Source organism: Amycolatopsis sulphurea, from assembly GCF_002564045.1.
GTDB classification, from domain to species: domain Bacteria; phylum Actinomycetota; class Actinomycetes; order Mycobacteriales; family Pseudonocardiaceae; genus Amycolatopsis; species Amycolatopsis sulphurea.
Window position 1 is genome coordinate 518,402 of the sequence record NZ_PDJK01000002.1, and the last position, 57,671, is coordinate 576,072.

Sequence of the window (57,671 nt, forward strand, 5' to 3'; positions counted from 1 at the left end):
GCCCTTCACCACGGACAGGCCGAGCCCGACGCCCGGTACCGACGCACGATCGCCGCCGAGCCGCTGGAACGGCGCGAACGCGGAATCCGCGGCGCCCTTGCGCAATCCCTTGCCGTGGTCCACGATCCGCAGCTCGACGAATTCCGCATACGCGCTCGCCCGCGCGGCGACCTCGCCGCCGCCGTGGCGCAGCGCGTTGTCGAGCAGGTTCGCGATGACCCGTTCCAGCAGGCCCGGATCGGCCAGCACGGAGGGCAGCCGCGCGTCCACCGCGATCCGCACCCCAGCCGAGTTGTCCACAGTGGACAAAGCATGCGCGAGCACCTCGTCGTAGCCGACCGGGCGCAGATGCGGGGTGACCGCACCGGTGGCCAGCCGCGAGGAGTCCAGCAGATTCTCGATCAGCCCGGTGAGCCGGTCGGCGGAGAGCTCCACGGTCTCCAGCAGTTCCCCGGTGTCCTCTTCGGACAGCGACAGATCGGGCGCCCGCAGGCTGCCGATCGCGGCCTTGATCGAGGTGAGCGGGGTCCGCAGGTCATGCCCGAGCGCGGACAGCAGCGTGGTGCGCAGCTCGGTCGCCTCCGCCTTGCGTTCGGCGGCCGCCGCCGCGGCGGCCATCCGCTGCTGGCGCAGTGCGAGCAACGCCTGTCCCGCAACGGCTTCCAGCACCCGCCGGTCGGCGGCGGGCAGCGTCCGCCCGAGCAGGGTCAGGTGCACGTCGGCGGTCACCGCGACGTCCACATCGGCCTCATCGGGATCGGTGCACGGCTGATACCCGGCCAGCGCGACCTTCTGCCATTGCCCCTCCCGCTTTTCCAGCAGGGTCACCGAAGTCAGCCCGAAATTCTCCCGCACCTTCTCCAGCAGCCGCTCGATCGGATGCGGATCGGTCAGCACCGTCCGGGCGTAGGAAGCCAGCAACGACGCCTCCGTGCGGGCCCGCGCCGCAGCGGTTCCCCTGCGCGCGGCGGAGTCCACCACCAACGCCACCAGCACCGCGACCACGATCATCGCCAGCAGTGTGACCACGTTTTGTGGACTGTGGACGTTCATGGTGTACAGCGGGGGCGTGAAGAAGAAGTTCAGCAGCCCGGCCCCGAAGATCGCCGCGATCACCGCCGGCCCGAGCCCGCCCACGAGCGCGACGACCACCGTCGCGAGCACATAGAGGACCACGTCGGTGGAGAACTCCACCGTGTCGCGCAGCAACGCCCCGAGCCCGGTCGCGGTCAGCGGCAGCAGCATGCTCAGCGCCCAGCCGACGATCAGCCGCGACGGAGCCAGCGGGCTCTTGCCCAGCCGCGCGCGCAGCCGTCCGCCGGCATAGGAGTGGGTGACCATGTGCACGTCGATCGACCCGGAATGCTGCACCACGGTCGCGCCGATGCCCTGGTCGAACAGCCGCGCCATCCGCGACCGCCGGGAGGTGCCGACCACCAGCTGTGTGGCGTTCACCCCGCGTGCGAAGTCAAGTAGCGCGGTGGGCACGTCGTCGCCGACGACGCTGTGATAGGTGGCGCCGACGTCCTCGGCAAGCGTGCGGCAGCGCGCCGTCGCAGTCGGCCCCAAACCGGCCAGCCCATCCCCCCGCAGGATGTGCACGACCTGCAGCTCTGCCCCGGCCCGGGTGGCGATGCGGCTGGCCCGGCGGATCAGCGTCTCGCTCTCCGGCCCGCCGGTCACCGAGACGACCACGCGTTCGCGGGTCTCCCAGGTGTCGGTGATCTTCTGCTCCGCGCGGTACCGCTGGAGGGCGACGTCGACCTGGTCGGCCACCCAGAGCAGGGCCAGCTCGCGCAGCGCGGTGAGATTGCCGGGACGGAAGTAGTTGCCCAGCGCGGCATCGATCCGCTCGGCCGGGTAGACGTTGCCGTGCGCGAGCCGCCGCCGCAGCGCCTCCGGCGTGATGTCCACCAGCTCCAGCTGCCCGGCCCGGCGGACCACCTCGTCCGGCACGGTCTCCTGCTGGGTGACCCCGGTGATCCGCTCCACCACGTCGTTGAGGCTCTGCAGATGCTGCACGTTGACCGTGGACAGCACGTCGATCCCGGCGTCGAGCAGATCGTCCACGTCCTGCCAGCGCTTCTCGTGCTTGCCGCCGGGCACGTTGGTGTGCGCGAGTTCGTCGACCACGACCACCTCCGGCGCGCGGGCGAGCACCGCGGGCAGGTCCATTTCGGCGAATTCGTGCCCGCGGTGCGAGACCGTGCGCCGCGGCACGACCTCCAGCCCGTCGAGCAGGTCCGCGGTCTTCTTGCGGCCGTGGGTCTCGACCAGGCCGACGACCACGTCGGTGCCGCGATCCAGCCGCCGGCGCGCCTCGCCCAGCATGGCGAAGGTCTTGCCGACGCCCGGAGCCGCGCCGAGATAGATGCGCAGCTCGCCTCGGCGTGGCTTCGGGTTCACCTCCGGAGTGCTCACCTGTTCAGTGTGCACCTGGACGGGCCGAATACCTGGCAACCTCGAGCATGACCGCATTCACTCCTCTTCAGGGTGCACCTGGACCGGCCGAACACACGGCACCATCGGGCATGAACACACTCACCCTTCTTCAGTGTGCGCCAGGAGCGGCCGAGCGCACGGCAAGGTCGAGCATCAGCACATTCACGCCGGGCACGCCGATCCCGTTCCCGGTGGTGTTCGCGGCGACCAGCTGCCGCACCCTCTCTTCGCTCAGCCCGGTGTTGCGGGCCACCCGCGGCACCTGCAGCTGCGCGTAGGCGACACTGATCGCCGGGTCGAGCCCGGAGCCCGACGCGGTCACCGCGTCCGCGGGCACCTGATCCGGCCGGACACCCTCGCGCTGGGCGATCAGCTCCTTGCGCTGGTCGATGGTCTTCACCAGATCCTCATTGAAGGGGCCCTTGTTCGAGGCACCGGAGGTCGCCGGATCGCCCGGCCCGAGCACACCGTTCGCACTGGCCGACGGCCGGGTGTGGAACCACGGGTCGCGCGCCGGATCGGCGGGCACCGGGTCGATTCCGATCAGCGAGGAGCCGACCGCCTGGCCGTGCTGCGTGACGATCGAGCCCTCGGCACGGTCCTGCAGGCCGGGGATCCGCCCGACCGCCCACACACCCAGCGGGTAGACCACGCCGAGCAGCACCGTCATCGCGAGCAGCAGACGCAGGCCCGCCCAGGACTGCTTGAGCAGAGTGTTCATCTCAGGTCATCCAATCCCGGGAATGAGTCGCACGATCAGGTCGATCACCCAGATCCCGAGGAACGGGCTCACGATCCCGCCGAGGCCGTAGATCAGCAGGTTCCGGCGCAGCAGCGCGGACGCCGACGAGGGCCGGTACCGCACCCCGCGCAAGGCCAGCGGGATCAGCGCGACGATGATCAGCGCGTTGAAGATCACCGCGGACAGGATGGCCGAGCGCGGCGTGGCCAGGTGCATGATGTTCAGCGCGCCGAGCTGGGCGTAGATGCCGGAGAACATGGCCGGCAGGATGGCGAAGTACTTGGCCAGGTCGTTCGCCACGCTGAAGGTGGTCAGCGCGCCCCGGGTGATCAGCAGCTGCTTGCCGATCGCCACGATCTCGATCAGCTTCGTCGGGTTGGAATCGAGGTCGACCATGTTGCCGGCCTCCTTGGCCGCCATGGTCCCGGTGTTCATCGCCACCCCGACGTCGGACTGCGCGAGCGCGGGGGCGTCGTTGGTGCCGTCGCCGGTCATCGCGACCAGCCTGCCGCCCTCCTGCTCCCGCTTGATCAGCTCCATCTTGTCCTCGGGCTTGGCCTCGGCGAGGAAATCGTCGACGCCCGCGTCCTGGGCGATCGCCCGTGCGGTGAGCGGGTTGTCGCCGGTGATCATCACCGTCTTGATGCCCATCGCGCGCAGCTCGGTGAACCGCTCCTGCATGCCCGGCTTGACCACATCGGACAGCCGGATCACCCCGCGCACGAACGCCTTTCCGCCGGCCGCCTCGGCGACCACCAGCGGCGTGCCGCCCTGCTGGCTGATCTCGCCGACCACGCGCTCGGTCTCGTCCGGCACGTCGCCGCCGTGGTCGCGAACCCATTGGCGCACCGCGGAAGCGGCGCCCTTGCGGACCTCGCGGTCACCCTCGCCGGAGTGGCTGCTGCGCGCGGGCAGGGTGATGCCGCTCATCCGGGTCTGCGCGGTGAACGGCACGAACTCGGCGCGTTTCTCCTCCTCGTCCGCGGCCGGGGCCAGCCCGTGCTCGGCGACCACCAGTTCGACGATGCTGCGGCCTTCCGGCGTACCGTCGGCGAGGCTGGACAACCGGGCCGCGCGGGCCACTTCGTCCACAGTGGAATCGCCGACCGGGATCAGCTCGGTGGCCCGGCGGTTGCCGAAGGTGATCGTGCCGGTCTTGTCCAGCAGCAGCGTGGACACGTCGCCGGCGGCCTCCACCGCGCGCCCGGAGGTGGCGAGTACGTTGCGCTGCACCAGCCGGTCCATGCCGGCGATGCCGATCGCGCTGAGCAGCGCACCGATGGTGGTCGGGATCAGGCAGACCAGCAGCGCGGTGAGCACCACCACCGACTGCTGGCTGCCGGAGTAGGACGCCATCGGCTGCAGTGCCACGACCGCGAGCAGGAAGATGATGGTCAGCGTGGCGAGCAGGATGGTCAGCGCGATCTCGTTCGGCGTCTTCTGCCGGGAAGCGCCCTCCACCAACGCGATCATCCGGTCCACAAAGGACTCGCCGGGTTTCGTGGTGATCCGCACGACGATCCGGTCGGAGAGCACGGTGGTACCGCCGGTCACCGCCGAGCGGTCCCCGCCGGACTCGCGGATCACCGGCGCCGATTCGCCGGTGATGGCCGATTCGTCGACCGTGGCGATCCCCTCGACCACGTCACCGTCGCCGGGGATCACCTCCCCCGCCTCGACCACCACGCGGTCGCCGACCCGCAGGTCCGCCCCGGGCACCTGCTCCTCGGCACCGCCCTCGGTCAGCCGCCGCGCGACGGTCTCCTTCTTGGTCCGCCGCAACGTTTCCGCCTGCGCCTTGCCCCGGCCCTCGGCCACCGCCTCGGCCAGGTTGGCGAACAGCACGGTGAACCACAGCCACACCGCGATCAGGATGGTGAACACGCTCGGGTCGGTGAACGCGAAGACCGTGGTCAGCAGCGAGCCGACCCACACCACGAACATCACCGGGTTCTTCAGCTGATGCTTCGGGTGCAGCTTGCGCAGCGCGTCCGGCAGCGAGATCCACAGCTGCGCCGGACTGAACACCCCGGCGCCTACGCGACCGGCGTTCTCGACGTGATGCCGGGTCTCTTCGGCAGGACTCCGCTCCTGGGTGATGCTCATGCCGACGCCTCCGGTGTTTTGCGGGACACCCGCACCCGATCGGCGCTGCGAGCAAGCTGACGCGATTGTGTACTCACAACGCCTCCGTGATGGGACCCAGCGCAAGCGCCGGAATGAAGGTAAGAGCCGCGACGAGCACCACGGTGCCGGTGAGCATCGAGGCGAACAGCGGCCCGGTGGTGGGCAGCGTGCCCGCGGTCTCCGGAACCTGTTTCTGCTTGGCGAGCGAACCGGCCAGGCAGAGCACGGCGATGATCGGCACGAACCGGCCGAGCAGCATGGCGACCGAGAACGACGCCTGGAACCAATCACTCGTCGCGGTCAGGCCACCGAACGCACTGCCGTTGTTGTTGGCCGTGGACGCGTAGCCGTAGAGGATCTCCGACAACCCGTGCGCACCGGGATTGCCCAGCGCGGACGACGTTCCCGGTAGCAGCAAAGCAATCCCGGAACCGAGCAGGACCACCGTCGGCATCGCGAGCATCGCGATCGCCGCGCAGGTGACCTCCCGCCTGCCGAGCTTCTTGCCGAGGTACTCCGGCGTGCGCCCGACCATAAGACCGGCCAGGAACATCGCGATCACGGCCATCACCAGAATGCTGTACAGCCCGGTGCCGACGCCGCCTGGCGAAAGCTCGCCGAACAACATGTTCAGCATCGCCCCGCCACCGCCGAGCCCGGACAGGCTGTCATGCGCGCCGTTGACCGCGCCGGTCGACGTGCCGGTGGTGGTGTCCGCGAAGATCGACGTGAGACTCAGGCCGAACCGCTGTTCCTTGCCCTCCATGTTCGCGCCGGCGGCGAGCGCGGCCGGGCTGTTCGTCAGCGCCTCCGACGACCAGATCACCGCGAGCATCGCGCCCCACAGCAGGCCCATCACGCCCAGCAGCACGTACCCCTGCCGCTGCTTCCCGACCATGCGGCCGAACGCGCGGGTCAGGCAGACCGGGATGACCAGGATCAGGAACATCTCGACGAGGTTGGTCCAGGCGTTCGGGTTCTCGAACGGGTGCGCGGAGTTGGCGTTGAAGATGCCACCGCCGTTGGTGCCGAGTTCCTTGATCGCCTCCTGGCTCGCGGCCGGCGCCAGCGCGATCGTGCTGTGGCTGCCGTCCGGATTGGTCACCGCGACACCCGAACGCAGGCTCTGCACCACACCGAGCGCGATCAGCACGATGGCGAAGACGAACGCCATCGGCAGCAGTACCCGGATCGTGCCGCGGGTCAGGTCCACCCAGAAGTTGCCCAGCCGGTCGGTGCGGGCGCGGATGAACCCGCGGGTCACCGCGATCGCCACCGCGAGACCGACCCCCGCGGAGAGGAAGTTCTGCACGGTGAGCCCGGCCATCTGCACGAAGCTGCCCATCGTCGACTCGGGGACGTAGGACTGCCAGTTCGTGTTGGTCACGAAACTCACCGCGGTGTTGAACGCCACCGCGGGGGACACCGGAGCATGGCCGAAGTTCCACGGCAGCACGGATTGCAGCCGTTGCAGCAGGTAGAGCAGCACCACCGAGACGAAGGAGAACCCGAGCACCCCCGAGGCGTAGGTCTTCCAGTGCTGCTGCGAATCCGGGTCGGCCCGGACGATCTTGTAGAGGATCTTCTCGACCCTCAGGTGCTTCTCCGAGGAGAAGACCCGGGCCAGATAGTCGCCGAACGGCTTGTACACCGCCACCAGCGCGGCCAAGAGCAAGCCGACCTGGATCAGGCCGGCACCCACATCACTCATCTCAGAATTTCTCCGGCCGTACGAGGGCGACGAACAGGTACCCGATCAGGCCGAGCGCCAGCAGCCCGCCGACGATGTCGGCCACCGTGCCCGCGCCGCTCACAGCTTCTCCAGCCCGCGCAGGACCCCGGCGAGCAGCAGGAAAACGCCGATCAGCAAGACGGCGTACAGGAAATCCGCCACAAGGCACCTCTCAGGAAAGGTCACCCGGACCGGGTGACCGGCTTCGGTCAAGCCCACTCTGCGGTCGCCGTACCGGGCGGGGGCCTCCGGCTGACACCTCCTTGACGCGCGGTCCCGGACGCGTTTACGCGATCTTGACGCGCGGTGATCCCGGCCACGGCGGCCCCCGCGCGACCCGATCACCGCAGCTCAGCACGGACGGTGACGCCATGGTGACAAGTCACGCACTGCGTAGTTGAGCATGGACGGAGCGTGCAGTCCGGGCAGACAAGCACGGATTCCTGTGTTAAATCTGCGTAACAGATAGTTGTATCAGCTAAACAAACCCTCGGCGGCGGAAGCGGAGGGCGGAGCATGTGCGGAATTGCCGGCTGAGTGGCTAACGACCGCGATCTCACGCAGCACCGGGAGATCGTCGACGCGATGACCGAGACGATGTCCTGCCGCGGCGCGGCCGGCCGGGCAGGGCGAACAGGTGCGCACGTTCTCCGTGGACTTCTACGGCCAGGCGGAGAATTTCCAGCCGGACGAGATGCGCGGCACCCCAGACTCACCCAACCTCCGCGACGTGACGCGACTGGTCGGTTCCGCGCACCAGGACGTGCTGCTGAACCCGGCCGAACTGTCCGATCCGGACGTCCGCCGCACGGTGCTGCGCGCCCGCGACATCACGGTCGGGCTGGGCGATATGAACACTTCGCTGTACCTGCTGTTCAAAGCGATCCGTGGACAGTCCACAGTGGCCTTGTCCGGCGAGTCGGCGGACAAGGTGTTCGGCAGCTACCGCTGGTTCCACGACGAGGCCGCGATCACCGCGGACACCTTCCAGCCGGGCTCAGAGTTCCAGCCGGGCGTCGACGCTGCCGCCGTGCACGTCGAGGTCCGCGCCGGTCCCGGTGAGCAGCCGGTGGGCGGCGGCGTTGTCCACCGTGGTCGTGGCGACCACGAACCGGGCACTGCCGCCGTCCCGTGCGGATTCGAGCAGGACCTCGGTCACCCGGCGGCCGATGCCGCGCCCGCGCACCGATCGGGCCAGCCACACGCCCGCCTCGACCGCCAGCGCGGACGGGCCGGACACCGGCTTGAGCCGGGCCGCGCCCGCCGTGCGCCCGTCCACTTCGATCACCCAGGTGCTCTCGATAGCGGTGTCCGGGTCGAGCGACCGGCGGCGGTGGAAGGCCAGGAACGCCGCGCGCCGCTGATCGGTCCAGCCGGCCGGACCGGTCACCGGGGGCATCACCTCGAGCGGATCCGCTTCGGCGGCCGCGAGCTCCAGCAGCCGCCCGAGCCCCGGCTCGTCCAGCGGAATCACCACGATCTCGGACTCTCCGGCGGCAGGCACGCCCTGCAGCTTGGCACAGCGTGCCACCGAAGGCCACCTGATGATCCGGCTTACCACCTGGTCACGGGCACGCTCGGAGTTCGGCCAGACCCACCGGACGGCGCTCCCGGCGGGAAAGCTCGCAGGCCTCGGCGACGCGGAACGCTTCGAGCGCGTCCACGACCCCGGCCGGGCTCGGCCGGGTGCCGGCCGCGACCTCCAGGAATACCCGCAGTTCAGCGGTATAGGCCGCGCGAAACCGGGTCATGAAGCCGGGATACGGCGGGCCGGGCAGCGGCGCCACCCCCGGCTCGACTGTGCGAAGTGGAGCATGATCGTCAAGACCGACCACCGCGTTCCCGGCCGAGCCCAGAGCTTCGAACCGCACGTCGTAGCCCGCGCCGTTGTACCGGGTCAGGGAAACAGTGGCGAGCGTGTCGTCGTAGAGAGTCAGCACGACCGCGGCGGTGTCCACGTCGTCGGCATCGGTGAAGAACCGCTCGCCTTTGTTGCGCCCCACCGCGTAGACCTCGGTCACCTCCCGGCCGGTGACCCAGCGGATGATGTCGAAGTCGTGCACCCCGCAGTCGCGGAACAGGCCGCCGGACCGCGGCACGTACCCCGCGGGCGGCGGCGCGGGGTCCAAAGTGGTCGCCCGCACCGAGTGCAGCCAGCCGAGTTCCCCGCTGTCCACCGCGGCCTTCGCGGCCTGGTAGCCCGCATCGAACCGGCGCTGGAAACCGATCTGCACCGGCACTCCGGCATCGGTGACCCGGTCGAGCACCGCGAGGGTGCCGGCGATGTCCGCGGCGACCGGCTTTTCGCAGAACACCGGGATCCCGGCGTCGACCGCGCGGATGATCAGCTCTGGATGCGCGTCGGTGGCCGCGGTGATCACCAGCCCGTCGAGCCCGGCATCGAACAGCGCGTCGAGCCCGTCGGCCGCTTCCACGCCGAGCGCGGCCGCAGTCGCCTGCGCCCGCGCGGTGTCGACGTCGGCCAGCACCACCGAGGACACCTCGGCGAATCCGTGCAGCGTTTCCGCGTGCGCGGCACCGATCCGCCCGGTGCCCGCCAGTCCCACCCTCATCCTCGGCCCTTCCGATCGTGGTCCGCGGTGGTGTTGCGCACCACCAGCGACGGGTGCAGCAGGTGCCGCACCGGCTCGGTCCGCTCGCCACGCACCCGTTCCAGCAGGGTCTCCAGGGCGAGCCTGCCCATTTCCGTGCGCGGCTGGTCCACTGTGGTCAGACACAGATGCCGAAGCGCGGCCAGCGACGTGTTGTCGTAGCCCACCACCGAGACATCCTCCGGCACCCGCAATCCGTGTTCGGCCAGCGCGGAGATCGCCCCGACCGCGTTGAAGTCGTTGCCTGCCACCAGGGCGGTCGGCAACGCCACACCCGGGTAACGGGAGAGCAGCTCCTGCACTGCCTTCTCCCCCGCGGTATCGGTGTGCTCGCTGCGCACCACGATCGGCTCCAGCCCATGCCCGCGCATGGCCCGCTGGAACCCACGGCGGCGAGCAGCGGCACCCGCCGCGTCCCCGCCGTCCAGATGCGCGATGCGGCGGTGGCCCCGGCACACGAGGTGCTCCACCGCCAGCCCCGAGCCCGCCTCCCCGTCGTCGTTCACCGTGTCCACCCCACGCGAACGCGAGGTGCGCGAGACGAGCGCCACCGGGCACTGGCGGGCGGCAGCTTCGATGGCCGCGGCCGGAACCACCGGCGACAGCAGTACGATTCCCGCCGGGCGAAAGGAAAGCAGGCTGCGCAACGCGGTCTGCTCCCGCGCGGGCACCCGGCCACCGGTGGTGAGGATGAGGTCGAACCCGGCCGCGCGGGCCGCCGCGTCCAGGCCCTCGACCACGTCGGCGAAGAACGCGTTGCGCAGATCACTGACCAGGACACCGACCACAGTGGACGTTCGGCTCGCCAGCGAGCGGGCCATGACGTGCGGCGAGTACCCGAGTTCCTCGGCCGCGGCGAGCACCGCGGCCCGCCGTCGCACGGAGACCTTCGGTGAGTCGCGCATCACCAGTGAGACCAGCGCTCGGGAGACGCCGGCCCGCGCGGCGACGTCCTCCATCGTGGGTTTCCCCATCCGCGGCCTCCCGGCTGAATCTTCCGAAGGCGAACCGGCCCTTGACTCGCGATTCCGGACGCTACAAGATTGGAGCGCTCTAATCAATCGCACGTCCGGCCGATCCCGTGCGGTGGAAAGGGATTCATGACGACCGTGCGGAAGCCGCGGGTCGCGGCCGCGCCGATTTCGTGGGGGGTGTGCGAGGTGCCCGGCTGGGGCCGCGTACTCGACACCCCGGCCGTGCTCGGCGAGATGGCCGGGCTCGGCATCACCGCGACCGAACTCGGCCCGCCGGGTTACCTGCCCCGCGATCCGGGCGAACTCAAGGCCCTGCTCGGCGGGTACCGGCTGGAGCTGGTCGGCGGTTTCCTCGCGGTCGCGCTGCACCGGGACCCCGGCGCCGCCCTCGCCGAAGCAGCCGCGTCCGCCGCGTTGTTCGCCGCGTGCGGGGCCGAAGTGCTGGTGCTCGCCGCGGCGAGCGGGCTGGCCGGTTACGACCAACGTCCCGCGCTCGACGCGGCCGAATGGTCCACTTTGGTCACGACGGCGGAGCGAATCGCGGAGCTGGCCGCGGGCCACGGTGTGAAGACCGTGCTGCACCCGCACGTAGGCACGCACGTGGAGACCGAGGCCGAGGTGGAGCGGTTCCTCGCCGATTCGGCTCTGCCGCTGTGCCTGGACACCGGGCACCTGCTGATCGGCGGCACCGACCCGGTCGCGCTCGCACGCAGACACCCGTCACGAGTGGGCCATCTGCACCTCAAGGACGTGCGCGGCGAGCTGGCTGCGGCCGTGCGCGCGGGCGAACTCCCCTACACCGAGGCCGTCGGCCGGGGCCTCTACGTCCCGCTCGGCGAGGGCGATGTGGACATCGAGGCGATGATCCGTTTCGTCGGCGAAGCGGGCTACGACGGGTGGTACGTACTGGAGCAGGACACCGCGCTCGGCGAAGACAGCCCCGTGGACCGGCCGGGACGGGATGTCGCCACCAGCCTCGCCTATCTGACCGAGATCACCGCCGGACTGGGCCGGAAGTAGGAGCGAGGATGTCCCATCGCGGGGAGGGCGCACGGCGCTCCGGCCATCCGGTGGCGAGCCTGCTTGGTCACCTGCACGGAATCCCAGTCCCCCGGGCGTGGTCTCGCTCTCCGAAGTGTCCATAGTGGACAGCTTGCACCACCGGCCCCTCGCCGTGCACCTCGATCGCCGGCCGGCTGCCGTCCGGAAGGTGCGCAGCACTCCTTTCTCCCGCGTGAGTCTCAGTCTCGTCAGCCATTGCCGGGGACAATTCTTTACAGTGTATCGAGTTGTCGAGCCGGTCACGACACAACTGCGACATGACGAGGACGGCGCCGTCACCGCGGCACCCCACCCTCGAAGCCATGCCGGACGCCGAGCCACCCACCATGCCGATGCCCACGCACGTGCCGAAACCGGGTACCGTGGCGCAGCTGCCCCCCGCCAGCGAGATCACCAGGCCGTTCCGCCGCGCCGCCCCGCATCTCCCCGCGCTAGACGGGATCCGCGGGGTCGCGATCTTCGGCGTCCTGGTGTTCCACACCGGAAATCTGCCTGGCGGCTTCCTCGGCGTGGACCTGTTCTTCGCGCTCTCCGGGTACCTCATCACCGGGCTGCTGCTGCGCGAAGTCCAGGCCACCGGCCGGGTCTCGCTCATGTCCTTCTGGGGCAGGCGGATCCGCCGCCTCTTCCCAGCGCTGGCGGTGCTGCTCGCGGTGGTCACCGTGGTGGTGCGGCTGGTCGCGGACCCGGCCATCGTGCGCTCGGCGCTGTCCGACGGGCCGTGGGTGCAGGCAAACCTCGTCAACTGGCATCTGCTCACAGAATCCGCGTCCTACTGGGACCGGTTCGGGCCGAGCCGGGTTTTCGAGCACTTGTGGAGCATCGCCGTCGAGGAACAGTTCTACGTGGTGTGGCCGGTGGTCGTGCTGATCATCGCCTCGTTCGCACGGCGGGTGGCCCCCCGGATCGCGACGGTCGCGATGGTGTCCTCGGTCGCGTCTCTGGTGCTGATGATCCTGCTCGTCGACCTCGCGGATCCGACGCGGGTCTACACCGGCACCGACACCCGTGCGTTCTCGCTGCTGCTGGGCGCCGCCGTTGCCGTCGTGCCGCTGCGCGCCGGACGATGGGGCCGCTTCGCGCTCCCGCTGCTGGTCATCGGCACGGCGACGCTGTGGGCCTTCGCGGACGGAACCACCTCCGGATGGCTCTACACCGGCGGCCTCTTCGCGCACTCGCTCGCCGCGGCCCTGTTGATCGGACTGGTCGCGCTCCAGCCGCGCGCGCTGGTGTCCAAGGCCTTCGCCGCCCGTCCCCTCCGGTGGCTCGGGCAGATCTCCTACAGCCTGTACCTGTGGCACTGGCCGGTGTACGTGCTCCTCTCGCCGGAGAGGACCGGACTCGACGGCTTTCCGCGAACGGTGGTGGTCATCGCCGTGTCGATCGCACTGGCCGCATTGTCGAAGTACTTCGTCGAAGACCCGATCCGATTCCGCGCGCGCTGGGCGAAGGGCCGCCCCGGCGTACTGACGTTCGCCGCCGCGACGGTGGCGCTCATCCTGGTGTGGGTGCTGGTGCCGGAGCCCCCGGCATCCGGGATCGACCTCAGCGGCCTGGGCTGATCAGCGGGCAGGTCCGCCGCACGTCCGAGGCCGGGGTGGACTGGGTGAAGCTCACCTGCACCTCGGTCGTGCGCGGCCCGCCGCTCTGGACGTACACGCCGAGCGCGGTGCAGACGATCTGGTCGATGCCGAGCGGCGAGAGGTTCTGCACGGTCAGCGGCACCGAGATCTGGATCAGGCCCGGCGCCATGGTCACCCGGGACTGGGGGCCCGAAATGTCCGTGATCTCCGTATGCAGGCCCGATGACGTGAGGCGACCGGGATTCAGCAGCAGGGCCAGCGCGTCCGAGATGGTGCCGAGCTGTCCGCCCAGGCGCAGCTCCGGCTGGAGCTGCTTGTGCTCGTCCACGAGGTACAACGTGACCCCCGGGGCCACCCCGGTCGGGGCCTCCCCGCCCGGCGCCGGATCGGCGGGCTCGACCCCGCAGCCGGCCAGCAGCAGGACGAGCAGCAGTGGCCAGACCCGTTTCACCGGTTCTCCCTCGGCAGTTCCAGCACGAACCGGGCGCCGCTCCCGGTGTTCTCCGCGATGAGCGTGCCACCGTGCAACCGGACGTTCTCCAGCGCGATCGCCAGCCCCAGCCCGCTGCCGGGCGTGCGCACCCGCGCCGCATCGGCCTTGTAGAACCGATCGAACACGTGCGGCAGGACCTCCTCCGACAGGCCCGGACCGTGATCGGTGACCTCGATCCGGACCTTCTCCCCCGGGGCCGAGACCCGCACCGCCACCGGCGGGGCACCGTGGCGCAGCGCGTTGCCGACGAGATTGGCCACGACCACGTCCAGCCGCCGCCGGTCGGTGCCCAGCACGATCCCCTCCTGCGCGCTCAGCTCGACCTCACCGGTCCAGCCGCGGGCCCGCAGGCAGTCCCGCACCGCAGCGGCCACGTCCACCTCCTCGATCCGGGCCCGCGCGGTGCCCGCATCGAACCGGGACACCTCCATCAGGTCCTCGACCAGCCTTACCAGCCGATGGGTCTCGGTGATCGCCAGCTGCGCGGACTCCTGGGCATCCGGCTCCATCTCGCCCGCCGCGGTCTCCAGGACCTCCATGACCGCGGTCAGCGTGCTCAGCGGCGTGCGCAGCTCGTGCGAGACGTCCGCGGCGAACCGCTTGGCATCGGCCTGCATCCGCTCCATCGCGATCATCGAGGTCTGCACCGATTCGGCCATTTCGTTGATGCTGACGGTCAATTGGGCCAGTTCGTCGGCGCCCTTCGGGGGCGTGCGCGCCGCCAGCTCACCGTCGGCGAGCCGCCGCGCGGTGTCCCGCAGCTCCCGCACCGGACGCAACACACTGCGCGCGGCGAGCAGGGCCAGCAGCACCGCGAGCGGCAACGCGATCGCGGCGGTGGCCACGGCGTTTGTGGTCAGTCCTTGGACCTGCTGGTTCACCGCGGTGAGGTCCTCCGCCGAGTAGACCTCGATCCCGGACGGCGTGCGCGTGCCGTCCGGCGCGGTGATCAGCACCGGGGTGCCGATCACCAGCCAGGGCGCGCCGCCCACGTCGACCCGTTCGGTGAGCATCCGGTGCTGTGCCCGCACCGCGGTGCGCAGTGCTTCGGTGGCCGGTTCGAGACCGGCCGACGAACGCAGGCCCTGGTAGGTGACCACGGCATTCGCGCCGGCCGCGCCGCGCAGCCGGTCGAGCGTCGCCTGATCCGGCGGAAAGGCGAGCTGCGGCGTGATCGCGCCGATCTGGCTGGTCAGACCGGAAGTCAGCCGCTCCTGCGCCGAAGAGACCAGCGCGGCGCTCGCGGTGCCGGCGCTCGACCATGCCGCCGCGGCCGCGCCGACCACGGTGACCAGCACGAACGCGACCAGCAGCCGGGGCCGCAGTCCGCGTAGCCACCACCTTTTCATACCGGTCCGAACCGATAGCCGAACCCGCGCACGGTCTGCACGTAGACCGGGTTCGCCGGGTCGGTCTCGATCTTCGCCCGCAGCCGCTGCACGCAGTTGTCGACCAGCCGGGAATCGCCGAGGTAATCGTGCTCCCAGACCTCTTCCAGCAGCTGCTGGCGGGAGAACACCCGGCCGGGGCCCCGGGAGACGGTGAGCAGCAAACGCAGTTCGGTCGGCGTGAGCGGCACCGGCTCGCCACGCAGTGAAACGGTCAGCGAGGCGGTGTCGATCCGCAGGTCGCCGTGCATGCGGACGCCCTCGCCGCTGCCTTGCGTCCGGCGCAGCACCGCGCGGATCCGCGCGTCCAGCACAGTGGGCTGGGCCGGTTTGATCACGTAGTCGTCGGCACCGGCGGCCAGCCCGCCGACGACGTCGAAATCGTCACCGCGCGCGGTGAGCATGATGACCGGGACGTCGCCGGCGCGGCGGATCCGGCGGCACACTTCGAAACCGTCGATGCCCGGGAGCATCAGATCGAGTACTACCAGGTCCGGGGTCGAGGCGGCGAACGCGTCGAGGCCGGCCTCCCCGGTCTCCGCGGTGCGCACGGCGTGTCCGTGCCGGGACAGCGCGAGCTCCAGCCCGCGCCGCACCAATGGATCGTCCTCGATGAGCAGTATCGCCACCACCGGTCCAGTATGGACAATGCCCGGTCCGCCCGCCGCGAGCAGGCGGGGGTTGAGGGGGCTTGCGACAGAACCGGGACATCGCCGAGGGCAGGCTGGGACGCCGGCCCGGCACCGTGATGGTCATGATCAAGCCTCGAATGCTCGTACTCGCCCTCGCCGGGCTGCTGCTCACCGCGTGTTCCCAGACCTCCACCGCCGACAGCGGAGGAGGCTCCAGCCTGCCGAAGACGCTCTTCCTCGGCGACTCGGTCGCGGTCGGCGAAGCCCAGCCGATGACTGCCGCCTTCAAGGCCGCCGGTGCCGAGTTCAAGTCGATCGCGGCGGAGGGCGGCGGCAACGTGGTCGGCCCGTTCTCGGAGAAGAGCTGGCCGGACATCGAGAAGAAGATCTCCTCGGCGAAGCCGGGCCTGGTGATCTACCAGTCCACCAGCTACGACTGGGGCAGCAAGGAGGAACAGAAGGCGGGCTACGAGAAGCTGGTGACCACCGCCCGCAATGCCGGCGCCAAGACGATGTTCGTGACCATGCCGCCGATCAAGGCCGACGACTTCTACCAGGACCACATGACCGAGCTGGCGCAGACCACCGAGGTGGCGCGCACGGTCGCGGACGCTTCCGGCGGCCAGGCCGTCGCGCTGGACGCGAGCCCGGTCTGGGGCTCGCAGTACGAGCAGAACAAGAACGGCAAGGCGGATCGCAGCTCGGACGGCATCCACACCTGTCCGCAGGGCGCGGCGCGGTTCACCCAGTGGCTGCTCATGGAACTGACCAAGCAGTACCCGGACTTCCACCCGGCGGCGCCGGACACCTGGGCGAACACGGGCTGGTCCGCCGATGGTCACTTCAAGGGCTGCTGACCGGGGTCACTAGTCCGACCAAAAGCAGGCCGACCCCCACCCGGCACGTAACCGTTGCTACGAAGCCATGAGGCCGTGACTGTGGTCGGATTGGTAATGATCGGCACAGTACTTCCCCAGCAGCCGCCGGATTTCGTGCACCGCGGCACGACCGGCGCGATTGGCGCCGATGGTGCTCGCCGAGGGGCCGTACCCGACCAGGTGCAGCCGCGGTTCGGCGAGCACCCGCGTGCCGTCGAGCCGGATACCGCCGCCCCGCGTACGCAGGTGCAGCGGCGACAGCGTTCAGCGACAGCGTTCAGCGACAGCGTCCAACGACAGCGTCCAACGACAGCGTTCAGCGGCGCCGTACCCAGCGAACGATCGCCAGCACCACGGCCAGCACCACCGCGCTCCCGACAACCGGGATCACCCGTTTGACCACGGACCGGCCCGCGTAGTCGAGCAGATCGATCGGTTCCCCTTCACCGATCGCGCCACCCGCGGGGACGCTGCGCAACCGAGGCTTTCCCGCGGAGCCCGACCCACCGGCCCCATCGGCACCGGCAGCGCCGGCCTCCGTACCGGAACCGGACTCACCCACACGATCATCACCAGCCCCGCCCACACCGGCGCTCCCAGCCGCACCGCCGGCCTCTGCTGCCCTACCAGCCCCGCCAGTCACACCGACCCCGCCCGTCGCCGTCGCCTCCGAAGCCTCCGCCAGCGACCGGGCCAGATTCACCGCGAACGCATCCAGAATCCGCCCGCCCACCTCCGAGATCATGCCGCGGCCGAACTGCGCCGGCCGCCCGGTGATGGCCAGTTCGGTGGCGACCGCCCCGTGCGTGCCACCGCCGGGCTGCCCGGTCAGGGTCAACGTCACCGTGGCCGCCGCCGTGCCGGCGCCGCGAGAATCCTTGCCGGAGGCCTTGATGACCACCTTGCCGGCCACTTCGTCCTTCTCCTGATACTCGCCGTTCCCTTTGTACAGCAACGAGATCGGCCCCATCTTCACCTTCACCGTACCGGCGAAGGAATCCCCCTCCACCTTGGTCAGGGAGGCACCGGGCAGACACGGCGCGACCCGCGCGGGATCGAGGACGGCCTGCCAGACCTCCTCGAACGGGGCGGGCACGGTGAATTCGTGGTCGAGCCGCACGGGCCGACCTCCTCTCCTGCGCTACGCCGGGCAGATCCCTCCACCATACGACGCGACGCCCCAGCCGCCACCGGATCAGCCGACGGCGGCGGTGATCGCCCGTCCAGTGAGGACCCGGGCGAGGTGCTGCCGGTAGGCGACATCGGAGTTGCCGTCCGGGGCCGGACTGGTGCCCTCAGCAGCGTGTGCGGCGGCCGCCCGGATCGTTTCCGCGTTCGCCGGAGCGCCGAGCAGCGCCCGTTCCACCGCCGTCGCCCGAACCGGTGTTGCACCCATGTTGGTGAGCGCGATCCGGGCCTCCTCGATCACGCCGCCCTCGGTGCGCACCGTCGCCGCCACCGCGCACATCGACCAGGCTTGCGCCACCCGGTTGAACTTTTCGTAGTGTGCCCGCCAGCCGGTGTGCTTGGGCAGCCGGACCTCGACGAGCAGCTCGTCCGGGGCCAGCGCCGTGGTGAAGTAGTCCTGGAAGAACTCCGCGGCGGGCATCGTCCGCCGTCCGCCCGGCCCGGCGATCACCAGGGCACTGTCCAGCGCCAGGACCGGGGCCAGCAGGTCACCCGCCGGATCCGCGTGCGCGATCGACCCGCCGAACGTGCCGCGGTGGCGCACCTGCGGATCGGCGACGGTGTCCGTGGCCTCCTTGACCAGCGCCGCGTGCTCGGCGACCAGCGGATCGCGCTGCACGTCGTAGTGCGTGGTCATCGCACCGACCACCAGCGTGTCACCTTCCTCGCGCACGCCCCGCAGCTCGGCGATCCGCCCCAGATCGACCACTGTGGACGGTGCGGCGAGCCGCATCCGCAGCACCGGCAACAGGCTCTGCCCGCCGGCCAGCACCTTCGCGTCCTCACCCGCCGCGGCGAGCGCCTGCACTGCTTCGTCCACACTGGACGGAGCGACGTAGTCGAACGGGGCCGGGATCACTGGGCACCTCCGTCGTTCGAAGCGGCACCGGACTGCACAGCGCGCCACACGCGCATCGGCGAGAGTGGCATTTCGATGTCGTCGACGCCGAACTGCCGCACCGCGTCGACCACGGCGTTGACCACCGCGGGCGTGGACGCGATCGTGCCCGCTTCACCAACCCCCTTGGCACCCAAGGGATTCGTGGTCGACGGCGTCTCGGTGCGCGCCGTGGTGAACGACGGCAGGTCCGCCGCCGAAGGCAGCAGGTAGTCGGCGAAGGTGCCGGTGGTCAGCGTGCCGCTCTCGTCGTGCACGGCCTCCTCGTACAACGCCTGCGCGATGCCCTGCGCGAGCCCGCCGTGCACCTGGCCTTCCACGATCAGGGGGTTGATCACCTTGCCGATGTCGTCCACGCACACGTACGAGCGCAGCGAAACCCGGCCGGTCTCGGTGTCCACCTCGGCCGCGCACAGGTGTGTACCATGGGGGAACGAGAAATTTTCCGGATCGAAGGTCGCGTCCGAATCCAGTGAGGGTTCGACGCCGTCCGGCAGATTGTGCGCGGCGAACACCGCGAGCGCGATGTCCTGGATCGTGGTAGCCGATTCGGTGCCCTTCACCACGAACCTGCCGCCGGTGAACTCCAGGTCGTCCTCCGCGCATTCCAGCAGGTGTGCGGCGATCGGCCGGGCTTTGGCGACGACCTTCTCCGCGGCCTTGACGATCGCGATCCCGCCGACCACCAGCGACCGGGAGCCGTAGGTGTCCATGCCCTTGTGCGCGGACTGGGTGTCCCCGTGCAGCACCTCGACGTCCTCGAACGGCACGCCCAGCTGATCGGCGACGATCTGGCTCCACGCGGTCTCGTGCCCCTGCCCGTGCGCCGAAGCGCCGGTGGTGACCTCGACCTTGCCGGTGGGCAGCATCCGCAGTGAGGCGTACTCCCAGCCGCCTGCCCCGTAGTCGAGCGAACCGAGCACCCGCGAGGGCGCCAGCCCGCACATCTCGGTGAACGTCGAGACCCCGATGCCCAGCTGCACCGGGTCGTTCGCCGCGCGCCGCTCTGCCTGCTCCCGGCGCAGCGCGTCATAGCCGAACAGCTCCTTCGCCTTCGCCGTGGCCGCCTCGTAGTTGCCGGAGTCGTAGGTCAGCCCGGCCACCGTGGTGTACGGGAACTCCTCGTGCCGGATCCAGTTCTTTTCCCGCAGTTCCAGCGGATCCATGCCCAGCTCGTCGGCCAGCTCGTCGATGATCCGCTCGATCGCGAAGGTCGCCTCCGGCCGTCCGGCGCCGCGGTAGGCGTCGGTGAGCGTGGTCGTGGTGAACACGTTGGTGCAGGCGAAGTGATAGGCCGGGATCTTGTAGATGGCGTTGAACATGAACGCGCCGAGGATCGGCACGCCCGGCCCGACCAGTCCGTTGTAGGCGCCGAGGTTGGCCAGCAGCTCGACCTTCAGCCCAGTGAGCGTGCCGTCGGCGTTCGCGGACACGGTGATGTCCTGGATCTGGTCCCGCCCGTGGTGCGCGGCGAGCATCGTCTCGGACCGGGATTCGTTCCACTTCACCGGTTTCCCGAGCTTGCCCGCGATGAGCAGCGCCATCATCTCCTCGGGCAGCACGGCGATCTTGCCGCCGAACCCGCCGCCCACGTCCGGGGCGATCACGCGCAGCTTGTGCTCCGGGATGCCGAGCGTCAGCGCGGCCATCACCCGCAGGATATGCGGCACCTGGGTGGCCGACCACAGGGTGAGCTGGGGTCCGGTCGGATCGACCACGCACGCCCGCGGCTCCATGAACGCGGGCACCAGCCGCTGCTGGCGGAACCGGCGCTTCAGCACGATTTCCGAGGACGAGAGCGCCTGTTCGACGTCCCCGCCGGTGCCCGCGCCGGCCGAATCGAAGACCCAGACCGCGTTCTTGTTGCTGCCCAGCTCCTCGTGCACGAGCGGCGCGCCCTCGGCCAGCGCCGCCTCCATGTCCAGCACCGGCGGCAGCTCGTCGTAGTCGACCTCGATCGCTTCGAGCGCGTCGTGCGCCTCGGCGGCGGACCGGGCGACCACCACGGCCACGCCCTCCCCGGCGAAGTTCACCCGCTCGGCGGCGAGCACCGGACGCCGCGGCGCAGCCATGTCCGGGGTGACCGGCCACGCGCACGGCATGCCGATGCTGCCCTCGGGATCGAGATCGGCCGCGGTGTAGACGGCGATCACGCCCGGGAGTTCCTTTGCCGCGGACGGGTCGATGGACGTGATCCGCGCGTGCGCCAGCGGGCTGCGGAGTACGGCCAGGTGCAGCATGCCGGGCAACGCGATGTTGTCGGTCCAGCGCGTGCGGCCGGTGATCAGCCGTTCGTCCTCCTTGCGGCGGCGGGCCTTGCCGACCTCGGGTTCCACGGTCGCGGTCATCATTCACCACCCACGCCGACGTGCTTGATCTGTTCGGCCTCGGGACCGGCGCCCGGGCTCATGTGGTCCGCCGCGTCCCGGACCGCCCGCACGATGTTCTGGTAGCCCGTGCAGCGGCAGAGATTGCCTTCGAGCCCTTCGCGGATCGCCTGTTCGTCCGGATCCGGGTTGTCCGCCAGCAGATCGATCGATTGCATGATCATGCCCGGCGTACAGAATCCGCACTGCAGCGCGTGATTGTCGTGGAACGCCTGCTGGACCGGATGCAGCCGGCCGTCCCGGGCGAGCCCTTCGACGGTGGTGACCTCGCAGCCGTCGGCCTGCACCGCGAGGACCGAACAGGACTTCACGCTGTGCCCGTCCAGGTGCACCGTGCAGGCGCCGCAGTTGCTGGTGTCGCAGCCGACGACGGTGCCCACCTTTCCGGCTCGCTCCCGCAGATAGTGGACGAGAAGCATGCGCGGCTCTACGTCGTCGGTGTACTTCGAGCCGTCGACGGTGACGGTGATGCGCATCAGAAGGCCTCCAAGAGCGAATGCCCGCCAGGTCTCGGCAACGCCGGCGGGCCGGTTCGGGAACGGCCAGGCGCGATGGTGATCGGCCTCACATCCGAGCCTGCTACTCCATCCGCGCGCGGACAAGTCCTGATGTCCCCCGCCGCGAAGCCGATTCCGCATCTGCGCCGACAATCTGGGCAGGACGCCGCAGATGCGGCACTTCGGATGGGTGATTTTTCCGCCCCGGCAGCCCGCCGGACGCGGGCCACGACGCCCGCGTGGCAATCCGTCAACTATGGACGCTGCCCGTCGGCCGTGTGTCCCGAGGGCAACCCGTCAACGGCGGACGCGGCCTCCGATGGCGGCTCTTTGGCTCCGCAAGCCACTCCCGCATGGACAGCCCGTCTCAGCTGTGGATACGCCCGTTCAACGCGGCCAGCCTGCGCCCGGTGCCGCTCCAGCGCAGCGCGATGATCTCCGCGGCAATGGACACCGCGGTCTCCTCCGGTGTGCGCGCGCCGAGGTCGAGGCCGATCGGCGAGGACAACCGCTCCAATTCGGACTCGGTGACGCCTGCTTCGCGCAGCCGGGCGAACCGATCGTCGTGGGTTTTGCGCGAGCCCATCGCGCCGACGTAACCGACCTTCAGCCGCAGCGCCACTTCCAGCAGCGGCACGTCGAACTTCGGGTCGTGGGTGAGCACCGCGATCGCGGTGCGCGCGTCGACCCGGCCCGCTTCGGCCTCGGCCGTCAGATAGCGGTGCGGCCAATCGACCACGACCTCGTGCGCATCCGGGAAACGGCTGCTCGTAGCGAAAACCGGACGCGCGTCGCACACCGTCACCTGGTAACCCAGGTAGGCACCCATGCGGGCCATCGCGGCGGCGAAGTCGATCGCACCGAACACGAGCAACCGCGGCGGCGGTTCGAACGAGTTCACGAACACCGCCATGCCTTCGCCGCGGCGCTGACCGTCCGGACCGTAATGCAGCGTCCCGGTGCGCCCCGACGCGAGCAGGCCGCGCGCGTCGTCCGAGACCGCGTCGTCCATCCTGGACGAACCGAGCGAGCCTTCGACCCGGTCCGGCCAGACGATCAGGCGCTCGCCGACCAGCCCGGCCGATTCGTGCTCGATCACGGTGACCACCGCGACCGGCTCACCCGCGCGCACCGATGCGACCACCTGGCCCAGCTCCGGCATCGATGCGCGGTCCACCGGCTCGACGAAGACGTCGATGATGCCGCCGCACGTCAACCCGACCGCGAAGGCGTCGTCGTCGGTGACGCCGTAACGCTGCAGCACCGGCTTTCGCTCGGCGACCACTTCCTGCGCCAGCTCGTACACCGCGCCTTCGACACAACCACCGGACACGCTGCCGGCCACCGTGCCGTCCGGCGCGACCACCATCGAAGCGCCGGGCGCACGCGGCGCCGACGAGAACGTGGCCACCACCGTCCCGAGGCCGACGGTTTCTCCTGCCTGCCAGCGGCGATACACGTCGTCGAGTACGTCACGCATCGGCCATCTCCCGAAGCAGTCGTTCCAACGTCGCCAGGCTGTGCCCGGCCAGTAACCGATCGATATGGGGAAGGGCGGCGACGATACCGGACTGGACCGGCGCGTAGCCCTCCTTCCCCGCATGGGGATTCACCCAGAATACGGCGTGCGCGAGGCGGCGTAACCTGCCGAGCTGATCCGACAGCAGCCGTACGTCGCCCCGCTCCCAGCCGTCGGAGAATACGGCGACCACCGCGCGGCGCGCGACGCCACGCTGTCCCCACCGGTCGAGAAAGACGCGCAGCGTCTCGCCAAGGCGCGTACCGCCGGCGAAATCGGGCACTGCACTACCGGCCGCGAGCATGGCCAGCTCCGGATCGCGCTGACGCAACTGTCGCGATACCCGGGTCATCCGAGTACCCAACGTAAACACTTCGACCGCTGCCGGCGCTGCTCTGGTGAGTACGTGCGCGAAGCGCAGCAGGGAATCCGCGTACGGACTCATAGAACCAGAAACGTCGATCAACAACACCACACGCCGCTGCCGCGTGCCACGACGCTGATACGCGAGACGAACAGGCTCACCACCGTCGGCAAGCATCGCCCGCAGCGTGCGCGACGCATCAAGCCGCCCACGATGCGCAGGTACGCGACGAGCCGCACGACGCCGGGGCAACTCCGGCCGCAGAGTGACAAGAAGCTCCCGCAAATGCTCACGCTCGGCTTTGCTGAGTTCGGCAAGATCGCGGTGGCGCAAGACTTCATGGTCACTCGCAGCCACCCGCAGCTGCTCTTCGGCGCCCGAGCCCTCCGTCTCCCCGTCCCCACCGGACACGAGCGGCGCGATCCGTGCACGCCTCGGCACCGGCGCCCCATCCTGTTTCGGCTGCCCTTCGTCGACGGCGAACCACCGCGCGAACGCCTCCTCGTACCGCGGCAGATCGTCCGGATCGGCACACAACGTCAGCCGCCCGGCCCAGTACACCTGCGTCGGCTGCGCAAGATCAACCTGCCCGACCGCGGCAAGGTAGGCCTGCACCCGACGCGCGTCGACGGCCACCCCCGCCACACGCAGGGCCGCCGCGAACCCGGCGAACCCCGCGAGCGGATCCGCCCGTTCGGTGTCCATGCCTCCATTGTGTCCCGGATTCGCCGCGCCGCGGGGCTGGTCTGTTGCCGGCCGGGTCTGCTGCTGGTCGGGTCTGCTGCCAGTCTGGTCTACGGTCGGCGGGTTGCCGCTGGTCGGGTCTGCGGTCGGCGGGTTTGCTGTGCCACCGGTCTGCTGCCAGTCTGATCTGACCGGTCTGGTCTGCCGCCGGTCGGGTCTAGTCCGCGTGCTCGAAGCAACACTGAAGGGCCCACGACGCGGCTCCCAGCGCCCGACTAATCCACGACCTCCACCGAGACAGAGAACAACGACGTCAGCGGGCAACCACCACCCATTTTCAGCCCGGAACGGGCCGCCCGCCAGGGAGAACGGAGACTAATCTGCCGCCGGCCTGATCTGCCACCGGTCGGGTCAGCCACCGGTCGGGTCAGCCGCCGGTCTGATCTGCAGTGCCGCCGGTCGGGTCAGCCGCCGGTCTGATCTGCAGTGCCGCCGGTCTGCGGTGTCCTGGCATGCCGTGTCTCTGGGCTGCCGTACCCCGGGTCCGCTGCGCCCGCGCTCCGCGCTGCCGCCGGTCTGCCGCGTCCCGAGGTTGCCCTACCCCGGCCGCGGCGTCACCGGTCCGCGGTACCGCCGGACCCCGTGTCGCTGGCCTGCGCTCCGGATGGTGGTGAAAAAAGGGTCCGCGCCACCGTTCCCGTGCGGAAACGGCGGCGCGGACCAGTTGCTCCTCACGGCGGCCGGACCCGGGAACCCCCGGGTGGGCGCGAAGAGCGTGCTTGCCCTGCCGGCGATTCCGGCAGGAACGGATGGCGAAGGGATTTCTCCAGGCTTGCGGGCACGTCCAGCATGACCGAGCCGCCGGACCCGGGTCAACGCGTTTTCCGCCGGTTCAGGCAAACAGAACGTCCAGTTTGGCCCGTACCCGATCCAGGTCTTCGCTGTACTTGAGCACCGCGCCGAGCGTGCGCGCCGCCGTTGCCGCGTCCAGTTCGTCGCGGTCCAGCGCCAGCAATGCCCGCGCCCAGTCGAGCGATTCGGCGGTCCCGGGCGGTTTCAGCAGTTCCAGATCGCGGAGCCGGTGCACCGCCTCGGCGACCTGCCGGGCGAGCGTCTCCCCGAGCCCCGGCACCCGGCGGCGCAGGATCCGGATCTCGCGAGGCAGGTCGGGATGCTCCAGCCAGTGGTAGAGGCACCGGCGTTTGAGCGCGTCGTGCACCTCGCGCGTGCGGTTCGAAGTGAGCACCACCAGCGGGGGTTGCTCGGCACGGATCTCGCCGTACTCGGGAATCGTGACTGCGTATTCGTCAAGCAACTGCAGGAGGAATGCCTCGAACTCGTCGTCCGCGCGGTCGATCTCGTCCACCAGCAGTACGCACGGCGCGCTGGTCAGCGCCTGCAGCAACGGCCGGGCCAGCAGGAACCGCTCGGTGTAGAGCGACCGCTCCGCGGTGTCCGCGTCCAGCCGCCCGCCCTCGGCCGCTTCAAGCGCCCGCAGGTGGAGCAGCTGGCGCGGAAAATCCCATTCGTACAACGCCTGCGCAGCGTCGATCCCCTCGTGACACTGCAACCGGACCAACGGCAACCCGAGCCCCTCGGCCAACGCGAGCGCCAACGAGGTCTTACCGGTCCCCGGCTCCCCCTCGCAAAACAACGGCCGCCGCATCCGCAACGCCAGAAACCCGGCCGTCGCCACCCCTTCGTCGGCGAGATATCCCACACCGTCCAGCGCGGCGATCAGTTCCTCAGGCGAGGCAGGAGAGGCGGTCACGCCGTCGATCGTAGGGCCGGACGGGATCCTGCCGCTGTTTCAAGCCCGGCCACCCCCGAGCGCCGGGGACTTGGGTTCTCCGGCTGCTAACGTGCGGCCCCCATGCTGACCGGCCGGGCGCTGATGTTGCCGCGCTTCGTCCGGCCGCGCATCGACGGCCCCGGCTCGGCGCGAGAACCGGCGCGCCACCCCAACCCGACTCGGCCCACCCCAACCCCACCCCGCCCAGCCATGCACCCTCAATGCCCAACCAGACCAGCCGGAACGAGCCCGGACGAGACCCCGTCCCAGACACCGACACGGACCCGGTCAGTCCTCCATAAGCTGTTGATCGTCTGGGGTGTGGTGCTCCGGATACCCAGGTCGGTGGCGGGTGGCAATCAGTCCTCTGCGGCGCCAGGCCGTTCGAGGTCTGCCGGGCGGTCCACGTCGCGCCCGGTGCCCAGGTCGCCGCATTCGACGAGGCGTACGTCGGTGCGGGGCTTGAGCCAGTCGCGCGCACCACGGTCACCGGTCGCCGCAGCGGCGATCTCCAGCCACCAGCGGCGGCCGAACAGGACCGGGTGGCCGGGCACCCCGTCGTACGCAGCGCGAGCCACCGCGGCCTCCCCCGCTCCGGCGAGCACCCGCCGAAGCGCGGCAGGCGGCACCCACGGCAGGTCGACCAGGTGCACCAGCACGGCGACAGCGCGCGCCTCCCGGTCGATCAAGTGCTCGAGACCGGCAGCGAGCGATTCCCCCATCCCCTCGCGCCATCGGGTCGCCTCGATGACTTCGAGATGGTCCGGCAGCAGCCGACGGACCTCGCCCGCGGCCGCCCCGACCACCACCCGCACGGGTTCGCACCCGGCTTCGGCGAGCGTGCGGACGGCTCGCTGCACCAGCGCTTCACCTTCGAACTCGACGAGCGCCTTCGGCTTGCCGAACCGCCGCCCCGCACCGGCGGCGAGGAGCAGCCCGGTGACCGGTTCAGCCATACGCTGCCTGGATCTCAGCCATGTGCGGCCTGGGATGAAGCGGTCAGCCGCAGGTCGGCCGAGATGGCGGCAGCGGTGGCCAGCAACGGGGGCACGAGGTCGTTCCGCGCGGTCTCCGCAGAGGTACGGCTGGCGTGCGTGGAGATGTTGATCGCGGCCACCGCCCGTCCTCTGCTGTCCCGGATCGGGGCGGCGACCGAGCGCAGTCCTTCCTCGAGTTCCTGGTCGACCATGGCCCACCCTTGACGGGCGACGACGGCCAGCTCGGCGTTCAGCGATTCGCGGTCGGCCAGGGTGTTCTCGGTGAGCCGCTCGAAATCGGTGACGATCAGGAAGGCTTCCAGCTCGACCGGCGTCATGTCGGCGAGCAGCACGTGCCCCATCGACGTCGCGTAGGCCGGAAACCGGGTGCCGACATTGATACTCACCGTCATGATCCGCGACACCGCGACGCGGGCGACATACACGATGTCCGGGACCTCCAGCACGGACACCGAGCTGGATTCGTGCACCTGCGCCGAAAGCCGCTCCAGATGTGGTTGCGCCACGTCGGCAAGGCTCAGGCTGGACAGGAACGCGTACCCCAGCTCCAGCACCCGCGCCGTGAGCGAGAAGTACTTGCCGTCCGTGCGCACGTAACCGAGGTCGACGAGCGTGAGCAGGAAGCGCCGCGCGGCTGCGCGAGTCAGCCCGGTGACGCGGGCGACGTCGCTGAGCGTGCGATGCGGCGCCTCGGCGCTGAACGCCTTGATCACCGATAGCCCACGTTCCAGCGACTGCACGTGGTGTGCGCCGCGTTCGGCCGGCTCCTCGGAATCCATGCCCCGAACCTTATCCGGCCGGTCGCCAGGCCGCGGCTTCTCCCAGCTCGGCGCTGGTCCGCAGCATGATCGCCCAGGCTCCGCCGACCGCCGGCACAACGGTGCACAGCAGACCTTCACCGACCTCGTCCGCAGTAATCCCGTCGCAGCGCACCGCGTGACCTCTCATCACCAGCCCTTCGTGATAGCGCAACACGGAGAGCACACTTCAGCCGAGAGTCCACGCATCCAGCTCGCCGCGCATCCCTACTCACCCGAAGCCCACCTCGGTGAGGTTCTCCGGGACCGACTGCCGAACTCGGTAGCCTCCGCCACCGCACGCACCCTGTAGTCCACACCCAGCACCTCGCAGCGAACACGCATACCCGCCTCGTGCCGGTCTCTGTCCATTCAACCTCCGTGATCGGTTCGGGAGTCAGCCAGTCGAAATAGCCCGACTCCCACTGCCATTTTCTTCTTCTGGGCTGCCGTGCCTCCGTCTTCTGCGCTGCCACCCCGTGCGGCCGGTCGTCCTCCCTTCTCAGACGTTCTCGAGGACGACCGCGAGACCCTGACCGACGCCGATACAGATCGCCGCAACTCCCCACCGTCCACCGGTGCGGCGCAGCTGCCGGGCGAGCGTGCCGAGAATCCGGCCACCCGACGCCGCGAGCGGATGCCCGATCGCGATCGCGCCGCCGTGCACGTTTACCAGCGCGGGGTCGAGTTCCTTCCACTCCCGCAGGCAGGCGAGGGATTGCGCGGCGAACGCCTCGTTGAGTTCCAGCGCCGCCACGTCGCCCCACCTGATCCCGGCCCGTTCGAGCGCGAGTTCCGCGGCTCGTACCGGCCCGATGCCGAAGAGGTTCGGATCGACCCCGGCCGCGCCCCGGCCGGCGATCCGGGCCAGCGGATCCCGGCCCAGCCGCCGCCCGGCCGCCTCGTCACCCAGCAACAGCATGGACGCCCCGTCACTGAGTGGCGACGAGTTGCCTGCGGTCACCGTGCCGCCCTCGGCTTGGAAGGCAGGTTTGAGCTTGGCCAGCTTCTCCGTCGTGGAATCGGGCCGGATGCCTTCGTCCCGGTCCAGCTCTGTGCCCTCGACCGGCACCACGTGGTCGGCGTAGAACCCTTCGTCCCAGGAGCGGGCCGCGTTGCGGTGACTGCGCACGGAGAACTCGTCTTGCTCGTCGCGGCCGATGCCGTAGCGCCCGGCGAGGTATTCGGTGGCCTCGCCATTGGAGATCACGTACTCCGCGGGCATCGCCGGGTTGACCATGCGCCACCCGAGCGCAGAGTTGTACAACGTCTGGTTGGCGGCCGGAAAAGCCTTGTCCGGCTTGGCCATCACCAATGGCGCGCGGCTCATCGACTCGACTCCGCCGGCGGCGATCAGCGAGGCGTCACCGACCTGGATGGTCCGGCTCGCGTGCAGGACCGCGTCGAGCCCGGACGCACACAGCCGGTTGACCGTCGCGGCCGGCACCGAAGTCGGCCAGCCGGCGAGCAGCGTGGCCATCCGCGCGACGTTGCGGTTGTCCTCACCCGCCCCGTTCGCGTCGCCGAGCAGCACCTCATCGACAGTGCCGGGGTCGAGGTCGTTGCGCTGAGCGAGGGTGCGCAACAGCCCGGCGGCCAGGTCGTCGGGCCGGGTCTTCGCCAGTGCGCCGCCGTGGCGGCCGAACGGCGTACGGATCGCGTCGAACAGGTAGACGTCGCTCATTCGCCAGCCTTCTTCAGTGCACGGAGCAGGGACAGTTCACCTTCGGCGGGTGCGGGGGTGGTGCTCAGGTTCTCGGCCACTTTCAAGGTCCACCCAGTGGCCTCGATGACTTCCGCCGGCTCGATCCCCGGATGCAGTTCGGTGAGCGTCAGCTCGGCGGTCTCCGGATCGGGCCGCAACAGCCCGAGGTCGGTGATCACGAGGGTCGGCCCCGCCCCGCGCAGGCCGAGCCGCTCCCGGTCGCCACGCCCGGTGCCGTGGCCGAATGACGTGACGAAGTCGACCTTCTCCACGAACGTTCTGGGGTTCTGCCGCAGCACCACGAACACCTTCTTGCAGGAGGCCGCGATCTCCGGCGCCCCACCCGCTCCGGGCAGGCGCACCTTCGGATTGTGGTAGTCGGCGCCGATCACCGTGGTGTTGAGGTTGCCGAACCTGTCCAGCTGCGCAGCGCCGAGGAAACCGACATCGATCCGGCCCGGCTGGAGCCAGTAGTTGAACACTTCGGGCACACTCACCACCGCATCGGCGGTCTCGGCCAGCTCGCCGTCACCGATCGACAACGGCAAGCGCGCGGGTTTCGCGCCGAGACAACCGGATTCGTAGATCAACGCGAGGTTCGGCGCATGCGTGCGGCGTGCGAGATTCGCGGCGGTACTGGGCAGCCCGATGCCGACGAAGCAGGACATGCCCTCACCGAGCGCGCGGGCCGCAGCCACGCTCATCATCTCGTCGGCAGTGTACTCGTTCATGCCTTCACCCCGGTCAGCCCGGCCAGCCAGCGGGCGAATTCCTCGCGGTCCCGCCCGATGACGTCCCACGCCTGGTAGGCAGCGTTGTCGCGCTCGTAATAGCCGGCCGCGTAGGACGGCCTGGCGCCGCCCGGCACCTCAGCGACGGCGGTCACCGCCCAGCCGGGCAGCACGAGGGCCCCCGGCCGTGGTTCCAGCTCGTCGACGATCTCCTCCACGGTGACCAGCGACTGCTTCGCCGCGAGCACGGCTTCCTTCTGGATCCCGGCGATCCCCCACAACTGCACGTTGCCCATCCGGTCGGCGCGCTGGGCGTGCACGATCGCGACATCCGGGTTCAGCGCAGGCACCGCGGTGAGCCGCTCCCCGGTGAACGGGCAGGTGATCGGCTTGATCGTGTCGGTCTGCGCGGGCAAGTCGGTGCCGGTGTACCCGCGCAGCACGGCGAACGGCAGCCCCGACGCACCGGCGACGTAGCGATTGGCCATCCCCGCGTGACTGTGTTCTTCGATTTCCAGGGGCACTGGCCAGGAGTGCTGTACGGCGTCGCGAAAGCGGTGCAACGAGCCGACTCCCGGGTTGCCACCCCAGGAGAAGATCAGCTTGCTCGCGCATCCAGCGCCGATGAGCTGGTCGTAGACGATGTCCGGGGTCATCCGTATCAGGGTGAGACCCGTGCGGCACTGCCGGATGATCTCGTGACCGGCCGCGACCGGGATGAGGTGCGTGAACCCCTCGAGCGCGACAGTGTCCCCGTCGTGCACCAGCTCGGCGATCGCCTCGCCGAGCGACAGCACCCGTGCCATCTCCAGCCCTTCCCTTGAAGTCTTCTCTGCGGTAGTCTGTTCGCATAGCGCACAGACGTTCTGATTGAGAACATAGCACGGGGCGGCCGACGGGGAAAGGGAGAAAGAGGTGAGACCAAGCGGAGTGAGCAGCAGAGTGAGGTGAGCGGGGCGGCGGCTGCATTCGGTGATGTCTCTGGCGATCGTGGCGCGGTGTATATGAGTGGAGGTGGTGCTGAGGCTGTTGATCGGCGTGGGTACCTGGGAGCGGCTGCGACGCGGCTCGCGAACGCAAGGCGATGGTGCGGAATGGGCGATACCGCTCTTCATCACGGGTGACGGCAACGAAACGCCAGGTGAGGCCGGAGGAGACCTCCGTATCACTGCTCGGCGGCAGGAAATGTCAGGGTGCACGACAGGCGGAAAGGCAGGGTCGCAATGCGGAATTCACCGTTGTCCGGCGTGAAGTGCTACCGGGCGTGGGCGTATCGCGGAGGTGGGGTGGCTGTGCTGTTCCGGGGCCGGTGTGGAGCCTCGCCGACGCGGGATCGTCGGCATTAGGCTGCTCGCCATGCCGAAGATCGCCGTCACTCGATGGATTCCGGACGAGGCTCTGGAGGTGCTCCGGACGGTCGGCGAGGTCGTGGTTTCGCCGGTTGATCGGCCGCTGACGCCGGAGGAGTTGCGGGAGTTCGTGGCGGGGTCGTCCGCGGTGGTGTCGATGCTGCACGATCGGGTCGACGGGCCGGTCGTGGACGCGGCAGGGGACGGATTGCGTGTGGTCGCAAACGTCGCGGTGGGGTACGACAACGTCGACGTTGCCGCGTTGGCCGGGCGTGATGTCGTGGTGACCAACACGCCGGGTGTGCTCACGGAGGCCACCGCCGACCTCACGTTCGGGTTGCTGCTGGCGATCACGCGGCGGCTCGGGGAAGGAGAACGGCTCGTCCGAGCGGAACGGCCGTGGTCGTTCCACCTCGGGTTCCTCCTGGGCTCCGGGTTGCAAGGCAGGACGCTCGGCATCGTCGGGCCTGGGCAGATCGGGCGGGCGGTGGCCGCGCGGGCGGCCGCGTTCGGGATGCGGATCGTCTACTCAGGACGGTCACGGAAACCGGACTTTCCCGGGGAGTTCGTGCCGTTCGAGGAGCTGCTGGCGCGCGCGGACATCGTTTCCCTGCACTGCCCGCTCACCCAGGACACCCGGCATCTCATCGACGCGACCGCGCTACGAGCCATGAAACCCGGGGCGTACCTGGTGAACACCACGCGCGGTCCGGTCGTCGACGAGTCAGCGCTGGCCGACGCGCTGGAAGCCGGGGAGATCGCCGGTGCCGCGCTGGACGTGTTCGAGGCGGAGCCGGACGTCGAACCGCGGCTGCTCAGCCGGGAGGACGTGGTGCTGACCCCGCACCTGGGGTCGGCGACCGCGGAGACCCGCACCGCGATGGCGGTGCTGGCCGCGCGCAATGTCGCTTCGGTGCTCGCCGGGGCGGAGCCGCTGACGAAGGTAACGCCGTGACCCGCGTCGTGATCGCGCCGGACAAGTTCAAGGGGAGCCTCACCGCAATCGAGGTCGCCGAGGCGATCGCGCTGGGCGTGCGGGATGCGCTGCCGGACGCGGACATCACCACCTGCCCCGTCGCCGACGGCGGCGAAGGAACGTTGGAGATCCTGGAAAACGCGGGCGGCACATGGGTACAGCTGCCGGTTCGGGGGCCGCTCGCCGAGCAAGTCGAAGCGCGTTATGTGCTGCTCGACGGCGCGGCGTACATCGAATCGGCGCGAGCGTGCGGCATCGAGTTCGTGACACCGAGCCCGGAGGTCGCGCTCACCGCGCACACCTGGGGTGTCGGCGAGTTGCTGGCCCACGCGCTGGACCGCGATGCGCGCAGGCTCGTGCTGACGGTCGGCGGGACGGCGAGCACGGACGGCGGAGCGGGCATGCTGGCCGCGCTGGGTGCCGGAGTGCTCGACTCGTCCGGCGCGCCAGTAGACCTCGGCGGCAGAGCGCTGGCCCGAGTCGCCCAGGTGGACCTGGCGCCGGCGCGGGCGCGGCTGGGCGAGGTGCCGGTGGCCGTGGCGACCGACGTGACCAATCCCCTGCTCGGCCCGAACGGCGCGGCCACGATCTTCGGCCCGCAGAAGGGCGCGGGCCGAGATGATGTCGCGAGGCTGGACGCCGCGCTGACGCAGTGGGCCAAGGCCCTGGTGAAGGCCGGCGCGCGAGACATCTCGACCGTTCCCGGCGCCGGCGCGGGCGGTGGAATCGCCGGCGGCGCGGTCGCGGGGCTGGGGGCGAACGTCGAGTCGGGCTTCGATCTGATCGCGTCGCTCACCGGGGTGGACGCGGCGCTGGGCGGCGCGGACCTGGTCATCACCGGCGAGGGTTCGCTGGACGAACAGTCGTTGTCCGGCAAGGCCCCGGCAGGAATCGCCGCACGGGCGGGGCGGGCAGGCGCATCGCTGCTGATACTGGCCGGCCGGATCCAGCTGGATGCCGCGGCGCTGGCCGGGCTGGGCGTGGTGGGCAGCAGCGCACTGATCGACCACGCACCGTCACTCGGCCACGCGCGCACGCACGCCGCCGAGCTGCTGCGCGCCAGGGCGGAGGTGCTGGTCCGGGAATGGGCCGCGAGGTGAGTCGTCCTTTGTGGACGATGGGCGGCCAGGGGTGGCCACGGACCGCCGGGACGCCACCCGCGCGTGATCGGTGGCTCGGCGGTCGGGCCAGGTTTACAGGTAGTCGATCGGGCCAGGTTCGCAGGTAATCGGTGGGCCGTGAACCCACGCGGTCGGGCGGGCCGCATGGTCTGTCGGACCGGCCGACTCGCAGCTCACCAGAGGGGTCGGGCTCGCCAGCCAGGTCTGGAGACGCGTTGCGCCCGCCCCGTCCTCGGTTGCGCCCGCCCGCCTGCGTTGTGCACGGCCCCGTCCTCGGTCGCGCCCGCCCGCCTCAAGCCCCGCCCATGTACCAAACCGCGCCCGCCTGGCCAAAGCCGCACCCGCCTGGCCCAAGTTGCGCCCGCCTGACCCAAGCCGCACCCGCAACCACGCCCGTACCCACGGCGCGTCCGCCGCGGTTGCGCCCGTCCTGAACCACACCGACACCCCCAAGCGGCGCCCACCGCCCTCATCGGCCAACGGCAGCCGTACAACTCCGGGACACGCAGGTCCTTGCCGCCCAAGGCAAACCCTGGGCGGCAAGCGTCCGAAAGAAATCCGCTCAGGCGGACTGCTGTGGCAGCACGGCGAACGCGACGTCGCCGGTCTCGTCCTGCTGGACGTCGAGCACCTTGTCGTCGAGCAGTGCGGCGGCCTGCGGTTCCAGGAAGACCTTGGCACCGCCGTCGGTGCCGACGACGCGGTCGCCGTCTTCGGGGGACGGGGCGACGGACAACGCCAGCTGCGCGCCTTCGCCTTCCATGCTCTGGAGTGCGAACCGCAGTCCGCTGTCGCCGCTCTCTGCGCCCTGCTGGGCAGTCAGCGCGGAGATCGCCTCGGCGGCGGCTTCGGTGACGGTCAGCATCTTCGGCCTTTCCCTTCGTCGCGGTCGGATGCGATGTCTGATGGTGGTTCACGCTAGGGTCGCCCGGGCGGTGGCGCAGCGTGAGCGGACCGGTACCCGGATAGCAGTGGTGCCAGTCACAGCGAATCGCCGCGACCGGCGGAGTCAGGCACGGCGGTTCATCGCCGAACGGATCGCGTCCGTGATGGTGCTGCCTGCCGGATCCGACCGGCTTCCCGGGCCGGATCCGGGGTATCCCGAACCTCTGGCCTGCCGCCCGTTCGCGGCCACCCCGGGACCGGGCTCGCGGCCCTCGGCGGGATGCCGATCGTTCATGAGCCCTCCTGGCGTCCACAGTGTCCGAAGGGGGCTACCCGCGACGCAGCAAGGTGAAACGGGGTGATCTGCTGTCGCTCGTATCACAGGTGGCCCGAGGGTTCATCAGGTTCACAAGTTTGTGAACTGCAGGTAGCGTCGCACTCATGACCACCACGAGGTGGGCGCCCCGGCGGCCGCAGCTCACCGACGGGCAGCACCGCGAACTCGGCGGGCACGCGGCGTGGTACCTCGCCGCCGGCGGGATCACCACCGGGCTGCAGGCCGTACTCTTCCTCCTGCTGCGGCCGGAATTCGGCGCACAGTGGGCGAATCTGGTCGCGATCGCCCTCACTACGGTGGGTAACACCGAATTTCACCGCCGCGTCACCTTCGCCGGGCGCACCAGCCGCGCCGGCAAGCGGCATCTGCAGGATCTCGCGACGTTCGCCTTCTACGTCGGCTACGGTTCGATAGCGCTGGCCTTGCTCGACGGACTGGTCGATCACCCGACCGCCTGGCAACAGACCGGCACGCTCCTGACCGCGAGTGTCGTGGGCGGCATCCTGCGATTCGCCGTCCTCCGCTGGTGGGTCTTCGATCGCGGAGAGGCCACAAAGGACTGATCATCCGGCCGTGTCCACAGTACACTCCGTCAGGGACAGGTCACGCACGGCGACTTCGACACTGGGGTCGGCACCCAGCCGCACGGATCGACCCCGCGAGGGATACCGATCTTGATCTTCACTGCGACGAGGCGGCGCGTCGCAGCCGCTCATGGGGGTCGCGGTCCGGCGCGAAGTAGCCGGTCGATGCGGAGCACGGTGTCGCGGACCGCACCGCCCGAAATGCGTAGGTCCGCGTCCCACCTCCGGTTGTCCAATCCGGACAGTGGAGCGACGCACATCCGTCTCGAGCGCCCTCGGCCGGATTCGCGCTCCCATGATCACTTCCCCGGGGCGACCGCCGCGGGAAAGCCGGGTTGGCGCGCCTGCACCTCCGTGCCGGTTTTGCCGGTACTCCCGCGGCGAGATCCTGCAGGCGAACAGCCGCGATCAGCGTGACCACGGCCGCTCATCGGATGAATCCGGACCCCCGCCACCGTTCACCCGGCCCGTCACCTTCCGCTCACGGCGCGACCGGCAGGCCGATCACGCCTGCCACACACCCCGAACCCGGCCCACTCGTCCGGCCGCGGCGGACACTCTCCGTCGCGCCACCACGATGTAACCCTCCGTACTTATACCGCCCTTCGTTCGGTACATTCCGCGACCCAGGATTCGCCCGCCGCGTCGCTGGGTCTCAATTACATCAAGACTGTTGCTGCTAACGGGGTATTCGTAGTTGAAAGATGGACGGTCCGGGATGAGCCGCCTAGGGTTACACAGCGTCGCAACGGACGCGGATCTACCCCCGCCGATCGGGGGAGCCGCGACCGCAACATCACAGAGTGTTGACCCCAAGACTGCGACGGTCGCCGGGTCGCCGGGGAGACGACCATGACCGCACCGACAACCACGAAGCCGTCCGACACAGCGGAAACCGGGATTACCGGAGCGCCCACGGAGCACACCGTCACGGGATATGTGCAGCCCGAGCAGCTGCCTCGCGGTGGCGGACGGCTGACCAAGGAGGACCTCGACCCGCTCGTGCGCGCCGCCGGCCGGGGTGATCAGCTGGCGATCGGGCAGCTGCTGCACGTGCTCCGCCCGGTGGTGGCCCGCTACTGCCGGGCCCGGATGGGCGGGCGCGACCTGTCCTACCTCTCCGCCGACGACGTGGCGCAGGACGTCTGCATGGCCGTGCTCAAGGCTCTGCCCGATTACCAGGACCGCGGCGGCTCCTTCCTGTACCTGGTGCACGCGATCGCGGCGAACAAGGTCGCCGACGCCTACCGGGTGCTCGCCCGCGACCGGTCCGACCCGGTCGCTGAGCTGCCCGAACGCCCGCTGTCGGGCAACGAGCCGGAAATGCGCGTACTGCAAGTCGATCTCGGCAGCCGCTTGCAGGAGCTGCTCACCAAGCTCGCCCCGGTGCAGCAGGAGATCCTCGCGCTGCGCATCATCGTCGGGCTGAGCGCGAACGAGACCGCGGAGACGCTCGGTATCTCCGCGGGCAATGTGCGCGTCACCCAGCATCGTGCGCTGAGCAAGCTCCGCGAAATGATCCAGGGCCAGGAATTCTGAGGCTCACCCCAGCCGGTACACGCGCGCCGCGGTGTGTTCGAACACCGCCAGCCGCTCCGGATCGCTGAGCGGGCCGGTGAGCGAAAGCGCGGCGTCCACCACGACCTCGTAGGCCGCGGCCAGTTCGCACACCGGCCAGTCACCGCCGAACATCACCCGCTGCGCGCCGAAGGCGGCGAACACGTGCCCGGCATAGCGGCGCAGGTGCCCCACCTGCCATTCGTGCCAATCGGCCTCGGTGACCAGCCCGGACAATTTGCAGTGCGCGTTCTCGTGCGCGGCCAGCCCGGCCACGCCATCCGCCCACGGCTGCAACTCCCCCGCCGCGATCCGGGGCTTCGCCGCGTGGTCGAGCACCAGGGTCAGCTCCGGCAGCCGATGCGCCACCTGCCGGGCGGCGACGAGCTGCGCCGGAGCGGCGAGCAGGTCGTAGACCAGCCCGGCGGCCCCGACCGCGGCCAGCCCACGCAGGACTTCGGGCCGTAGCAGCCATTCCGGGTCCGGCTCGTTCTCCACCTGGTGGCGGATGCCGACGAGCGGGCCGAGTTCGCGCAGCCGCGCGAGCCGGTCGGCGATGTCCGGCGCGATCAGGTCCAACCAGCCGACGACGCCCGCGACGAGTGGCTCCGCCGCCGCGACAGCCAGGAACTCCTCCGTCTCGGCCTCGTCCGGAACCGTCTGTACGAGGACCGTCGCGTGCACCCCGGCGGCCGTGGTCACCCGGCGCAGATCGTCCACTGTGTACGGTTTGCGAATAGGGGCCATCAGGTCACCGGCCAGCCACGGGTACGCGCGGCGGGCCGGGTCCCACAGGTGGTGGTGCGCATCGATCACGGCCTGCCTCCAGCGGCCAGGACACCGGCTCGCACCAGGCCGGCGTCCACGAGGTCGTGCCACAGCCCGGCCGGGATCTTCGCGGCGGCCCGGCGGACGTTGAGCGCCACCTGGTCCGGCGCGTGTGCGCCGACGACGACGGACGTCACGGCCGGATGCGTCCGCGGCAGCGCGAGCGCCGCGTCCGGCAGCTCGACGCCGTGACGCGCGCAGACCTCCGCTATCTCCTGCGCTTCCACACCAGATCCACCGGAGCGGTGGCGTAATCGTAGATCCGGCCCGGTTCCGCGGTGGCCAGAATACCGGCGTTGAACGCCCCGCCTGCCACCACGCCGACGCCGCGTTCGAGGCACAGCGGCAGCAGCTCGTCCAGCGCCGGCTGATTGAGCAAGGTGTAGCGACCGGCCATGAGCACGTGATCGAGGTCGAACCGGCGCACGAACTCGCTCAGCATCGGTGCCTGGTTTATGCCCGCACCGATCGCCTGCACCACGCCCTGGTCCCGCAACTCCAGCAACGCCGGGAAGGCATCCTCGGCCGCTTCGGTGAAGTGGTCGTCGGGATCGTGCACGTAGACCAGGTCCACACGGTCGAGACCGAGCCGGGTCAGGCTGTCCGCCAGCGACCGCAGCACGCCGTCACGGCTGAAGTCCCAGCCGCGGCGGTAGGTCGCGGGCACGTCGAAGCCCTGGTCGTCACGTTCTCCCGGCTCGGCGGCCTGGGGTTCGAGCACCCGGCCGACCTTGGTAGACACCACGAACTCGTCTCGCGGGTACGCCGCCAGCGCGGCGCCGAGCCGCCGTTCGGACAACCCGAGCCCGTAGTGCGGGGCGGTGTCGAAGTAGCGGATGCCCTCGTCCCACGCCCGGCGAACGGTCGCTTCGGCCGTTTCGCCGGACATCGCGTGATAGAGGTTGCCCAGCTGCGCGCCGCCGAGTCCCAGCGGAGAAAGGTCCATGCTCACTCCCCCACCGGCGGTTCCCCTCCGGAGGCGGCGGTTCTGGCCGGGATGCGGTGCAGAGCCGGGCGACGAGTCATTGGTCCTCTTGACGAGTTACGTGGCACGCTGTGCGCAGTACACCGAAACATCCGAGGTCTCTGCAGGGAGGGGCGGTCACCGTGCCGGTCACCGATGCCGCGATCGACAAGATCAAGGAGATGATCGTCTCCGGCGAACTCGCCCCGGGTGACCGGCTGCCCAGAGAGGCCGAGCTGGCCCAGCGGCTTGGCCTCTCGCGCAGTTCGCTGCGCGAGGCGGTCAAGGCACTGTGCCTGATCCGGGTGCTGGACGTGCGTCAGGGCGACGGCACCTATGTGACCAGCCTGGAACCGGACGTGCTGCTCGACGCGCTGACCCTCGTGGTCGATTTCCACCGGGACGACACGGTACTGGACTTCCTCGCCGTGCGCCGGATCCTGGAGCCGGCCGCGACCGCGCTGGCGGCGCAGCACATGAGCGAGGCGGACATCGCCGAGCTGGGCACCCTGCTCGGCGAGCTGGGCCAAGCGCCGGGTGTGCCCGAACTGGTGGCCCATGACCTGCGGTTCCACCGCAAGATCGCGGAAGGTTCGGGCAATCCGGTGCTGTGTTCGCTGCTGGAGGGCCTCTCCGGGCCGACTGCGCGGGCTCGGATCTGGCGAGGGCTCACCCAGGAAGGGGCCGTGGCCAGGACACGGCAGCAGCACGTCGCGATCTACGAGGCGATCGCCTGCCGCGAGCCGGAGGTGGCACGGTCCTGGGCCACGGTGCACATCGCGGGCGTCGAGCAGTGGCTGCGCACCACCCTCACACCCGGCAAGTCCGCCGCCACGATCTCCTGAACGCGCGAAGGTCGGATGTTCACCGGAGCGCCGTCGGTCAGGTTTGCGGTTTTCCTCCGGCGTAACGGCTGATGATCAGCGCGATCAGGATGATGCCGCCGTAGATCGCCTTCAGCCACTCCGCGGGGACCTGCGCGATCCGCAGCAGGCTGTCCACCGACTGCAGCAGCAGGACCCCGGTCAGCGCGCCGACCAGGGTGCCCTTGCCGCCGTCTAGCGAAACCCCGCCGATCACGGCCGCGGCGAACACCTGCAGGATCAGCCCGTCGCCCTGATCCGCGCCGAGCGCCCCGACGTAGCCGGTGTAGGCCAGCCCGCCGAGTGCGGCCAGGATTCCGGCCACCACGAACACAAGCCAGGAGATCCGGTCGACCCGGATCCCCGCGGCACGCGCCGCCTCCGGGTTGCCGCCGATCGCGTACAGCGCCCGGCCCGTCCGGTGGTAGCGCAGACCGAGCCCGAACAGTGCGAACAGCGCCGCGGCCAGCCACACCGACATCGGCAGCCCGGCGAACGTGGTGGTCGCGAGGACGGTGAACGCGTCCAGCCGATCGAACAGAGTCTTGCCGCCGGTGGCGCCGATCTGCGTACCGCGCAGCACGGTGAGCATCGCCAGCGTCACGATGAACGCGTTGAGCTTCAGCTTCACGATCAGGAAACCGTTCACGAAGCCGATCAGCGCGCCGGCCGCCGGGATCGCGAGCAGCCCGAGCGCAGCAGGCCATCCGGTGCCGAAACCGGACGATGCGGCCGGGACCACCAGCATCGCGCCGATCGCCGGGGCGATGCCCATGGTCGATTCGAGCGACAGGTCGAACTTCCCGGTCAGCAGCACCAGGGACTCACCCAGCACCACCAGGGACAACGCGGCCGCCGCGGACAGGATACTCAGCACGTTGTCGAAGCTGAGGAACGTGTCGCTGATCAACCCGCCGATCACGAACACGACCACCAGCGCGGGCAGCAGCGCCAGCTCACGCAGCCACCTCACCTGCCGCCGCACGGACACCGCCGTCCGAGGGCTGGTCAGCACGTCAGTCATGGCGCCCGGCTCCTTCGATCCCGGCCACCAGGTCCCCATCCGACCAGCCGGCCCGATGCTCGGCCACGAGGGCGCCGCCGCGCAGCACCAGCACGCGGTCGGCCCGGCGCAGATCATCCAGCTCGTCGCTCACCAGCAGCACCGCCTTCCCCTCGGCCCGCACCCGGTCGACGACCGCGAGCAGCGCCTCCTTCGATTTCACGTCCACGCCCGCGGTGGGGTTGATCAGCACCACCACGCGTGGATCACGCTCCAGCGCACGGGCGAGCACGACCTTCTGCTGATTGCCACCGGACAGATCGGACACCGGTTGCTCCGGTCCGGTAGCGACGATGCCGTAGTCCGACAGCGCACGAGCGCCGCGCGCCCGGCGTGCCCTCGGCGTCGCGATCCCGCAGCGGCCCATCCGGTCGAGCACGGACAGCGTGGCGTTGTCCGTGATCGAATGGGCGAGCACGAGCCCTTGATGGTGCCGATCACGAGGCACACAGCCGATCCCTGCCTCCAAAGCTGCGGCGATATCGCCGGGTGGCAAGGGTTTTCCTTCCACCGCAACGGTTCCTGCTGTGGACGCCCGCAGCCCGTACACCGTCTCGGCGACCTGGTGCTTGCCGCTCGCGTTGCTGCCCGCCAGTCCGACCACCTCGCCGCGACGGACCCGTAAGGACACGTCGCGGAAGCCGTCGCCGGAAAGCGCGGTGACGGTGAGTACTTCCCCTGCGTCGGCGGCCGGCGGGGCGTGGGTGACGACGGCCGGGAGCCCGTCCTGTTCGCCGGTCATCGCGTCGACCAGTTCGGCCCGGCCGACCTTCCCGACCGGCGCGGTCAGCACGTGCCGGGCGTCGCGCAGCACGGTGACCGCCTGGCACACCTCGTAAACCTCGTGCAGGTGATGCGAAATGAACAGGAACGTGACCCCGCTCTGCTGCATCTGCCGCATACGCGCGAAGAGCCGCTCGATCGCCTGGCTGTCCAGCTGCGCGGTCGGCTCGTCGAGTACGATGAACCGCGCGCCACGGCTGAGCGCCCTGGCGATCTCCACGAACTGACGGTCCTCTATGGACAGTTCGCCTGCCGGGGCGTCCACGGCCACCCGCACGTCCCAGGAATCGAGCAGCTCGCGAGCCTGCCTGCGCAGCTTCTTCCAGCCGATCAACCCGCCGCGGGCCGGCCGGTTGAGGAACAGGTTCTCCGCGACGCTCAGCTGCGGCACCACCATAGCGTGCTGGTACACGCACGCCACGCGCGCCTGCCATGCGTCCTTTTTGGACAACGTCGGAGCAGGTTCACCGGCAAAGGAAACGCTGCCGCTGTCCGTTGCAGACAGTCCGGTGAGGATGGACACCAAAGTGGACTTGCCCGCCCCGTTCCGGCCGAGGAGGGCATGGGATTCGCCGGGTTGCACGGTGAGGCTGACGTCGTGCAGGGCGACCGTCGGCCCGTAACGCTTGCCGACGCCCACCGCTTGCACCACCGGCGCGCTCACAGGTTGTTACCCCAAAGCGCCCTGTCGTCCACATTGTCCTTGGTGACCACCGGCGCGGGCAGCTGATCTTCCAGAATTCCCGGACTGATCTCCACAATCTGCGAACCGTGGTCGGTCGGGCCGGGCTTGAACGTCTCGCCCGCCATCGCCTTCTTGAGCCAGTACATGCCGTACTCGGCGTACGCGTCGGCGGGCTGCGAAACGGTGGCGTCCAGGTCGCCGCTGCGGATCGCGGCCAGCTCTTGCGGGATGCCGTCGTTGCTGACCGTGACCACATGCCGCGGATCCCCGGCCGGGAAGAACAGATTCTTACGCTTGAGCGCCTGTTCGGCCGGGGCCAGGTAGACCCCACCGGCCTGCAGGTACACGCCTTTGATATCCGGATTCGCGGTGAGCAGACTGTCCAAACCGGACGAAGCCTTGTCCGCCTTCCACTCCGCGGGGATCTCCAGCACCTCGAGCGCCGGATACTTCTGCTTCATGCAGTCACGGAACGAGGCCGAGCGATCGCGGCCGTTGACGGAGGCGAGATCGCCCATGACCTGCACGACCTTGCCGCTCTTGATCCGCCGGCCGATCGCGTCGCAGGCATTGACGCCGTAGGCGCGATTGTCCGCGCGCACGACCATGGCCACCTTGCCGCCTTCGGGCGCGACGTCCACCGAAACCACCGGAACGCCCTTGTTGTCCGCCTGTTTCAACCCGGCCACCACGGCCGCGGAATCGACCGGCGTGACCACCAGCCCGCGGACACCCTCGGTCAGCAGCGTACCGATATCGGTGATCAGTTTGGCCGAATCGTTATCCGCGTTCACCGCCGGCAACGCGTCGAGCCCCTGCTGCTTCGCCATCCGCGGCACATAGTTGTGATAGGCCTGCCAGAACGGCGAGGTCAGCAGCGGCACCGTCACGCCGATCCGGCCACCGGTCCCGGATGTGGCCGTCTTGTCCTTTATGGACCCGCATCCGGCGAGCGCCAGCCCGCTCGCGGCCATCGCGGCAGCCAGCCGGATCACCTTCGTACGCACCGAATCCTCCTTGATGGGGCCAGGTCGAATCCGGTGACCAGGCCGCCGAGTTCCTTCACCGATCCGTCCACTCCGGACCATCCGGAAAGCGGAAACGGCGCAGAGTCGCGTCGTGCATCCGCGCGGAGAATCCGGGTGCGACGGGAGCCAGGTAGCGGCCGTCGCGCACGACGGCCGGGTCGGTGAAGTGCTCGTGCAGGTGGTCGACCCATTCGATGGCGCGGTCCTCGTCGTTCCCCGACACTGCCACGAAGTCCAGTAAGGACAGGTGCCGGACCAGCTCGCAGAGCCCGACCCCGCCCGCGTGCGGGCACACCGGCACACCGAACTTGGCCGCCAGCAGAAGGATCGCGAGGTTCTCGTTCACCCCGCCGACGCGCGCGGCGTCCAGCTGCAGCACCTTGATCGCGTCGGCCTGCAGTAGTTGTTTGAACACCACACGGTTCTGCACGTGCTCCCCGGTGGCAACGCGGATCGGCGCGAGCGCCTTCGCGATGGCGGCGTGCCCGAGTACGTCGTCGGGCGAAGTCGGCTCCTCGATCCAGTACGGGTCGAACGGCGCCAGCTCGGTCATCCACGAAACCGCGGTGGCCACGTCCCAACGCTGGTTCGCATCGACCGCGATGCCGACCTCCGGGCCGACCGTCTCGCGAACCAGCTTCATCCGCCGTACGTCGTCCTCAAGCCTGCCGCCGACCTTCAGCTTGATCATCCCGAAGCCGTCGGCCACAGCCTGCCGGGCCAGCCGCACCAGCTTCGCGTCGGAGTAGCCGAGCCAGCCGGGCGACGTGCTGTATGCGCGGTAGCCCTCGGCTTCCAGCTTCGCGATCCGTTCTGCCCGGCCCGGTTCCGCTTCACGGAGGATGTCCAGCGCCTCCTGCTCGGTGAGCGCATCGGACAGGTACCGGAAGTCGACCAGGGAGACCAGCTCTTCCGGAGTCATGCCCGCGGCAAACCGCCACACCGGCAGCTCCGCACGGCGAGCGGCCAGGTCCCACGCCGCGTTGACCACCGCACCGATCGCCATGTGCGCGACGCCTTTTTCCGGACCCAGCCAGCGAAATTGCGAATCACCGACGAGTTCGGCCGACAACGCTCCGAGCCCCTGCGCGTCCTCGGGCACCGCACGGCCGACGACGAGCGGGGCCAGAGCGCGGATGGCCGCGGCCTGAACGTCGTTGCCACGCCCGATCGTGAAGGCGAGCCCGTAGCCGTCCGGACCGTCGTCGGTGCGCAGTTCGACGTACGCGGCCGAGTAGTCCGGATCCGGGTTCATCGCGTCGGAACCGTCCAGCTCCCGCGAAGTCGGGAAGCGGATGTCGTGGACTTCCAGGCCCACGATCTTCGGCATGTCAGGCCCGCCGCAAGGTCAGCCGGCCGCGACCGTCGATCTCCGGCTCCGCGACGTCGCCGGCCGCCCCGAGGCGCTCGAACCGCACGGACGTATCCCCTCTCACTCCAGCTTCGCGATACATCCGATGTATAGCGGATCACCGTGCGGGAGATCCAGAGTTCTCGGCCTGCTGCCGGACAAATTGATCCGATCCCGAATGGCGGACCCGGCGCCATCCCCCGTTCAGCGGATTCGCGCTCCCCCACCCGCCCGATCCACTCACCCGCCGAGGTCGGCGAGATTCCCGTCGGCCAGCTGCTCGGCGGTCACGCTGATCCGCTCATCCACCAAACGCTGCAACGCATCCCCGTCGTCCCACTGGTTCACGTTCATCGCCGCGTGCACCACACCGTCGGAACCCAGCCAGAACGCGGTGAAGTCGTAGGCCGCCAGATCGCCTCGGACCACGAGCCGGTCGTTCTCCGGATCCGCGAGGCCACGGTATTCGCAGCCGATCGCCGGGCCGCCCTTGTCCGGCTCGTACTGATCGGTGAAGAAATACGGAGAGTCCAGGTACGGCTCGTTCTCGCCGAAGAGATTGCCCGCGACATGCGTACCCTGCCCACGCGCCGTCGCCCAGTGCTCGACGCGTACGCGGCGGCCGTAACGGGGATGGAAGTGCGAAGCGATGTCACCGACCGCGTACACATCAGGCGCCGCCGTACGCAGACCCGCGTCGACGCCCACCCCACCGTCGTCAGCGATTTCCAGGCCCGCCGCGTGCGCAAGATCGACCCGAGGGGCCGCGCCCACCGCGATCAGCACTACGTCGGCCGGTATCTCGTCACCGCTGATCAGCCGTACGCCGGTAGGCTCGGTGTCTCCGGTAATCGCAGCAACGCCCTCACCGAGCCGCCACTGCACACCGTGCTCGGTATGCAGATTCCGGAAGGCGCCCGCAACTTCGGCGCCGAGTACGTTCGCAAGCGGCAGCTTCTCCGGCGCCACGACAGTGACCTCGGCTCCCTGCGTACGCGCAGCCGCGGCCGCCTCGGTACCGATCCAGCCCGCGCCGACGATCACCACGCGCTGAGCCTGGGCGAAGGCGGCGCGCAGCTTCAACGAGTCATCGATCGTCCGAAGCGTGTACAGGCCGGGCAGATCGCCGCCGGGCACGTTCAGCTTCCGCGGCTGCGAACCCGTGGCCAGGACGAGCCTGTCGTACCGGTGCTCGCCGCCGGCATCGTCGAGGACGAGCCGCGCGCCCAGCTCCAGCCGCGTCGCGGCGACTCCGGACGACAGCTGGATGTCGTGCTCAGCGTAAAATCCTTCGGCACGCACCCAGTCGGGCTCGTCGGCGGCGCCGAGCAGCACCCCCTTCGACAGCGGCGGCAGCTCGTAGGGCCGGTGCGATTCCGCGCCGAGCAGCAGCACCTCGCCGCCGAATCCGCGCTCCCGTATCGCGGCCGCGGCGGATGCCCCCGCCAGGCCGGCTCCGATGACGACGATCTTCCGGAGTTCCGCCATGTCCGCTTGTCCCTCCTGGTGCCCGCACCTGCGCCCGGACGCTACTCCCGTCCCCGCTTCGCCACATCTCGCGCGAGCGCGGAATACCCGGCAGTAGGCAATTCGGGTGAACCGGCGTAAGAGCCCCCGGCACCCCCGGTCCCACCGCGGCACGAAGGACATGCGAAGCGGTGTGGATCGGAGGGCGAGGGCCGTGACTGGGCGGGACGAGCGGGACGAATGGTCGGTCGGCTGCCGGGATCTGGCGGGCAGGCGCCGGGATCTGACGGTATTCGTAGGTACGGACGACAAGATCGTGCTGGTCGCGCCACCCGGCGAGGCGGCGGTACTCGGCCCTCTTGAGGTCGGCAGGTTGCGGGCCGCGCTGCGGGACGCCGTGGTGACGATGGCCGCACCGGCACCACGCACCGGGAACCTGACACCTACCTCCGAGTAGGTGCGGCCCGGCAGACACCTGGCCACGACCACCTGCTTCACGACCGGCGCGACGGGCCTTTCCGGGAAGCGGCCCCACGGCGGAAACGACTCCTCCAGCCCACGAATACGCTTGCGCAGCGCGGCATTCTCAAGGCACCGCGGCGGAACCGGCACCGTCCGGTCACCCTCGGCGATGCGACGAACGGAACTCCCCGAACGGGGATCGCTAGGTTAGCCTTACCTCTGTGGCACAGACGATCGAGGACGCCCCGGCCCGGACCGAGCCGCGGTTGCACGCCGAAGAACTGACCCTGGCCTACGACGGGCGCACCGTCGCCGAATCGCTCGGCGTGGTGATCCCGGACAAGTCGTTCACGGTCATCGTCGGCCCCAACGCCTGCGGCAAGACCACGCTGCTGCGCGCGCTCTCGCGGATGCTCAAGCCCCGCAAGGGCTCGGTGTTCCTCGACGGCGAGGTGATCTCCAGCTACGGCGCGAAGGAAGTGGCCCGCCGGCTCGGGCTGCTGCCACAGAGTTCGGTCGCCCCGGACGGCATCACCGTGGCCGATCTGGTCTCCCGCGGCCGGTACCCGCACCAGAAGCTGCTGCGCCAGTGGTCCCGCGAGGACGCCGCGGTGGTCACCGAGTCCATGCGCGCCACCGGGGTGGCCGACCTCGCCGAACGCCTCGTCGACGAGCTGTCCGGCGGACAGCGCCAGCGCGTGTGGATGGCGATGGCGCTCGCCCAGCAGACCGAACTGCTGCTGCTCGACGAGCCGACCACGTACCTGGACATCGCGCACCAGATGGACATCCTCGACCTGTGCGCGGATCTGCACGCGAACCAGGGCCGCACCCTGGTCGCGGTGCTGCACGACCTCAACCACGCCGCCCGCTACGCCACCCACCTCATCGCCATGCGCGACGGCGAGGTGCTGGCCACCGGGACCCCCGCGGAAGTGGTGACGGAGGAGAACGTGGCCCGCATCTTCGAACTCCCGTGCCGGGTGATGGACTGCCCGGAGACCGGGACCCCGCTGGTCATCCCGAAGGCGGACCGGCGCGTGGCCTGACCCCCGGTCGGTGAAGGACCCCTTCACGGAATCTGGGTCCAGGGTTCCGGCAAAGTCGGCGTGAGGGGCCGTGCGCAGGCCGCGGAGGTCCGTGAAGGGGGCCCTTCACGGAATCTGGGTCCGTGAAGGGACCCTTCACAGCGCTCAGGATCTGCGGTTCATCACCGTCCGCCAGATGTCGGCGGGCAGCGTGGCGCCGGTGAGCTTCTCGCCGTTCGCGTCCACGAGTTTCCGGTCCTCGTCGGCGCCGACCCACACCGCGGTGGCCAGCCGAGACGTGTAGCCGACGGCCCAGGCGTCCTGGTTGTCCGACGATTCGGCGTACTGGAACTCGCCGGTACGCAGCGCCGCGGCGTGGCCATCGGACAGGGTGGAGGTCACCTGGCCGGCGATCCGGCGGCTGGTGTCCTGGTCCGGGGAGAACGCGGGCGTCGGATGGTCGTCGTGCTGCCACACCACCTCGCCGTTTTGGTTGAGAATCTTGTCCACCAGGTGCGGCGTCGCCCGCATACCGCCTGCCGCGAATGTCGCGTACGCACCGGCAACGTCGAGCAGTCGCAGCGGATAGCGCCCGACGGCGATGCCCGAGCCGATCAGGTAGCCGTCCTTCTCGCGCAAAGTCGGGTTCCCGTCCACGGACTCCGGAATGCCGGCGTCGCGGGTCGCGGCGCTCACCGCGTCCGGTCCGAGCCGCCGCGCGAGAGCGATGTAGGGCGTGTTCGCGGAAGACGCCATCGCCGTGCGCAACGTGCACTTCTGCGGGCACACCTTCGGGTAGGTGAAGTCCTCCCCGAAGAAGTTGATCTTTTCCGGCTCCGCGGCACGCTCGTCCGGCGAGGCGCCCGCGCGAAGCCCGGCAGCCAGCGTGAACGGGTAGAACGCCGAGCCGAGCGGACGCGGGGTGCTCGCGTAGTCGCGTACGCCGTGGTCGCCGCCGTCGTAGGCGCGCACCGCGCCATTCGACGGGTCCACGGACACCACGCCGCCGCGAAGCTCCTTCGGCTCGTTCTTCAGCCGGTTCTTCACCGCGGCGAGCGCAGCGGTCTGCGCACCCTGGTCAAGAGTCGTCTGCACGGTCAGATTCCCTTGCTGCAGGCGGGAAAGCGGAAAACCGTCCCGTTCCAGCTCGGCCAGCACCTGCTGTTTCACATGGTATTGGCCGTAACTCAGCCGCTCGCGGGTCTGGGCGGGAGGACGGATCTCCGCTCCCGGGTAGTTCATCGCGGACGCCTCGACGCCCCGCACATACCCGCGTGCGACAAGCTTGTCCCGCACGTAGGTCCAGCGCTTGGCGGCGTGCGCCTCGCCGGACGCCGCCGGGTCGTGCACCGAGGGCGACTGGATCATCCCGGCCAGGAAGGCCGCCTCGCTCCAGGTCATGCTGTCGTCGAGCGGGCGGCCGAAGAACGCGTTCATCGCCGCCGCGGGCCCGAACGTGTTGCGGCCGAAGGAGATGATGTTGACATAGCTCTCGAAGATCTTTTCCTTGCTCTGCTGCTGGGTGATCTTCGTGGCGAGCACCAGCTCCGCCAGTTTCCGGGCGATCGTCGCGTCCGCGTCGCCGGTGGACTTCTTGATGTACTGCTGGGTGATCCCGGAGCCGCCGCCGAAGCCGGTGAACAGCGCGCGGCCGATCCCGGTCGGGTCGAAGCCGGAATTCTCCCAGAACGTGGGGTCCTCGGTCGCCACGATCGCTTCGCGCAGTTTCTTCGGCACCTTGGCGTAGGGCACGAAGCGCCGGTCGCCGTCGCCGGGCAGGATGCGCAGCAGCGGGCTGCCGTCGGTGTACCGCAGGGTGACGGTCTTGTCCAGCGAGGACAGCACCTCCTGCGGGCTGCGGACGTCCATCAGCAGATAGGCCAGCCAGAACGCGATCATCGGCAGGCCCACGACCGCCCCTGCCACGCCGTAGCCGATCCGCCGGATCCGGCGCCACCGCCGCCGCCGGGGAGCCCGGTCGTTCTCGGCGGTCCGCGCACGCTCAGTCGAGATCTCCACAGGAGACATGACGATCGAACCGGTGAAAAGGTTCATCGGATCCGGTGGTCAATTCACGCGAGGAACGCTCTCAGTAACGAAGCGGTCCCGTCGACGTGGTCGGCCATCGCCTGCCGTGCGGCCCCCGAATCGCCGGCCAGTATCGCGTCGACGATCGCCTCGTGCTGCGCGTTGGAGTGCTCCAGGTTCGGTTCGAGCAGCGGGATGCGGTCGAGCAGCTGGTTGACCCGCGTGCGCGCGTCGGCGACCGCCGTGGTCAGCGAGCCGGACGCGGTGACCTCGGCGATCGCCAGATGCAGCCGGGAGTCCCGGCGCCGGTAGTCGCCGAGCCCGGCCGCCTCGGCCTCGGCGAGCGCGCCGGTGAGATGCTGCCGGTCGGCCGGGCTCAAGGTACGCGCGGCGGCCGCTTCCGCGGCACCGGTCTCCAGCACGTACCGCAGGCACAGCACGTCCTCGAACCCCGCGGCGTCGACGGCCCCCGTGGCCCGCGCGGCCGGCTCGGGCAGCACCTCGCTCACGAACGTGCCCCCGTACCGCCCGCGCCGCGACACCACATACCCCGCGTCGGCCAGCGCACGGATCGCCTCGCGCAGGGTGACGCGGCTCACCCCGAGCCGCTCGGCCAGCTCCCGCTCGGACGGCAGCCGCTCGCCCGCGCCGACCACGCCGAGCCGGATGGCCTGCAGCAACCGCTCGACCGTCTCCTCGAAGGCGTTCCCGGCGCGCACGGGCCGGAACAGCGCCTCGTTCGCACTCACCACCGAGGGTTCCACGCGACCGAGTCTAGGCCTCCCGGCCACCGTGGACCCGTCGCGAAGAACCTGCCACACGACGGCCGGGCTCAGCACTCGATGACGTTCACCGCCAGGCCACCACGGGCGGTCTCCTTGTACTTGACCGACATGTCCGCACCGGTCTCCCGCATCGTCTTGATCGCCTTGTCCAGCGTGACCACATGACTGCCGTCACCACGCAGCGCCATCCGGGCGGCGTGGATGGCCTTCGAGGCACCGACCGCGTTGCGTTCGATGCAGGGGATCTGCACCAGGCCGCCCACCGGATCGCAGGTCAGGCCCAGGTGGTGTTCGACCCCGATCTCGGCGGCGTTCTCCACCTGCGCGGGCGAGCCACCCAGCACCTCGGCCAGCCCGGCCGCGGCCATCGCCGAAGCCGAACCCACCTCGCCCTGGCAGCCGACCTCCGCGCCGGAGATCGAACCGGTCTGTTTCAGGATCGAGCCGAGCGCACCGGCGGTGAGCAGGAAGGTGACGATGCCGTAGTCCGAGGCGCCGGGGATGAACCGCTGGTAGTAGTGCAGGACCGCGGGGATGATCCCGGCCGCGCCGTTGGTCGGGGCGGTCACCACGCGCCCGCCCGCGGCGTTCTCCTCGTTCACCGCGAGCGCGTACAGGCTCACCCAATCCATGGCGTACAACGGATCGCCGGAGCCGTCTTCGGCGAGGAGCTTGTCGTGTAACGCTTTCGCCCGCCTCGGCACGCGAAGACCGCCGGGCAGCACGCCCTCGTGAGTGCAGCCGCTGTGCACGCACTCGGCCATCACCTGCCAGATCTCCAGCAGCCCGGTCCGGATCTCCTCCCGGGTACGCCAGGAAAGCTCGTTGCGCAGCATGATCTCGCTGACCGGCAGGCCGGTCTCCGCGCAGTGCGCCAGCAGATCCGCGCCGGTGCGGAACGGATACTGCACCGGCGTCGAGTCCTCGACGAACACCGTGTCGGTCTCGAACGATTCGTCCCGCACGAACCCGCCGCCCACCGAGTAATACGTGCGTTCACGCAGCAGCGCGCCGTCGGCGGCGAACGCGCGGAAGATCATTCCGTTCGGGTGCGCGGGCAGCGATTTCCGGCGGTGCATGGTGAGATCGGTGTCCTCGGTGAACACGACCTCCTGCCGTCCGCCGGCGAGCAGCCGCCCGGATTCGCGGATCGCGGCGACCTTCGCCGCCACGGTGTCCGTGTCGATCGCTTCCGGACGCTCCCCGGACAGCCCCAGCAGCACCGCCTTGTCGCTGCCGTGCCCGAACCCGGTCGCGCCGAGCGAGCCGAACAGGTCGGCCCGCACCCTGCTCACCCGGCCGAGGACGCCCTCGTCCGCGAGACCGTCCACAAAGGTCCGCGCGGCCCGCATCGGCCCGACGGTGTGCGAACTCGACGGGCCGATGCCGATGGAAAACAGGTCGAAGACGCTGATCGCCATTGATCCGCCCCTTCTCCTAGTTCCTCGCCAGTACGCTGCTGGCTTCTTGTGCTGCTGGTCCTTCGGCAGTGAGGTGGGCGAGGTTGTCCGGCAGCTCCTCGCCCCGATGCGCCTTGGTCTGGGCGTAGAGCCGCCCCGCGCGATACGACGAACGGACCAGAGGCCCGGCCATGACGCCGGGGAACCCGATCTCCTTCGCTGTCTCGGCGTGGGCGACGAACTCCTCGGGCTTGACCCACCTGTCCACCGGGTGGTGCCGGGGCGAGGGGCGCAGGTACTGGGTGATCGTGATGATCTCGCAGCCCGCCTCGAACAACTCCCGCAACGCCACACCGACCTCGTCCGGGGTCTCCCCCATCCCGAGGATCAGGTTCGACTTCGTCACCAGCCCCGCCGCACGCGCCCGCGTGATCACCTCCAGCGACCGCGCGTACCGGAACCCCGGACGGATCCGCTTGAAAATCCGCGGCACAGTCTCCACATTGTGCGCCAGCACCTCCGGCCCCGACCCGAAGACCTCGGCCAGCTGATCCGGGTCGGCGTTGAAATCCGGGATCAGCAACTCGACGCCGGTGCCGGGGTTCAAGGCGTGGATCAGCCGCACCGTCTCCGCGTACAGCCACGCACCGCCGTCGGCCAGATCGTCCCGCGCGACCCCGGTGATCGTCGAATACCGCAGTCCCATCGCCTGCACCGACTCGGCGACCTTCCGCGGCTCCGTACGATCCAGCGCCGCAGGTTTGCCGGTGTCGATCTGGCAGAAATCACACCGCCGCGTGCACTGATCCCCACCAATCAGAAACGTCGCCTCACGATCCTCCCAACACTCATAAATATTGGGACACCCCGCCTCCTCACACACCGTATGCAAACCCTCACGACGCACCAAACCCTTCAACTCCGAAAACTCCGGACCCATCCGCACCCGAGTCCGAATCCACGACGGCTTCCGCTCAATCGGCGTCTCACTGTTACGCACCTCAAGCCGCAACAACTTCCGCCCCTCCGGCTGGGCGGTCATCGCGGCAGGTCCGCGTACAGCGGGTGCTTCTTGGCCAGCAGCTCGACCCGGCCGCGCAGCGTCTGCCGCACGGACTCGTCGAAGTCCGCCTTCAGCGCCTCGGCGATCACATCCGCGACCTCGGCGAAGTCCTCGGTCCCGAAGCCGCGGGTGGCCAGCGCCGGGGTGCCGATGCGCAGGCCCGAGGTGACCATCGGCGGCCGCGGGTCGAACGGCACCGCGTTGCGGTTGACCGTGATGCCGACCGAGTGCAGCCGGTCCTCGGCCTGCTGTCCGTCCAATGCGGACTGGACCAGGTCGACCAGCACCAGGTGCACGTCCGTGCCGCCGGTGAGCACCCGCACGCCCGCTGCCGCGCAGTCCGGACGCGAGAGCCGATCGGCGAGCAGCCGCGAACCGGCCAGCGTGCGCTCCTGCCGTTCGCGGAACTCGTCGCTCGCGGCGATCTTCAGTGCCACCGCCTTGGCCGCGATCACGTGCTCCAGCGGCCCGCCCTGCTGACCGGGGAACACCGCCGAATTGATCTTCTTCGCCAGCGCCTCGCGGCACAGGATCAGGCCGCCCCGCGGACCGCCGAGCGTCTTGTGCGTGGTGGTCGTGACGATGTCCGCGTGCGGCACCGGCGAGGGGTGCAGCCCGGCGGCCACCAACCCGGCGAAGTGCGCCATGTCCACCATCAGCTTCGCGTCCACCAGGTCGGCGATCCGGCGGAACTCGGCGAAGTCCAGCTGCCGCGGGTAGGCCGACCAGCCGGCCACGATCAGCTTCGGCCGGTGCTCGACCGCCAGCCGCTCGATCTCCGCCAGATCGACTATCCCGGTCTCCTTGTCGACGTGGTAGGCGACCACGGTGTACAGCTTGCCGGAGAAATTGATCTTCATCCCGTGCGTGAGGTGCCCGCCGTGCGCGAGGTCGAGACCGAGGATGGTGTCGCCGGGCTTCAGCACGGCGAACATCGCCGCCGCGTTGGCCTGCGCGCCCGAATGCGGCTGCACGTTCGCGTGCTCCGCGCCGAACAGCGCCTTCGCCCGGTCGATCGCGAGCTGCTCGACCACGTCGACGTGCTCGCAGCCACCGTAGTAGCGACGGCCGGGGTAGCCCTCGGCGTACTTGTTGGTCAGTACCGAACCCTGCGCTTCGAGCACGCCGGCCGGCGCGAAGTTCTCCGAAGCGATCATTTCCAAAGTGGACTGCTGGCGATCCAGCTCGGCGGCGACCGCGGCGGCCACCTCGGGGTCCACTTCGGACAAGCGGGCGTCGAAGGTGGTCATCAGCTCTCCTGGGTGAACTCGGTGTAGGCGGCGGCGTCGAGCAGCTGCGGTACCTCGCCGGTCAGCCGCACCTTGACCAGCCAGCCCTCGGTGTAGGGGTCGGAGTTGACGATCTCCGGACTGTCCGCGGTGGTCTCGTTCACCTCGGTCACCTCGCCGCTGACCGGCGAGTACAGCTCGCTGACCGACTTCGTCGACTCGACCTCGCCGAACACCTCGCCCGCGGTGACCTGGGTCCCGGCCGCGGGCAGCTGCACGAACACGATGTCACCGAGCGACTCGGCGGCGAACGCGGTGATGCCCACCGTGGCCACCCCGTCGGCGACCGACAGCCACTCGTGTTCCTTGGTGTAGGACAGGTTTTCGGGGACGCTCATTTTTACTTTGGATCCTTTCGGCGCGGCGCGGCCGCTCCGTCGAGGGTGGCGGCAGGGCGGTGGCCGGGCTCTCCGGCTCGGGAGTAGAAGGGCAGGTCGACGACCTCGACCGGTTCGATTTTGCCGCGGATGTCGACGGACAGCCGGGTACCCGCCTCGGCGTACGCCCGATCGACGTACGCCATCGCGATCGGGTACCCGAGCGTCGGCGACAATGCTCCGCTGGTCACGGTGCCGATATCGGTCTCTTCGCTCAGCAGACGATATCCGTGCCGCGGTGCGCGCCGGCCGGCGCCACGCAGGCCGACGCGTACCCGGGGTACGTCCGCCTTCGCCAGCTCCGCCAGCGCTGCCCGGCCCACGAAGTCACCCGGCTTCTCGAACTTCACCACCCGGCCGAGCCCGGCCGCGAACGGGTTCAGCGCACGGCTGAGTTCGTTGCCGTACAACGGCATTCCCGCTTCGAGCCGAAGCGTGTCGCGACAGGCGAGCCCACACGGCACCAGCCCGTACGGCTCCCCCGCCTCGGCCAGGAGTCGCCACAACGCGGGCGCCTCCTCCGCGGCGACGAACAGCTCGAAGCCGTCCTCCCCGGTGTACCCGGTGCGGGCGAGCAATACCTCGTGCCCCTTCACCGTCGCGGGCACGCTCGCGTAGTACTTCAGCGCGCCGAGGTCCGCGTCGGTCACCGCGGCGAGCACGTCGACCGCCTTCGGACCCTGTACGGCGATCAGTGCGGTCGTCGCGGCACGGTTGTCCACCACAGCGTCGAAGCCCTGTACGCGCTCCGACAGCGCTTCGGCGACCACGTCGGCGTTCCCGGCGTTCGCCACGACCAGGTACTCCTCGTCGGCGAGCCGGTAGACCACCAAGTCGTCCAGCACGCCTCCCTCTGCGTCGCAGATCATCGTGTACCGCGCGCGCCCCGGCTTCACGCCGGACAGCTTGCCGACCAGCGCGTAGTCGAGCACGTCGGCCGCCTGCGCGCCGCAGACATGGATCTCGGCCATGTGCGACAGGTCGAACAGCCCCACCGCCTCGCGGACGGCCTTGTGCTCGGCCAGTTCGCTGGCGTAGCGAACCGGCATGGACCAGCCGGCGAAATCGGTGAACAGGGCGCCGAGGTCCTGATGGACTCCGTGCAGCGACGTCTCTTTCGACACGAACTCAGCCTTCGTAGGAGTTGAGGGGCGGGCAGGAGCAGACGAGGTTACGGTCCCCGCGGGCACCGTCGATCCGGCGCACCGGCGGCCAGTACTTCGTCCGGCGGGACACCCCAGAGGGGTATACGGCGAGTTCGCGGTCGTAATCCGCGGTCCATTCGCCGACCAGCGCCGCCGCGGTGTGCGGAGCGCCGCGCAGCGGGCTCGTCTCCGCGGTCCACCGGCCGGCCGCGACCTCGTCGATCTCGTGCCGGATGGCGATCATCGCCGCGCAGAACCGGTCGATCTCGGCCAGGTCCTCGCTCTCGGTCGGCTCGACCATCAGCGTCCCGGCCACAGGGAAGGACATGGTGGGCGCGTGGAAGCCGTAGTCGATCAGGCGCTTCGCGACGTCGTCGACGGTCACGCCGGTCTCCTTGGTGATCCCGCGCAGGTCGAGGATGCACTCGTGCGCGACCAGGCCGTCCTGCCCGGTGTAGAGCACCGGGTAGTGCGGCGAGAGCCGGGCGGCGACGTAGTTGGCCGCCAGCACCGCGACCTCGGTCGCCGCCGTCAGGCCCTTGGCGCCCATCATCCGTACGTACGCCCAGGAGATCGGCAGGATCGAGGCCGAGCCATAGGGCGCGCCGCTGATCGGGCCGACGCCGGTCTCCGGCCCCGCCTCGGCGAGCAGCGGGTGGTTGGGCAGGTGTGGAGCAAGGTGCGCGCGCACCGCGACCGGGCCGACGCCGGGGCCGCCACCGCCGTGCGGGATGCAGAACGTCTTGTGCAGGTTGAGGTGGGAGACGTCGCCGCCGAACTCGCCCGGCTTCGCCAGGCCCAGCAACGCGTTCAGGTTCGCCCCGTCCACGTACACCTGGCCACCGCCGTCGTGCACGATCTTCGCCAGCCGCTCGATACCGTGCTCGTACACCCCGTGCGTGGACGGGTAGGTGACCATGATCGCGGCCAGCGTGTCCCGGTGGGTGTCCACTTTGGCCTGCAGGTCGTCGAGGTCCACATCGCCCTCGGCGGTGCACTTGACCACGACCACGCGCATCCCGGCGAGCACTGCGGAAGCGGCGTTCGTGCCGTGCGCGGACGACGGGATCAGGCACACGTCACGCTCCGGCTGCCCGTTCGCGTGGTGATAACCGCGGATGGCGAGCAGCCCGGCCAGCTCGCCCTGGCTGCCCGCGTTCGGCTGCAGCGAGACCTGGTCGTAGCCGGTGACCTCGGCGAGCCAACCGGACAGCTGCCGGACCAGCTCGTGGTAACCCTCGGCGTCCCCGGCCGGGGCGAACGGGTGGATGCCGGCGAACTCGCGCCAGCTGATCGGCTCCATCTCGGTGGTGGCGTTGAGCTTCATCGTGCACGAGCCGAGCGGGATCATTCCCCGGTCCAACGCGAAGTCCTGGTCCGCGAGGCGGCGCAGGTAGCGCAGCATCGAGGTTTCCGAACGGTGCGTACTGAACACCTCGTGCGTCATGAAGCCACTGCGGCGGACGAGACCGCTCGGCAGCGCCTTCGCCGCTTCGTGCGCGCTGTCCACACCGAACGCGCGAAGCACCTTCGCCAGCGTTTCGGGCCGGGTCACCTCGTCGCAGGCGACGCGTACGTGGTCGGCATCGATGTGACCGAGGTTGATCCCCGCTTCGCGGGCAGCAGCGTGTACGTCGGCCGCGCGGCCGGGCACGCGCGCAACGACGGTGTCGAAGAACGTCTCGTGCACGACCTCGACTCCACCGGCACGTAACGCGTTCGCAAAACCGGCAGCCAGCTCGTGTACGCGCTCAGCGATGGACTTCAGCCCGTCCGGACCGTGGTAGACCGCGTACATCGCGGCCAGTACCGCGGGCAGCACCTGCGCGGTGCAGATGTTCGACGTCGCCTTCTCCCGGCGAATGTGCTGCTCACGAGTCTGCAACGCGAGCCGGTACGCCGGGTTGCCGTCGGCGTCCACCGAAACCCCGACGAGCCGGCCGGGCAGCGAGCGCTCCAAGCCGGACCGTACGGCGATGTACCCCGCGTGCGGGCCGCCGTAGCCGAGCGGCACGCCGAAGCGCTGCG

50 protein-coding genes and 3 pseudogenes (2 of these 53 running past the window's edge) are annotated in these 57,671 nt (G+C 69.8%); 11 read left to right on the forward strand and 42 right to left on the reverse strand.

The window, feature by feature from the left end; all coding sequences use genetic code 11:
* From ATK36_RS08405 to kdpF, 5 genes are all read right to left on the reverse strand, one after another.
* A protein-coding gene (locus tag ATK36_RS08405; RefSeq protein WP_098514724.1) for a sensor histidine kinase crosses the window boundary here: on the reverse strand, positions 1-2,421 show its 5' portion. 144 nt of this gene lie to the left of the window's left edge; 2,421 of the gene's 2,565 nt are visible here — the first part of the coding sequence; the start codon lies at positions 2,419-2,421; its stop codon lies beyond the left edge, outside the window.
* A gap of 130 nt (positions 2,422-2,551) precedes the next feature.
* Positions 2,552-3,163 carry a potassium-transporting ATPase subunit C gene (locus ATK36_RS08410; protein ID WP_098510756.1) on the reverse strand — a complete coding sequence of 204 codons (612 nt, stop codon included), beginning with the start codon at positions 3,161-3,163 and terminating at the stop codon, positions 2,552-2,554.
* A 6-nt stretch (positions 3,164-3,169) separates the two neighbouring features.
* Positions 3,170-5,290, reverse strand: coding sequence for a potassium-transporting ATPase subunit KdpB (gene kdpB / locus ATK36_RS08415; RefSeq protein ID WP_098510757.1), 2,121 nt, complete (start codon positions 5,288-5,290; stop codon positions 3,170-3,172).
* Positions 5,291-5,363: 73 nt separating this feature from the next.
* Positions 5,364-7,022, reverse strand: a complete 1,659-nt coding sequence (gene kdpA, locus ATK36_RS08420; protein WP_098510758.1) for a potassium-transporting ATPase subunit KdpA — start codon at positions 7,020-7,022, stop codon at positions 5,364-5,366.
* A gap of 1 nt (position 7,023) precedes the next feature.
* Positions 7,024-7,125, reverse strand: coding sequence for a K(+)-transporting ATPase subunit F (gene kdpF / locus ATK36_RS08425; RefSeq protein ID WP_098510759.1), 102 nt, complete (start codon positions 7,123-7,125; stop codon positions 7,024-7,026).
* 522 nt (positions 7,126-7,647) lie between these two features.
* Between kdpF and ATK36_RS08430 the strand changes: the two are divergent.
* A pseudogene (locus ATK36_RS08430) lies at positions 7,648-8,031 on the forward strand (asparagine synthase-related protein); the annotation flags it as partial.
* 9 nt (positions 8,032-8,040) lie between these two features.
* Here ATK36_RS08430 and ATK36_RS08435 read toward each other — a convergent pair.
* The 3 genes from ATK36_RS08435 to ATK36_RS08445 are packed head-to-tail and all read right to left on the reverse strand — an operon-like array spanning position 8,041 to position 10,629.
* The gene (locus ATK36_RS08435; RefSeq protein WP_245914520.1) at positions 8,041-8,574 is read right to left on the reverse strand and encodes a GNAT family N-acetyltransferase; all 534 of its coding nucleotides are present in this window, start codon (positions 8,572-8,574) and stop codon (positions 8,041-8,043) included.
* A 34-nt stretch (positions 8,575-8,608) separates the two neighbouring features.
* Positions 8,609-9,616, reverse strand: coding sequence for a Gfo/Idh/MocA family protein (locus tag ATK36_RS08440; protein ID WP_211291835.1), 1,008 nt, complete (start codon positions 9,614-9,616; stop codon positions 8,609-8,611).
* Positions 9,613-10,629: a LacI family DNA-binding transcriptional regulator gene (locus tag ATK36_RS08445; RefSeq protein WP_098510760.1), complete on the reverse strand. Its 1,017-nt coding sequence runs from the start codon at positions 10,627-10,629 to the stop codon at positions 9,613-9,615. The genes ATK36_RS08440 and ATK36_RS08445 overlap by 4 nt, the downstream gene beginning before the upstream one ends.
* 126 nt (positions 10,630-10,755) lie before the next feature.
* Here ATK36_RS08445 and ATK36_RS08450 point away from each other — a divergent pair, with 126 nt between their 5' ends.
* Together ATK36_RS08450 and ATK36_RS08455 are read left to right on the forward strand one after the other, a co-directional pair.
* Positions 10,756-11,649 carry a sugar phosphate isomerase/epimerase family protein gene (locus ATK36_RS08450; RefSeq protein WP_098510761.1) on the forward strand — a complete coding sequence of 298 codons (894 nt, stop codon included), beginning with the start codon at positions 10,756-10,758 and terminating at the stop codon, positions 11,647-11,649.
* Positions 11,650-11,948: 299 nt separating this feature from the next.
* Positions 11,949-13,253, forward strand: coding sequence for an acyltransferase family protein (locus ATK36_RS08455; protein ID WP_245914522.1), 1,305 nt, complete (start codon positions 11,949-11,951; stop codon positions 13,251-13,253).
* Here the strand turns inward: ATK36_RS08455 and ATK36_RS08460 are convergent.
* From ATK36_RS08460 to ATK36_RS08470, 3 genes are read right to left on the reverse strand one after another with little or no spacing between them, the layout of a single operon-like run.
* Positions 13,237-13,725: a hypothetical protein gene (locus tag ATK36_RS08460; RefSeq protein WP_098510763.1), complete on the reverse strand. Its 489-nt coding sequence runs from the start codon at positions 13,723-13,725 to the stop codon at positions 13,237-13,239. The genes ATK36_RS08455 and ATK36_RS08460 overlap by 17 nt on opposite strands.
* Positions 13,722-15,116, reverse strand: coding sequence for a sensor histidine kinase (locus tag ATK36_RS08465; protein ID WP_098510764.1), 1,395 nt, complete (start codon positions 15,114-15,116; stop codon positions 13,722-13,724). Before ATK36_RS08465 ends, ATK36_RS08460 begins: the two co-directional genes overlap by 4 nt.
* Positions 15,113-15,787, reverse strand: coding sequence for a response regulator transcription factor (locus ATK36_RS08470; protein WP_098510765.1), 675 nt, complete (start codon positions 15,785-15,787; stop codon positions 15,113-15,115). The genes ATK36_RS08465 and ATK36_RS08470 overlap by 4 nt, the downstream gene beginning before the upstream one ends.
* A gap of 122 nt (positions 15,788-15,909) precedes the next feature.
* On the opposite strand from ATK36_RS08470, the gene ATK36_RS08475 reads away from it, so the two are divergent.
* Complete coding sequence (locus tag ATK36_RS08475) at positions 15,910-16,644, forward strand: SGNH/GDSL hydrolase family protein (RefSeq protein WP_098514727.1); 735 nt, start codon at positions 15,910-15,912, stop codon at positions 16,642-16,644.
* Between the two features lie 57 nt (positions 16,645-16,701).
* Here ATK36_RS08475 and ATK36_RS08480 read toward each other — a convergent pair.
* From ATK36_RS08480 to ATK36_RS08545, 14 genes and pseudogenes are all read right to left on the reverse strand, one after another.
* Positions 16,702-16,926 (reverse strand): annotated as a pseudogene (locus tag ATK36_RS08480) (hypothetical protein); the annotation flags it as partial.
* A 55-nt stretch (positions 16,927-16,981) separates the two neighbouring features.
* Positions 16,982-17,785: an SRPBCC family protein gene (locus ATK36_RS08485; protein ID WP_098510766.1), complete on the reverse strand. Its 804-nt coding sequence runs from the start codon at positions 17,783-17,785 to the stop codon at positions 16,982-16,984.
* A 75-nt stretch (positions 17,786-17,860) separates the two neighbouring features.
* Entirely contained in the window at positions 17,861-18,712 is an 852-nt protein-coding gene (locus ATK36_RS08490) for an FAD binding domain-containing protein (protein ID WP_098510767.1), read from the reverse strand.
* The gene (locus ATK36_RS08495) at positions 18,709-21,099 is read right to left on the reverse strand and encodes a xanthine dehydrogenase family protein molybdopterin-binding subunit (protein ID WP_098510768.1); all 2,391 of its coding nucleotides are present in this window, start codon (positions 21,097-21,099) and stop codon (positions 18,709-18,711) included. Before ATK36_RS08495 ends, ATK36_RS08490 begins: the two co-directional genes overlap by 4 nt.
* A complete protein-coding gene (locus tag ATK36_RS08500) occupies positions 21,099-21,614 on the reverse strand; it encodes a (2Fe-2S)-binding protein (protein ID WP_098510769.1) in 516 nt (171 codons plus the stop codon). Before ATK36_RS08500 ends, ATK36_RS08495 begins: the two co-directional genes overlap by 1 nt.
* Positions 21,615-22,002: 388 nt before the next feature.
* Positions 22,003-23,115 (reverse strand): XdhC family protein, encoded by a 1,113-nt coding sequence (locus ATK36_RS08505; RefSeq protein WP_098510770.1) that lies wholly within the window; start codon positions 23,113-23,115, stop codon positions 22,003-22,005.
* Positions 23,108-24,223 (reverse strand): vWA domain-containing protein, encoded by a 1,116-nt coding sequence (locus tag ATK36_RS08510; RefSeq protein WP_098510771.1) that lies wholly within the window; start codon positions 24,221-24,223, stop codon positions 23,108-23,110. Before ATK36_RS08510 ends, ATK36_RS08505 begins: the two co-directional genes overlap by 8 nt.
* A gap of 871 nt (positions 24,224-25,094) precedes the next feature.
* Positions 25,095-25,973, reverse strand: a complete 879-nt coding sequence (locus ATK36_RS08515) for an AAA family ATPase (RefSeq protein WP_098510772.1) — start codon at positions 25,971-25,973, stop codon at positions 25,095-25,097.
* 380 nt (positions 25,974-26,353) lie between these two features.
* On the reverse strand, positions 26,354-26,950 hold the full coding sequence (locus ATK36_RS08520) for a nucleotidyltransferase family protein (RefSeq protein WP_098510773.1): 597 nt from the start codon (positions 26,948-26,950) through the stop codon (positions 26,354-26,356).
* Between the two features lie 14 nt (positions 26,951-26,964).
* Positions 26,965-27,771, reverse strand: coding sequence for an IclR family transcriptional regulator domain-containing protein (locus ATK36_RS08525; protein ID WP_098510774.1), 807 nt, complete (start codon positions 27,769-27,771; stop codon positions 26,965-26,967).
* A 10-nt stretch (positions 27,772-27,781) separates the two neighbouring features.
* On the reverse strand, positions 27,782-27,940 hold the full coding sequence (locus tag ATK36_RS32090; protein WP_170069663.1) for a hypothetical protein: 159 nt from the start codon (positions 27,938-27,940) through the stop codon (positions 27,782-27,784).
* A 351-nt stretch (positions 27,941-28,291) separates the two neighbouring features.
* Complete coding sequence (locus ATK36_RS08535) at positions 28,292-29,473, reverse strand: thiolase family protein (RefSeq protein WP_098510776.1); 1,182 nt, start codon at positions 29,471-29,473, stop codon at positions 28,292-28,294.
* A complete protein-coding gene (locus ATK36_RS08540) occupies positions 29,470-30,225 on the reverse strand; it encodes a CoA-transferase subunit beta (protein WP_098510777.1) in 756 nt (251 codons plus the stop codon). The genes ATK36_RS08535 and ATK36_RS08540 overlap by 4 nt, the downstream gene beginning before the upstream one ends.
* Positions 30,222-31,031, reverse strand: coding sequence for a CoA transferase subunit A (locus tag ATK36_RS08545; RefSeq protein ID WP_098510778.1), 810 nt, complete (start codon positions 31,029-31,031; stop codon positions 30,222-30,224). The genes ATK36_RS08540 and ATK36_RS08545 overlap by 4 nt, the downstream gene beginning before the upstream one ends.
* Before the next feature lie 550 nt (positions 31,032-31,581).
* On the opposite strand from ATK36_RS08545, the gene ATK36_RS08550 reads away from it, so the two are divergent.
* Positions 31,582-32,529 carry a 2-hydroxyacid dehydrogenase gene (locus ATK36_RS08550; RefSeq protein WP_098510779.1) on the forward strand — a complete coding sequence of 316 codons (948 nt, stop codon included), beginning with the start codon at positions 31,582-31,584 and terminating at the stop codon, positions 32,527-32,529.
* Entirely contained in the window at positions 32,526-33,650 is a 1,125-nt protein-coding gene (locus ATK36_RS08555; protein WP_098510780.1) for a glycerate kinase, read from the forward strand. Before ATK36_RS08550 ends, ATK36_RS08555 begins: the two co-directional genes overlap by 4 nt.
* A gap of 583 nt (positions 33,651-34,233) precedes the next feature.
* Here ATK36_RS08555 and ATK36_RS08560 read toward each other — a convergent pair.
* On the reverse strand, positions 34,234-34,536 hold the full coding sequence (locus ATK36_RS08560) for a HesB/IscA family protein (protein ID WP_098510781.1): 303 nt from the start codon (positions 34,534-34,536) through the stop codon (positions 34,234-34,236).
* Positions 34,537-34,680: 144 nt separating this feature from the next.
* Positions 34,681-34,851: a hypothetical protein gene (locus ATK36_RS32095; RefSeq protein ID WP_170069664.1), complete on the reverse strand. Its 171-nt coding sequence runs from the start codon at positions 34,849-34,851 to the stop codon at positions 34,681-34,683.
* Positions 34,852-34,997: 146 nt separating this feature from the next.
* On the opposite strand from ATK36_RS32095, the gene ATK36_RS08565 reads away from it, so the two are divergent.
* Positions 34,998-35,456 (forward strand): GtrA family protein, encoded by a 459-nt coding sequence (locus ATK36_RS08565; protein WP_098510782.1) that lies wholly within the window; start codon positions 34,998-35,000, stop codon positions 35,454-35,456.
* An 873-nt stretch (positions 35,457-36,329) separates the two neighbouring features.
* Positions 36,330-37,016, forward strand: coding sequence for an RNA polymerase sigma factor ShbA (gene shbA / locus ATK36_RS08570; protein ID WP_170069665.1), 687 nt, complete (start codon positions 36,330-36,332; stop codon positions 37,014-37,016).
* Positions 37,017-37,019: 3 nt separating this feature from the next.
* On the opposite strand, the gene ATK36_RS08575 is transcribed toward shbA, so the two are convergent.
* Together ATK36_RS08575 and ATK36_RS08580 are read right to left on the reverse strand one after the other, a co-directional pair.
* The gene (locus tag ATK36_RS08575; protein ID WP_098510783.1) at positions 37,020-37,850 is read right to left on the reverse strand and encodes an amidohydrolase family protein; all 831 of its coding nucleotides are present in this window, start codon (positions 37,848-37,850) and stop codon (positions 37,020-37,022) included.
* A pseudogene (locus ATK36_RS08580) lies at positions 37,847-38,814 on the reverse strand (aldo/keto reductase). Before ATK36_RS08580 ends, ATK36_RS08575 begins: the two are co-directional and overlap by 4 nt.
* A 155-nt stretch (positions 38,815-38,969) precedes the next feature.
* On the opposite strand from ATK36_RS08580, the gene ATK36_RS08585 reads away from it, so the two are divergent.
* On the forward strand, positions 38,970-39,671 hold the full coding sequence (locus tag ATK36_RS08585; RefSeq protein WP_098510784.1) for a FadR/GntR family transcriptional regulator: 702 nt from the start codon (positions 38,970-38,972) through the stop codon (positions 39,669-39,671).
* A gap of 37 nt (positions 39,672-39,708) precedes the next feature.
* Here ATK36_RS08585 and ATK36_RS08590 read toward each other — a convergent pair whose 3' ends face one another.
* The 5 genes from ATK36_RS08590 to ATK36_RS08610 all read right to left on the reverse strand — a co-directional run bounded on the left by ATK36_RS08590 (position 39,709) and on the right by ATK36_RS08610 (position 46,087).
* Positions 39,709-40,713, reverse strand: coding sequence for an ABC transporter permease (locus ATK36_RS08590; protein ID WP_098510785.1), 1,005 nt, complete (start codon positions 40,711-40,713; stop codon positions 39,709-39,711).
* Positions 40,706-42,199, reverse strand: a complete 1,494-nt coding sequence (locus tag ATK36_RS08595; RefSeq protein WP_098510786.1) for a sugar ABC transporter ATP-binding protein — start codon at positions 42,197-42,199, stop codon at positions 40,706-40,708. Before ATK36_RS08595 ends, ATK36_RS08590 begins: the two co-directional genes overlap by 8 nt.
* Positions 42,196-43,227: a sugar ABC transporter substrate-binding protein gene (locus ATK36_RS08600; protein ID WP_386999223.1), complete on the reverse strand. Its 1,032-nt coding sequence runs from the start codon at positions 43,225-43,227 to the stop codon at positions 42,196-42,198. The genes ATK36_RS08595 and ATK36_RS08600 overlap by 4 nt, the downstream gene beginning before the upstream one ends.
* A 55-nt stretch (positions 43,228-43,282) precedes the next feature.
* Positions 43,283-44,578: an enolase C-terminal domain-like protein gene (locus ATK36_RS08605; RefSeq protein WP_098510787.1), complete on the reverse strand. Its 1,296-nt coding sequence runs from the start codon at positions 44,576-44,578 to the stop codon at positions 43,283-43,285.
* A gap of 261 nt (positions 44,579-44,839) precedes the next feature.
* Complete coding sequence (locus ATK36_RS08610; RefSeq protein WP_098510788.1) at positions 44,840-46,087, reverse strand: NAD(P)/FAD-dependent oxidoreductase; 1,248 nt, start codon at positions 46,085-46,087, stop codon at positions 44,840-44,842.
* Positions 46,088-46,280: 193 nt separating this feature from the next.
* Here ATK36_RS08610 and ATK36_RS08615 point away from each other — a divergent pair, with 193 nt between their 5' ends.
* Positions 46,281-46,523 carry a hypothetical protein gene (locus ATK36_RS08615; RefSeq protein WP_245914523.1) on the forward strand — a complete coding sequence of 81 codons (243 nt, stop codon included), beginning with the start codon at positions 46,281-46,283 and terminating at the stop codon, positions 46,521-46,523.
* A 226-nt stretch (positions 46,524-46,749) separates the two neighbouring features.
* Entirely contained in the window at positions 46,750-47,577 is an 828-nt protein-coding gene (locus ATK36_RS08620; protein ID WP_098510790.1) for an ABC transporter ATP-binding protein, read from the forward strand.
* Between the two features lie 144 nt (positions 47,578-47,721).
* On the opposite strand, the gene ATK36_RS08625 is transcribed toward ATK36_RS08620, so the two are convergent.
* The 8 genes from ATK36_RS08625 to gcvP form a co-directional block, all read right to left on the reverse strand.
* A complete protein-coding gene (locus ATK36_RS08625; RefSeq protein ID WP_245914525.1) occupies positions 47,722-49,575 on the reverse strand; it encodes a transglycosylase domain-containing protein in 1,854 nt (617 codons plus the stop codon).
* Between the two features lie 53 nt (positions 49,576-49,628).
* Positions 49,629-50,348, reverse strand: coding sequence for a FadR/GntR family transcriptional regulator (locus ATK36_RS08630; protein WP_170069667.1), 720 nt, complete (start codon positions 50,346-50,348; stop codon positions 49,629-49,631).
* Positions 50,349-50,416: 68 nt separating this feature from the next.
* The gene (locus ATK36_RS08635) at positions 50,417-51,790 is read right to left on the reverse strand and encodes an L-serine ammonia-lyase (RefSeq protein WP_098510791.1); all 1,374 of its coding nucleotides are present in this window, start codon (positions 51,788-51,790) and stop codon (positions 50,417-50,419) included.
* Between the two features lie 16 nt (positions 51,791-51,806).
* Positions 51,807-52,811, reverse strand: coding sequence for a lipoyl synthase (gene lipA, locus ATK36_RS08640; RefSeq protein WP_098510792.1), 1,005 nt, complete (start codon positions 52,809-52,811; stop codon positions 51,807-51,809).
* A complete protein-coding gene (gene glyA, locus ATK36_RS08645; RefSeq protein WP_098510793.1) occupies positions 52,808-54,082 on the reverse strand; it encodes a serine hydroxymethyltransferase in 1,275 nt (424 codons plus the stop codon). Before glyA ends, lipA begins: the two co-directional genes overlap by 4 nt.
* Positions 54,082-54,459, reverse strand: coding sequence for a glycine cleavage system protein GcvH (gene gcvH, locus ATK36_RS08650; RefSeq protein ID WP_098510794.1), 378 nt, complete (start codon positions 54,457-54,459; stop codon positions 54,082-54,084). The genes glyA and gcvH overlap by 1 nt, the downstream gene beginning before the upstream one ends.
* 2 nt (positions 54,460-54,461) lie before the next feature.
* Complete coding sequence (gene gcvT, locus ATK36_RS08655; protein ID WP_098510795.1) at positions 54,462-55,622, reverse strand: glycine cleavage system aminomethyltransferase GcvT; 1,161 nt, start codon at positions 55,620-55,622, stop codon at positions 54,462-54,464.
* Between the two features lie 4 nt (positions 55,623-55,626).
* Positions 55,627-57,671, reverse strand: partial view of an aminomethyl-transferring glycine dehydrogenase gene (gene gcvP, locus ATK36_RS08660; RefSeq protein ID WP_098514732.1) — the 3' portion only. The gene runs 787 nt beyond the window's last position; 2,045 of the gene's 2,832 nt are visible here — the last part of the coding sequence; its start codon lies beyond the right edge, outside the window — the gene reads right to left on this strand; it ends in the stop codon at positions 55,627-55,629.

Bases quoted from the DNA above. Each gene is read 5' to 3' on its own strand.
- lipA (WP_098510792.1), bottom strand. From the start codon at position 52,811: ATGACCGCCCAGCCGGAGGGGCGGAAGTTGTTGCGGCTTGAGGTGCGT.
- ATK36_RS08465 (WP_098510764.1), bottom strand. From the start codon at position 15,116: ATGAAAAGGTGGTGGCTACGCGGACTGCGGCCCCGGCTGCTGGTCGCG.
- ATK36_RS08550 (WP_098510779.1), top strand. From the start codon at position 31,582: ATGCCGAAGATCGCCGTCACTCGATGGATTCCGGACGAGGCTCTGGAG.
- ATK36_RS08505 (WP_098510770.1), bottom strand. From the start codon at position 23,115: ATGCGTGACGTACTCGACGACGTGTATCGCCGCTGGCAGGCAGGAGAA.
- ATK36_RS08455 (WP_245914522.1), top strand. From the start codon at position 11,949: ATGACGAGGACGGCGCCGTCACCGCGGCACCCCACCCTCGAAGCCATG.
- ATK36_RS08475 (WP_098514727.1), top strand. From the start codon at position 15,910: ATGATCAAGCCTCGAATGCTCGTACTCGCCCTCGCCGGGCTGCTGCTC.
- ATK36_RS08565 (WP_098510782.1), top strand. From the start codon at position 34,998: ATGACCACCACGAGGTGGGCGCCCCGGCGGCCGCAGCTCACCGACGGG.
- ATK36_RS32095 (WP_170069664.1), bottom strand. From the start codon at position 34,851: ATGAACGATCGGCATCCCGCCGAGGGCCGCGAGCCCGGTCCCGGGGTG.
- ATK36_RS08610 (WP_098510788.1), bottom strand. From the start codon at position 46,087: ATGGCGGAACTCCGGAAGATCGTCGTCATCGGAGCCGGCCTGGCGGGG.
- ATK36_RS08520 (WP_098510773.1), bottom strand. From the start codon at position 26,950: ATGGCTGAACCGGTCACCGGGCTGCTCCTCGCCGCCGGTGCGGGGCGG.
- ATK36_RS08635 (WP_098510791.1), bottom strand. From the start codon at position 51,790: ATGGCGATCAGCGTCTTCGACCTGTTTTCCATCGGCATCGGCCCGTCG.
- shbA (WP_170069665.1), top strand. From the start codon at position 36,330: ATGACCGCACCGACAACCACGAAGCCGTCCGACACAGCGGAAACCGGG.
- ATK36_RS32090 (WP_170069663.1), bottom strand. From the start codon at position 27,940: ATGAGAGGTCACGCGGTGCGCTGCGACGGGATTACTGCGGACGAGGTC.
- ATK36_RS08410 (WP_098510756.1), bottom strand. From the start codon at position 3,163: ATGAACACTCTGCTCAAGCAGTCCTGGGCGGGCCTGCGTCTGCTGCTC.
- ATK36_RS08535 (WP_098510776.1), bottom strand. From the start codon at position 29,473: ATGAGCGACGTCTACCTGTTCGACGCGATCCGTACGCCGTTCGGCCGC.
- ATK36_RS08605 (WP_098510787.1), bottom strand. From the start codon at position 44,578: ATGCCGAAGATCGTGGGCCTGGAAGTCCACGACATCCGCTTCCCGACT.
- kdpB (WP_098510757.1), bottom strand. From the start codon at position 5,290: ATGAGCATCACCCAGGAGCGGAGTCCTGCCGAAGAGACCCGGCATCAC.
- glyA (WP_098510793.1), bottom strand. From the start codon at position 54,082: ATGACCACCTTCGACGCCCGCTTGTCCGAAGTGGACCCCGAGGTGGCC.
- ATK36_RS08445 (WP_098510760.1), bottom strand. From the start codon at position 10,629: ATGGGGAAACCCACGATGGAGGACGTCGCCGCGCGGGCCGGCGTCTCC.
- ATK36_RS08560 (WP_098510781.1), bottom strand. From the start codon at position 34,536: ATGCTGACCGTCACCGAAGCCGCCGCCGAGGCGATCTCCGCGCTGACT.
- ATK36_RS08495 (WP_098510768.1), bottom strand. From the start codon at position 21,099: ATGACCGCGACCGTGGAACCCGAGGTCGGCAAGGCCCGCCGCCGCAAG.
- kdpA (WP_098510758.1), bottom strand. From the start codon at position 7,022: ATGAGTGATGTGGGTGCCGGCCTGATCCAGGTCGGCTTGCTCTTGGCC.
- ATK36_RS08510 (WP_098510771.1), bottom strand. From the start codon at position 24,223: ATGGACACCGAACGGGCGGATCCGCTCGCGGGGTTCGCCGGGTTCGCG.
- ATK36_RS08545 (WP_098510778.1), bottom strand. From the start codon at position 31,031: ATGGCACGGGTGCTGTCGCTCGGCGAGGCGATCGCCGAGCTGGTGCAC.
- gcvH (WP_098510794.1), bottom strand. From the start codon at position 54,459: ATGAGCGTCCCCGAAAACCTGTCCTACACCAAGGAACACGAGTGGCTG.
- ATK36_RS08540 (WP_098510777.1), bottom strand. From the start codon at position 30,225: ATGAACGAGTACACTGCCGACGAGATGATGAGCGTGGCTGCGGCCCGC.
- ATK36_RS08590 (WP_098510785.1), bottom strand. From the start codon at position 40,713: ATGACTGACGTGCTGACCAGCCCTCGGACGGCGGTGTCCGTGCGGCGG.
- ATK36_RS08440 (WP_211291835.1), bottom strand. From the start codon at position 9,616: ATGAGGGTGGGACTGGCGGGCACCGGGCGGATCGGTGCCGCGCACGCG.
- ATK36_RS08500 (WP_098510769.1), bottom strand. From the start codon at position 21,614: ATGCGCATCACCGTCACCGTCGACGGCTCGAAGTACACCGACGACGTA.
- ATK36_RS08450 (WP_098510761.1), top strand. From the start codon at position 10,756: ATGACGACCGTGCGGAAGCCGCGGGTCGCGGCCGCGCCGATTTCGTGG.
- ATK36_RS08525 (WP_098510774.1), bottom strand. From the start codon at position 27,771: ATGGATTCCGAGGAGCCGGCCGAACGCGGCGCACACCACGTGCAGTCG.